The sequence below is a fragment of the Bacillus sp. EB V-12 genome, from assembly GCF_056158125.1.
Window position 1 is genome coordinate 1 of sequence record NZ_JBUXJL010000015.1, and the last position, 57,671, is coordinate 57,671.

Consider the following 57,671-nt stretch of genomic DNA (forward strand, 5'->3'; position numbering starts at 1 on the left):
ACTTTCATGAATTTTATACCCTGTAATCGGGAAATTTTCAACAGCGCGTAAAGTCTGAATTCCGTAATATGCCTCAATAGGTAATTCCTTTCCTCCCAAAAAATCATTCTCCACTCGCACGTTCTTGTTTGTCATTGCCATTTTAATTTCTCCCCCATATTAAATGTAAAACCTAAATAAATCATATGAAGTCATTACCAATCCTTATCAGATTTTATTGTTAAATCGTAGGCTAAAGGCTCTTCAATAATTTTTTTAATCTCTTCTAATTTATTAGTTTTCCCAAGCGCCCACATCAATTTTGCTATGATGGCTTCCGTATTCATATCTCCAGACAATATTACTTGATGTTGCGCCACTTTCCGTCCTACTTCATAGAGAAGTATGTCTTCTCCTTCTTCCAGGCATTGAGTAGTAATCACTACAGCAATCCCCATTTCAGTCAACTCTTGAATTTTCGAAAGCAAGTTCCTTCCTTCAAAAGGTAATCCACCGTTTCCAAAACTTTCAATAATAATCCCTTTATACAAATCTTTTAAACAATCAAATACCTCAGGCTTTGTACCTGGATACAATTTCATAAGAAAAACATCCGTACATAAATTAGTATTTATTGAAAGTTCACTATGTGAGGAAGTTGGCTTCCAATGATATTTCACTTCATCTTCATTTACCTCAGCAACATATGGATAATTCACACTTTCAAATGCATCATAACTTTTTGTTCGCATTTTAACTGCTCTCGTCCCAATAATCACCCTACTATCAAAAACAATAAACACACCGCCAACATCCTCACAGGCAAACCTAAGAGCATCAGCTACATTTTTCTTTGCGTCTGTCTTTTTAAAACTAATAGGTACTTGTGAACCTGTTAAAACAACTGGTTTTCTTAAACCTTGCAGCATATAAGATAACGCAGAAGATGTATAAGCTAACGTATCCGTTCCATGTGTAATCACAAACCCGTCATAGTCATCATAGTGATTAAAAACAGCATTAGCTATTTCTTTCCAGTGCTCAGGTTGCATATTGGTACTATCAATATTCATTAAGATTTTGCAATCTATTTCTAAGTTTCGAGAAGACTTCGAAAAATAATTCAATAATTCCTCAGCGGACAATCCTGGAACAAGCCCCTCATTCCCCTCCACAGATGCAATTGTCCCACCAGTTGCAAGTAATAAAATTTTCTTCATACACAACCCCTCCATAAAATAAACAACGATATATCGTTCGCGTAATGCGTATTTATATTTATCATTATAGAACTTAATTTGAATTAATCAAGATTTTGTATTCAATACGCGTACTTTTTTTCTATTCTTGATTCTTTTTCTATGTTATAATTAATTTAATAAAATTAGATGGGGTATGAGACGAATGCTGGAACGTTTATCTAAATTAAGAAAAAATCAAAAATGGTCCTTACAAGAGACAGCAGATCGACTTGGGATTGCGAAAAGCACCTATGCCGGGTATGAAAATGGTTATAGATTACCTTCATTACAATCTTTATCAAAAATAGCCGATTTATTTGATACATCTGTAGATTATATATTAGGTCGAATTGAACATTCACATCAAAACAAAGATGTAATTGATATTACAAGACTCCTAAACGATCCAGATCCAACACTTTTAATAGATGGAGAAGCACTGTCAACAGAAGAGATAATAGATTTTATTGCTTTTGTGAGAAGTAAACGAGAACTAAGTTCCAAGAGAATAGAAAATATTGAACCAACATGTAAAAGTTGATTCAATAAAAAACGAAGACACTGTACTCTTTAAACTTAGAAATACTTAGACAATTAATTTGCAAACGGTTTATATAATGAATTCTTAGCAGCTGGCCTCACTCGGGGACTTATACTTGGAAACAATCCCATTGGTTATATGATTCAATTATTTTTCATCATTTGTGTAGTGGTAGCAGCTATTTCCGGAGGTTTCACATCCAATAAATCAATTATCATGAAACAAGGATTTCTCGCTATTTTAGCGTTGCTTGCCCTTTTATCTGTCATATAGAACTAAAACTTTTCAATAAAGGAACTCACTTTTGAAGAATACGCCATTCTTTCTGTAAATTTATAAGAAAGAATGGCGTTTTTGTATGTCTATTTCTGTATCAAAAGAATTTGAAAGTATAACAGAATTTAAACCAGAATTAGCAAAGTATATAAAATACTATAATCATGAAAGAATCAAGGAAAAATAAAAGGAAATGAATCCAGTATTGTACTAGGCTCATTCCCTAGAGGCTACTTAATAAACCGACCTTTCTAACTTTCGGGGGCACAGTCTAGTTGAAGTGCTACAAGCAACGAATTTACTATTTTAAAGTTAAGTGTTTAACCTTGAAGTACTTAAATTCTTTTTTCCAGACAAAGCATACATTATATCTTGATGCTTTATTGTCCTCTTATAATTATATGGTATCGGGAATTTGTTTCGGTGTTCTTTTATTATAATTATGATTACTATAAGTGATAAAGCTACAGGTATAAAAACGATTAACAAAACATCTTAATGTTTATGAAATTCTTTGTTAATCGTTTCTCTTCTCCCTAATCTCCTGCGAGACTATATTTTTGTTAAAATTACCCATATTTTATTTGATTTATTCTGTGACACCAGATTGGGTTACTTTTACATCAGCTGTTACACGAAAACGTAAATCTTTATAGGATTCTTCCCACTCTTGACTGTTCCATTTTCTTACGTGAGTTCTACCAAGCTTTCTAAGTCCTATAGGATCTGTGTCTTTTTTAATAAATCTCTTTATCAATGTAGTTGCTTTTTTTTCTATTTCTTTTTCCATAATTTTTTCTAATTTTTTTATTTCTTTAGGATTATCTAGATTTTTTGTTTTTGTAAATTCTTGAATTTCAGCTTTAACTTGAATATGAGCATTTACGAATGGACGCTTACTATTCCCCTCCATCTTATATTTTGTTCTAGCTTTTATATTCTCTATCGTGGCATAAGTATTTGAAGAACCAGGTAGTTTGAATTGGTATGTACCTTGTTTAAAATTATCTGTCAACAATTTAAATACAAATAAATCTTTAGGGTTCACTTTATCAACCATTTTACATCTTTTAAAAAGTGCTATTCCATTTAACTCCAACACATTCCCTTTTTTAGATATCATCGGTAAATAGGAATCTCTCGCATCATCATCAAGTTGATTTAAAAACATAAAAAAGTTTGTTTTTGGTTGCGTTCCATTGTTCATATTTTGCTCCAGTAAAGAGGATAGATAGGAAGCAATTTCTTTTTCTTTAGAATAGTTCCCCTTTAATAGTGATTCCCCTTTTACATTTGTAATTGCTAAATAAATTGCATTTCCTACACTAGGATTTCGGTTCAAAGTCTCTAAAATTTCCTGCATTCCCTTTTCAATTATTTTTTCATTAAATATAATAACACGCAATTGCCCCAACTCTAGAGGTCCAGAAGATTTTTCGGATGCTCTTGCAAGAACTTCTCTACCAGTCTGGCCTGATGCTGAATAGATTTTTGTTTCACCTTCCCCGCCTCCTTTATAAGCTGAAATCGCAAAGGTTCCTTTTAGCTTACCTTCTGCTTCGGTATCATATGCCGCAACTTGAACTAAGTCAATGTCATCCACAATTTTCGTTTTAGCACAACCTATTAAGAAGACACTTACTATAAGGAAAAGTATCCATCGCTTCATGTTTATCTCCTTAACTTTATTTTGGCCGTTTGAATTAGCCATAGTACAGGTAGGTATACATATATATATACAAAGCCCATTTGACCTGTCCAAGTATTTAATAAGTTGATTTTATTACGATTATTCAAGAAAAATGATAAAACAAAGATGAATAGGATGATAACTGGCAAAACATATTTTTGCTTTATTCCCAGTGCCTCTTTTATACCACGACTTACTCCCCATAATGTAAAGGAAACATTGGGTAATATAAAAAAAGCCCAAACAGAAACAATAATGTATTCAAACCGCTCTATAAAGGGAAATTGTATAATTTTAATCATGCTTAAATATGCCCATATCGCACTCGCTAGTTGTTTTTCACTAAAAAATGCAAGAGTTAAAATCATAAGGTATGTGTAGACAATAGTCGTTACTAAATTTGCATAGTGCGCATATTTTTGAGACGTTTTTGCCTTTTTAATAAATGGGTAGTACAACAATAACATTTCAAATCCAAAAAAACTAAACATATTTCCTTTCATTCCTTTCATAATTTCTAGGAATGAATGCTGTGCAATTGGAAATAAATTTTGGAAATCTGCATACTGCAAAGGATAAAAAAATGTGAAGATTAGAATGCTTGGGATAACGACTCCAAAGAAGCCGATTCCGGCAACTACACGAAATCCTCCAGTCACAATGTAATAACATAAGCCTAAAAAAGCCCCTGCTATAACCCAAGATGAAATAGAAGGAAACATCCAAACATGTACTACTTCGATATAAGTATGTAGTGTTGTTGCACCTAACAATACAATATAAGATAAAAAAATGAAGTTGAACAATCCACCAATCCATTTTCCAAGTACGTCTTGATTGATTGCAATGATATCTCCATTACCCTGATTTAAAATCTGATATATGATCCAAATCATAAGATTAACAGATATTCCAAAAAGCAGCGTGCTAATCCACGCATCATTTCCAACTAATTTTGCACTAATCCTTTCAAAACCAAGCATACCAACCCCCATCTGTATAGTAATAATTAAAAAAAACACCATATATGGAGAGACTTGATACTCAATTGGGATCTGTTTCATAATGCTCCTCCCTGTTAATTTCAATCATCAAAATCATTTCGTGATTTGATTTTATTTTTCTCTACCTCTTCTGGATTAAAACGAAAACGCTGTTTAGATCTTGAAAAAATAGGACGTCGAAACATCGCTGAGATCGGCAAACGGATAATGCTGTCTTTCCAATCTGTAGGGCGTGTAGGATAAAAAGGAAACAAATAAGGACGTCTTAATGATTCTGTACGTAATAAACGTGCTAAAAGCAAAGAGCTTGTTAAAACAATTCCTAATAAACCCAATAGGTGTGCAGATATTATAAAAGGAAAACGAATTACTCGAATTGTATTACCAATTCGATATATTGGTGCTGTAAATGAGCTAAGCGCTGAAAGTGCAACAATAATAATAAGTACATTACTTGTAAGACTTGCCTCTACAGATGCCTGTCCAATTACAATACCACCTACTATACCGACAGTTAGACCCACTTTAGTTGGTAAACGTGCCCCCGCTTCTCTCAGTAATTCAATCGTTATTTCTAAAAAAAGCGCTTCAATTAATGGAGGAAAAGGTACTTTACTTCTCGATATGATTAACGTTTCAAGAAGTTCTTTTGGAATAAGCTCGTAATGATATGTTAAGATTGCAACATATAATGGAGTCGTTAAGACAGAAAACATAAAAGCAAAAAGCCTTAATAGACGAAAAAAAGAGGCAATAATCCAAGGCATGGTGTAATCTTCTGTCGTAGAAAAAAAGTCAATTAATGTTGTTGGAAGAGTGATTGCATAAGGTGAGCCATCTACAAAAAGTGCAATTTTCCCTTCTGCCAATACAGCTGCTACACGGTCTGGTCGTTCTGTATTCAAAAATTGAGGAAATATAGAATTCGGGTTGTCTGCAATTAACTGAATCAAATACGTGCTATCCAAAACGTGGTCTGTTTTTATTAGACTCACCCGTTTTATAATTTCTTGTAGATTTTGATCATTTACAATTCCCTCAATATATACAATCGCAACGGTTGTGTTAGATAGAGAACCTACTTTCAATTCCTTCATTTGTAAATAAGGTGTTGGAAGCTTTCTACGTACTAAATTTAAGTTTACATCTAAATCTTCAACAAACGCGATTTGTGGACCCACGATATTGTATTCAATTTCAGCTTTTGTAATATCTCTTTTTTCTTTCTTTGCCACATTGATTAACAAGCCATTTAATTTATCTGTATCGAACTGAATAAGTATATAGCCGTTTAAAATACTATCCTGAATATCTTCCATTTGATTTGTTATTTTTGAATTTTCAAAGGGTAAGACAGACCGAATATCTTGTAATGAATCGAAGCTCTTCTCTTTTATATAAGTTAAAACCTCTTCATGAAATATATTTACATCGATTAAGGTTCTAAAATATGAAATGACTATAGAGGATTTGTTTGAAGCGATCTCCAACGTTATAAAATCTTTAGATTTTTTTAGTAATTGCATTAATTCCTGCAAAGATTTTATAGAGTGAACAGGTACTTTTTCATGTGGTTTCAATTGATAATACCCTTCCTTTCAAAAAGAACCTATATATAGTTTTTAGAAATTTCTATTTTAAAAATGAGGGATATTTATATGTCAATATGCTCATTAAAAATAATACCTTTTTAACTAACTTAACCAAAATTAGTTAAAAAATGTATTACAAGTAAAAATTTGAAATGTCCCCAAGAAAAATTACAACATTAAAAACATCCTTTCTTTTGGTTCTAAAGAAAGGATGTTTTTATAACAGGCTTTTTCAAGTGTCTATTCTATAGGGTACATTTACCAGTGTTCTTCTCTTTATTATTTCATTAAGTAACATTGGCATTACATTCTGTATGGTTTCTTAAAAAATTTCAGTAAGAGAATATCTTAATTTTGAAGTGTACAAATAGGGAGAGTGACTTCAACTGTAGTCCCCTTATTCACTTCACTCTCAATAAATACCTTTCCCTGATGTGTTTCAATGATTTTATAACAGATCATTAACCCTAAGCCAATCCCCTCTTCTTTAATACTATAAAAAGGTTCTCCGAGGTATGGTATACGTTCTTTTGGAATCCCACACCCTTGATCGATAAAACGAATACTTACTTGATTATTATCAAGTATATTTAATTGAATGAGAATTTCTCCTCCCATCGGCATAGATTCAATTGCATTTTTTAATATATTAACAAATACTTGCTTTAATTGATTTCCTTCACATGAAATCAATGGAATACCAGGGTTAAGATCGATTCTAAATTTTATATTATGCATCATTGCTTGAGGTTGTAGTAGCATTAAAACTTGATCCATTAGCACACTAATGTTATTAGGTTGCATTTTTACTACCTGTGGTTTGGCTACCGCCATAAATTCAGTTGTTATGCTCTCTATACGCTCAATCTCTGATGATACTATATTAATATAACCCTGATTATTCTCATTTTCCGTTGATTTTAGTAATTGCATGAACCCTTTCATTGCAGTTAATGGATTATTAATCTCATGAGCCATTACAGTCGCTAATTGTCCTACAACAGCAAGTTTTTCAGATTTTCGTAATAATTCTTCTGTTTTTAGCCGTTCAGTGATATCACGAGAAATACTTAGAAAAACTTTTTTACCATTTAAGTTAAAAACACGAACACTAAACTCAGTTGTTATTACTTTTCCTGTTGGGAAAACATATTCATCTTGCAAAGTGAAGGAAGTTTGTCCTTTTTTAATTTTTTCTAATAACCTTACGATTATTTGAGAATCTTGTGGTACTATATTTGAAAATGATAATGAGAGCAACTCTTCTCTACTATATCCAAATCTTCTACACCCAACAGGGTTTACCTCAATAAATCGACTTGGAGCATTATCTTCATTCAGCTCTACTACATATACCGCATCAGTTGCTTGTTCGATTAGTGCACGGTACTTCATTTCACTATCTCTTAATTGCTGGTGTAATCGATGCCGTTCTCTTTCTGCTTGTTTTCTTTCAGAGATGTCTCTACATATTGCTGATAAAGCTATCACATTTCCTCTTACATCTAGTATAGGAGAAACTGTCAGACTGATATCAAGAAGACTCCCATCACTCCGTTGTCTAACAGTTTCTAATCTAGTAACCACCGATTCTCCTGTTAGAATTTTCTGAATATTTTCAAGCGATTCTTCCATTAAAAAATCCGGTACACAAGGTAATCTCTTACCTATGATTTCTTGTGATGACCACCCAAATATCTTTTCATAAGCTTTATTGGCTTGTAAAATATGCCCTTCTCGATCAGAAATGGTAATAGCATCTAGATTATGCTTTATAAATGATTCTAATAATTCTTTGGTAGCGCTTAATTCTGATTCTACCTTTTTCCTTTCGGTTATATCAACTGTAGAACCAACAACTTCAATAACTTGTCCATTTCGTTTAATTGGCCTAAGCGCAATAAGAATAATAGTTTTATCATTTGGCCAAGGTAATTCAAATATAATTTCTTTTCCTTCCCATGCCTGGAGATAGTACTTCATCAATTGTGGAACTAAATGTGGAGGAATAATAGAAGCATCAATAGTACGTAAGCTTTTTCCTACCACCTGTTCAGAATAAAATCCGTTTTGATAATAAAACTGTCCATCACATAAAGTGTGTATAAAGTGCTTATCCACTTTTTTAAATTTAAAAATTCCTCCTTGAAGCTCATGTACGGTATCTGTAAGTTCTTGCTTCGATTTTTTTAATTCTCGATTCATTTTAGATAAGTCCTGTGTTAAATAATACAATCTCTGGTAGGCTTCCATAAGAAATAGCCCAATTAAAAGTCCTAACGCTATATATAATAAGCCTCCTGTGTAAAGTAATGTAGTGTTAAATAATACCCCAACTAACCACTTTATTCCAATAAAAACAGAAAAATATAAAGATGCACTTTTAAAAGGATGTAGTTTTTTTACATAAATTTTAAAAGTAGAAAATAGAATCCCCATACATAAATAAGCAATCACAGGAGGTTCCCAATACTCTCCAATGTAAAAAATACGCATTAATATTATGCTAATTAGCGTAATCCAACCAGCAATACGACCAAAGTAAATAAAAGATAGAATAAGAGGAACAACTCGAAGATCGTAGGAAAATCCCATGTATGGAAAAGAAAAGAACATTAACGTAACTGCAATAATCCCTCCATAGAGCTTTTCGAAATATCGACTAGAATTAATTGTAAACACTTGAATAAATATTGCTGCGCTAACTAATAAAGAAAAAATAGAAAGGTTGATGAAATAATCTTTAATAATCATGTAATGTCCCTCCTTGCATTAAGTGTATTCGACAAAAAAGCTAAAAATCCTACAAATTGTATAAACAGTTCAAATGCATAAATTTTAAACTAGGATAAAATCTGGAAAAGTAAATAAGGAACACAGCAGATGGGATATTTTAATGAAAAATAGTTCAAAAAAGATAATAGTAACCGTTGACTACTATTATCTTTTTTCTTTAAGTTATCGTAATACGTATGAAACTCTAAGGGACGTGGTATGTCATTTCATCAAACAATGATTATATGCTGAGTCATGAATATAGAAATTTCAGCAGTAATTTTTGAAAAATAACATAAAAAACAAAACTATCTTTGAAAATGGAAAAAATCTATATGAATGTCAACTAATCTATGTACAAAAACGTTCACTTAATTTTGCATAAAATCACTCCACTTAGGAAGCTAAGTAGTTCTTCAAGGTCGATAAGAACACCTGTAGATGCTTCAGGATAACTACATAATTGTATGGGTAATGTACTTGAAACCTTTCGGTAAAACCATACACATAATACAACTAACTCCTTGGTTCAATATTTACTTTTTCGCTGAACAAATTCTTTTTCTTGAGCAAAATATTCTAGGATATAAGGAGATTTTTCGATTAACTTGGTGTCTAGTTTATTCTCCAGCTCCAATTACTTCGTTACTTTCAGATTCAGTTCATTATATTTTGTACTTTGTCTTTATACACAACATATTCTTTACCATCCACTACTGCTACTACCACAAATTCATCATTTGGATTGAATGAAAGCCAATCAGCCCACATGTTAGTATTAGCCCCTCCACTCCACATATTATGAACAGTGTTTTTCGTTAAATTCATAACTTTATAAGACGCATTTGGCGCATTTGTTCCAGTCTTTATTTCAAAAGTGTATGCGTTATGAATTTTTTTATAAAAGTAGAAAACGTTTGATGGACGAAGCTGATTCAAAAAATCCTGTTCTTTTTTCTCTGCAATTTTTATCCCTTCTTGCAAAGTGACAACATCTGTTTTTAATGTTTTCCAACTGTTTTTCGCTGCATTCAAGCTAGGGGTTAAGAATTTATATTTATTTTGATCAGCTTTTTGATCAGCTTTATCAATATGTCCCAGTACACCCGAATATTGAGAATCTAAATCCTCCCATTGCGTAGACATATAAGTAAGAGCAGTGATAGCACTATCAAGCATACTATGCATATCACTAATATTATGAAATGCAACTCCAACTACACGATTCAATGTTATTTTATAATCTACAGTCTGACGCAATTTTGCTAATTCAGGTTCTAGCCAACCTAACTTACCTCTTGCATCACCTATCATTATGCCACCAGCAATCAAGGTTGGAATAAAGGGGATTTTCACCATGTCTAACCCCTTAGATTCTATGTCTTTCTGATATTTTACTTGTCCTAAAAGGTCCTCTAGACGCTTTTGGTCCGCCTCCACATCAGCACCTTGGTTTTTTAAAATCGATTGCAATGTCTCTTTATGACTTCCAAATGTTCTAACATCTTCTCCAATAGCATTTTTTAATTGAATTAATTCTTCTATTAATGCTTTTGCAGACTTTTGATTTTGTTGAATTCCTCCCTGTAGATCTTTAATCCCTTTTTTTAAAGTATCTCCATTTCCAGTATTGATCGCCTCTACTAATGTTTCATAATAATTTTCAAATTTTGTATTGTATTCTATAATGCCTGTCAATGTATCAAAAAGCTGTTTTTTTACTTGTGTATTCCATGTAACAGCATGTGCTCTTGCATTCTTTTGATCTTGTACAATTTTACTAGGTAAATCTGCATTTCCATTAATAGTTATTCCTTCAAAACTCACATCTGGATTATTAATTAGCAAATAAGAATATTCATTCATAGCTTTTGCAAATAAACCAGCATCTTGCAAAGCTTTTTTCATCTGTTCTTCATTTGCTGAAAGAGACATATTTTCAGTGTTCGTTTGTTCAATTTCAATTGCAAAAGTTTCTATTGGTATGACTGCATAAGTAGTTGTTATAGTTATAAACGCTGATACAGCGAGTAGTTTATTAGGGATTTTTTTCATCATTTCGTATTCCTCCTATATAAGGTATGGTTTCAAGTTCTAATCTTATTAAAAAGCGATGTCTTTCAAAATGAGTTCTACATCTTTTATCAGTATCGTTTGAACTTTCTTTAGCAGCCTTCAAATCATTAAGTATTAAAGAAAATGTATATAATCTACTTCAAATTAACCGATTCTGTTGCAAATTTTAAAAAAGCAATTAAACTACAAGGTTATTTTTTATTCGAATCATACTTATATATAATTGAAAGGCGAAGTCTTTAATGAGACTCCGCCTTTCTGTTATATAAGGATTTATCAATTATTACTTTTCTGTTTAACAGTGTAATCATAGACTTTCTATGTTTTAGTTCACTTTACAACAGAATTAATATTTCCCTATTTTTGTGGAGTAACAGTTTCCACTTTTAATTCCTTTATTCCTTCTTTTAATGTAACAGCATCTGTTCGTAATGTTTTCCAACTGTCTTTCGCTGCATTTAAATTAGGCTTTAAGAATTTAAATTTATTTTGATCGGCTTTTTGAGCTGCATTCTCAATATGCCCTAGAACGCCCGAATATTGAGAATCTAAATCATGCCACTGCGTGGACATATAAGTAAGAGCGTTAATAGCATCATCAAGCGCCTTGTGCATTTCATTAATATTACTGTAAGCAACTCCAACTACACGATTTAAGGTTACTTTATAATCCACGGTCTGACGTAATTCTGCTAATAAAGGCTCTAACTTACCTAAATTATCCCTTGCTACTCCGACTATAATACCGCCAATTATTGGTAGACCCAAAATAGCACCCTTCATTACATTAAACCCATCAGATTCTAATTGTTTATAATAGTTTACTGATCCTAATACTTCTTCTAGACGCTTTTGATCGGCATCAACATCTGCACCTTGATTTTTTAAAATTGACTGCAAGAGCTCTTTATTACTTCCAAAAGCTCTAACATCATGTCCAATAGAGTCTCTTAATTTAGTTAATTCTTCTATTAGTTGTTGTGCATACTTTTGATTTTGTTGAATTTCACCTCGCAAATCTGTAATCCCTTCTTTTAAAGTTTCTCCATCCCCTGTATTAATCGCTTCTACCATTGTTTCATAATAATTGTCAAATGTTGTATCGTATTCAACAATACCATTCAATGTATCTAAAAGCTGTTTTTTTACTTTCGTATCCCAAGTAACAGCATGTGACCTTGCATTCTTTTGATCTTGTACGATTCTACCAGGTAAATCTACATATCCATTAATGGTAATTCCCTCAAAATTCACATCAGGATTCTTAATTAACATATAAGAATAGGCATTCATAGATTTTGCAAATAATCCAGCCTTTTGCAAGGTCTCTTTCATTCTCGCTTCATTTGCAGAAAGTGCTGTATCTTCATTGTTCGTTTGTTCAATTTCACTTGCAAAAGTTGTTACTGGTGAAACTACATTAGCAGTTGTAATAGTTAATAACGTCGATACAGCGAGTAATTTGTAAGGGATTTTTTTTATCATTTCATTTTCCTCCAATTTAGGTTTTAAATTTCAGTTCTACTCCTGTTTAAAAGCAATATCTTTTGAAATGAATTCTGCATCTTTATGAATATCATTCCAACTTTCTTTAGCGGCTTTTAAATCATCTGGTATTAAAGAGAATTTGTGGTCTTGCATAGAATCGATATTATCCAATAAATCTGTATAATTTGCACCCATTGTATTCCATTGCTTTTGAATATTTGTTAGAGACAATATCGCTTGATCTACAGTCTGATATAGATATGCCAATGTTTCTTTCGCGTTAGTAAGCGAAAGAACTGCTTGATTAGCACGATCTGCTTTCATACTTAATTCTCCGATTTTGTTAGAAATTTCATTATAGGAGTCCATATGCTTAGATGCTGTGACACCAGCCGCTGTTCCTAGACCGATACCAGCTGCACCAAGAGCCGAGAGTCCACCAACAACAGCCGGTGTTGCTGTACCGCCAGTTACAACAATAACTACCGCTCCTCCAATAGCTGCAATAACTAAAATAGCTGCTCCCAATCCACCACCAATTGACCATGCTAATACATCATCAAAATGTTTTTTCTGAGTAGAACGAAGTTGCTCAATTTCAGCTTGAAGTTGTGGAATCGTTGCCTGTTGACCTGCTAATATTGCAGTTAATCCACCTTTCCCATCTGGACCACCAACATTATTTTTAAAATCTGTAGAATTTTGATATAGTTTCCCTTTGAAGTCTTGTAGCATCTTAATCACATCTGTAACTTCTTTTGAATTTGTATTGATTGTAGTAATTAAATCATTTATACCCTCTTTTAGACCTGCCTTATCTTTCTTTTGTACAGTTTCTACTAATGTGTCGTAATAATTTTGAAATTGTTCATCGTAATTTACAATATTACGAGCAGTTTTTTGAATCTGTGGCTTCGCTGTATCTAACCAGTAATTCGCATTGATTCGTGACAGCTCTTGATTAAGGTGAATATTTTTGAGCAACTCTCCCCCCTCTGACCCTAAATCGATATTAGATAAATTTACATTTGGTTGCTTAATCATTGTTTTTGCGTATAAATCCATTACTAGAATATGAGACCCTGTTTCAGCCAATGCTTTCTTCAGTCCTTCGGGGCCTAATGCATAATTGCCTACTTTTTGTTCTTGAGCGGTCGTTTCTTGTGCAAATGCATGAATAGTGTTACCGGTAGTAGCAGTTATAACAGTTGCTAATGTAGCTAAAGTTAGTACTTTGAATGGAAATTTTTTCATGACTATTCTCCTTCTTTCGCTAAATGCTTATAATCTTTATAGATTTTCAAAAACGTAATATCAAAATTTATATACTTGTTCTTCAAGGTAACTTATTACATTTTTTAATTGTCTTAATGTATCTTTTTGAGACTGCTCGTTAGTTGTATCAACATTAGTAGATAATTTTGTAATGCTATTTTTTATTAGATTTAAATCTTCTTTATAGCGCTTTAGTAGATCAAGTTCTACATCTACTTGATTTGCAAACGTATGCAAATCATTTTGTGTAAGAAGAAGCATTGATTTTTGTAAATCAGCTATTGATAATTTCGTTGTTAAATCATATATTTTTTGATTTTGTTTCTCTAAATCATCTAAATATGCTCGCTGTTCTGCTGTTAATTTATTTACTTCAGCAAAAACGCCAAATGTTTTCTTAATCTTTTCGGTATCAATGACCTTCATCAGGTCATACTCTTGTGTTTTTGCTGCGGCTGCGGCTGCTATTTCACCTTGTTTGCTTTTCTCAATTGCTTCACGAGCTGCTTTTTTTGCTGCTTCAATCTCTAGAGCAGTTTTACCTTGTTCTGTCGCTTCTTGCGCCGCTTTTTTCTCCGCTTCTAAAATAGAGTTGTTAATTTCTTTTCCTTTGTTATACGCTGCCACCCCTGCTTGAGCAGCCGGTTCAATAATTTCTTTTGAAAGACTATAAACTTCTTTGAATATAGCAAATCCCTGTTCATTTAAAGCCCCTGGTATTAATGCAATTTGCTGTAAATCATTTTGAATTGCTTTTTTGGTATTTAATATTTCATTTTTTAACTGATCTATTTTTCCTGTTCCATCTGTACTTAGTATGCCTTGCGCAGTTGCCACATTAGTATCAAAATCTTTTAATTTTTTATCAAGCTGTAATTTAAGATCTGTTAATTCATTGATTTGTCGTTGCGCATTTTCTTGATTCGTCATAGCCATTTCTTGAAGTACTTCAAGTCTATCCGAAAACCCTTCTCTATCTTCTTTATTGTCTACAAACGATTTTAATGTCGGGTAATAACTATTAAATTTTGTTACAAATCCTTTACTTTTTGAATTTAATAGAATTAACTGTGGATAGAGTTCCGATGACCATTCCTTCATATCTTGTTTGATTAGGAATTGATTGGTATTTAAAGCTGTGACTTCCTCTAGCTGTACATTAGGACTCATTAAAGATTGATCAATATACGTTTGGACTAATTTAGAATGCGCACCTAATTTTCGTAATGATGAAGAAATATCCATGTTTTCTTGTTGAGTTTCTGCTTGAACGATTGGTGTTGCGAGAGTATTGATAGGAATAGTTGCTCCAGTTACAATGGATGTTATTAAAAATCCTGTCATTATTTTAGTTTTCATTCCGTACACTCCTTTACCATTGTTTTTATAACTTAATTCATATAACTTGTACGACCGCTCTCTTTGTAAACTGGATAAGAAGGAGAAATCTTTCAGATACGTTAATATCGTTGTTTTTTACTTCTAATAGGATATAAGGATTTTATTTATCTCTCATTTCGATACTCTATTTTTTAAAATATAAATAACAAAAATTTATTAACTATATTTGAATCAGGCACCTTATGAGTAGTAAATTATTAATTCTTTCCTAAAGTTGCGGTTTAACTTACAGAATCGTGAGGATCAATAAACCAATGCTTACAGTTAATCTTGTCATAACATTGTTTAATTTCAATTTGATAATATCCCTCTTAGTTTTGTCAGCAAACTCCTTACTAGACAACAAAAAATGAAATTATACTGTACATCGCTTATACTTTTATTGCGGAATAACTTCACTTTTGTTATGCAGAAACTTAGAACACGTTTATTACCAATTTGATTCTTGACCTCTTGTAAATAAATTGACTATTCAGAAAATTATTAAAGACATAATGTTACTTATAACTTCACTATAATTCCTACTAGCGTAACCTTCTCCTTTCTGTCTGGTCATACCAGTTATGTTGTTCATTAAAACATTAAATTTTTAATGCGTAAATAGAAAAATTTTGTCGATTAAGTTCGATAATTCACTGTTAAATAAAAATATGCCCCAAAAAAAATTATATAAATATAGTTATTCGTAAATTTCATTTCTGTAATTGGAATGATTACAAATTAATGTGTATACGGTTAAAAATAACTATTTTAGCTCAACCAAGAAATTTTATTTTAGAAAAAATACTTATAGAATAATATAATAGGTCTTTTTATACTTTTTTACCTTTATTTAGTTATGTATAATTGCATAAAATGTAGATATATTTAGTAATATATGTTATATTATTGATTTTTCACAAAAAATCCTAATATCATTATTAATAAATATCCAGTACGAAGATATTAGTCTATAAACTTATCTTCGTTATAAACATAGGTTTTAAATTACAAAAAAGCTGCAAAGCTTCCTTGGAACACTTTGCAGCCTTCTGTCTTTTTGTTTTCTTTAGCAAAATAATGGTTAGTGTATTTTCATTTTTTGGGATACTTATACCCATGTTTAAGTCTTTACATTGAAGACAGCAGATAACAAGCTTATATTACTGTATATTTTTCACGGTACTGCCTAGGAGTCATACTAGTGATTTTTTTGAAAACTCTTATAAAATAACTTTGGTCATTAAAGTTAAGCCAAGCACAGATATCTGATAACGAATAAGTAGTGAGTGTTAATAATTTTTTTGCTTCTTCCACTCTTTCCCTTTGAATATATTCGCTTAAAGTAATTCCCATTTCTTTTTTAAATAGTTTAGACAGATAAGTAGGCGTAATTTCTAAATGATTAGCAAGTTCATTCAGAGATATTCCATCGTAAACATTTTTATTAATATGTTTTATACATGTAGTAACCGCGTAAGAATACTTTTTTGCATTGTATTCTTTCACACGATCTGCAAAAGTACGTAAAGCATCCCCTGACAATCGCTTTACAGATTCTACATTATCTAATTGTTCCAGGGTTTGTATATATAAAATACTATGAGCAAAAGCAATATCTGGTGGCAGGTTTCCTTCTATTGCATATCGAGTGGCTAAGGTAATCGCAATAATTCCAAGGTTTTTTTGATTCCTGAGCGGATCCTCTATTAGCATAAGTTCAACATCTTCTTGCGAAACCGCATACATATACTGTATTAACTTTTTTTTATTTCCTTCTTTAATAGTCGAAAAGAAATCATTTACTAATGCCATATTGTGCGTTTTAGGTTTGTTTTGTCGGCGTTTTAAAATATATAAATCCGGTTTCACAATTTTATTAGGAACTTCCTCTAGTACTTTATTTTTTTCCAAGACAATATCTACATCTAACTTTTCATTGAAAATCATGTAATGTAATAAAATTCCCATATCAATTAATGTAGTTTTTTTAATCTCAGATAAACACTGATAATAGGCAAGTCTTTCTTGAATGTTATCATTTGATTTAAATTCTTTCTGAAATTTTATGATCATATCATCTGAATCTTTTGAATGTATAGTAGGACCGATTATAATAGTCCCTTTAATATCATCATGATTTTCTATATGAATTAGAACAAAATTTTCAAGATAGTTGTTGCTTCGGAAAAGCGGCAAGTTACAGGGATCGTTTTCTTGATAAATATCACTAAGATGTTCTTCTTTTGAAGAATAAAAAGGACTACAAACATTATCAGATGTAGAATGATATAAAATTTTTCTGCCTGCAGATAAAATATGTACAGGGGCATTAAATGCTTTATGTGCAAGATCACACAAGTGTTGTATATCGATAGAAGTATTCATTACATTCTCCTTTATAGATCCATAAAATATATTTTGTTATATATAATTCACGACAAATAATACTATAAAATATCAAATTAGTACAATTCACAACAAAATATTACTATATCTTTTTTATAAAAATCATATATTATTTAATTGTAGTTAGCATCTAAATATCAGAGTAGATAAGTAAAGGAAATACACTAAGTTCTTTTCTTAATTCTACAAAATATAATTATTGAACTTGAGAAAACAGTGAAGTACTACAAAATACAGTGGTAGTCAATGCGAGGACAAAGCTGGAAAAAGATTTAAAATAAAGCGAAAGTAACAGGAGATACTGTACCACCGCAAGAAACAACAGTCAAAGTTCCAATTCAATCATTTATACAAATTGAATTCAAAAAATAAATACTGCTAATTTACATGTGAAACTGAAAAACTATTTTGCTCCAAATTTTAGAAAAAGATAATAAAGAAGTTGTGAAATTGGAAACAGATGAAAGCGATACGGCTATTTTTGAAGCACTATGCTTTGAAAAGTACAAGGTGGAGGAAATTCAAGTACTCAATTAAATATTTAATTGAGAGAAAGGTCTTTTCATCAACTAAAAATAAAAAACGAATGGAATATTCAAAAACATGACACTATATTACTGGTCGTAACAATAGTTTTACTTTCCACAAAAGAGGAAAAAATATATAGACTTTACAAATACTAAGAATAGCAAACTAGATAGTTTTATTACCGCATCACATAAAGTGAAACTTTAATCAGTGGGGGTTTTGTTCATCCCCCACTGATTATTAGCCCTCACCAATCGGGCTTTTACGGGCAGCCCGCCCCCCACCTAACTTCTTTGCTTCCGCTGAATTTTGAGGTGGAGGTCTTACTGCCCGGCAAATAGCGGGATAAACTTATTATTAATTTCCAAATACAATAGTTTTTAATCAACAAAAAAACTTCAATAATTAAGGTGCACAGTAAATTGTCCTCAAAACAGTAATTACTACAATATCAGTTTTTACTTATTCTATAAAAAAGAAATATCATTTAATAATTATTACTTTATATCAATTTAGACATAAAACATTTTATTATATCGGCTTAAGTATTATGAAATTAAAATTGCAAATAACACCAAAACTCTTTTAAAGGCTCATACATCGTTCATATCGGGTTGATTATCTTTTGATACCTATGTCATTAACACAAATAAAAAAGTTTATTACAAAGGAATCTGAGAGGTTTTTTCAATTTCGAAATTTATTTTTTTGTAAATTAAAGGAAAAATAATCCATATATATATACGGATTATTTTCTTAGTGTAGTCTGTATTGACCTGTTAACTGTTTTTCAGCCATTCAAACTAAGCGTTTTGTAATCTCTCCACCGATCCGAACCATTTGCAGATGATGTGATGTATCAGGTCCCAGTGTGACCCCTAGTTCAAAAGCACTTTCATACTTCATTTGCTCAATAGTACTTGTAGTAGCAGAAATAAGAATTTCATTTGTATTACTTTCGTATCTTTGAATATTTATAAATAACATGTACCTAATTATGCTATTTACGCATGAATAACCTAATTTATTCCAGTATTTTTATAGGAACCCTTTCCCTCCCCTTATTTCACCAATTAAATTTGAAACACAAATGTACATTGCATTTCAATATAACAATAAAAGCTACAAAAGCAACGAATTTACTATTTTAAAGTTAAGTGTTTAACCTTTAAGTACTTAAATTCTTTTTTCCAGATAAAGCATACATTATATCTTGATGTTTTATTGTCCTCTTATAATTATGTGGTATCGGGAATTTATTTCGGTGTTCTTTTATTATAATTAAAGTTTGAAGTTCTATGCTCAATACTTTTGCGAGGACATGATAGTTATATCCATTATTTAACAGAGAAATTATGTCATAAAACATAGTTTTTCCACCCACTAATTTTACTAATTTATTCTTTAACTCATCCCTTTTTTCTTTAGCTTCATCAATTTCTAACAACATAGATTTTTTATTTGTCTGCTTAATGTATTGAGTATACAACTCTGGGAATTCTTTTTGTACTTCTTTGTTTAATACTGGTTTATATTTAATCATATAAGTAACTTGTAACAAAGAGCGTTTTAACAAACTATCTTCAATGAGATACGCTACTTTATTAAATAAATGTACATATTCCTCAATATTGGAATAACTATTAAAATGAGCTAATACTCTACTTTTTATACTAAAAGCCTTGCCTACATAAATAATATTGTCATTATAATCTTTAATGAAATAAATACCACTGTCAGATTTTTTTAATTTATTATCCAATTCTTCTATACTCATAAAATGCAATTCACTCATACTTCTCTCTCCTTAGCAGTGTTAAATCGTAAAAAACAAGCAAGGTTTCTAAAAAAGTACTTAGCTGCCCTAGCATCTCTTATTTTATCTCTTGCTAAATGTCAAAAAACTGTTTCTATGTTACTCAACTATCAATATGATTATTAATAAAATTTTCGATCGTTATTATCTCGCAATTTTATCATGTAATTTCGAGATCGTTTCCTCATTTAAATTACTGTGTTTTATCGAATAAAGGAAATATACTACTACCCCAATAGTAATCCAAATACTAAAGTACACCCATGTCCTTAACGGTAAATTTAGCATTAAAAACACACAGCATACAATTGCAACGCATGGTAATACAGGTACAAAAGGTACCATAAATCCACGTTTTAAATTTGGGTGTGATTTACGAAGGATAATAACTGATAGACAAACTAACGCAAATGTCACCAAACTACCGATATTAACTAAATTAACTAATTCTTTCAAATCAATAAACCCAGCTATTATAGAGCTCCCTATTCCTGCTAATCCAGTTATAAAAGTGGGTGCTCCAGTTTTCTTATTAACTTTCGCAAATGATTTCGGTAACAATCCATCACGACTCATTGCAAAGAATACTCGTGTTGCCGCATACATATTGGAAAAAATAACAGCCATAAGGCCAATTACAGCACCTGCAGCAATTGCACCAGCGACTTTTCCTTGTCCTACAACTTCCATTACATACGCCATTGCCTCAGGAACATTTAATTCTTTATAGGAAACCATTCCTGTCATAACAAGGCATACCATAACATAAATAATTGTACATATGATTAATGATGCAATAATACCGATTGGAAGATTACGTTTCGGATCTTTTACTTCTTCTGCTGAAGTTGCTAATATATCAAAACCCGTAAAAGCGAATAAAATAGCTGCTCCACCCGTAAAAACTCCACTTAAACCGTATGGTGCAATTGGTATCCAGTTCATTGGTTTTACATAGAATATACCAACCGTAATAAACAACAAAATCATTCCAATTTTAATCAATACCATTGTATTATTGATTCGTTTGCTTTCCCTCGTACCACGGGATAACATCCATGCTAATATCAATGTAATAATTACTGCTGGTAGATTCACAATACCACCATGCGAAGGAATCGTTACTAGAGCTTTAGGTATCTCTAATCCAAATCCCTTTATTAAATTGTGGAAATAGCCTGTCCATCCAGCAGCGACAGCTGCTGTTGCCACGATATATATTAACAGCAATGACCAACCTACTAGATGAGCAACAAACTCACCAATTGTTGCATATGAGTACGTATATACACTACCAGACGCCGGGAGTGTAGAAGCAATTTCCGCGTAACATAATGCTATAAATCCACATATAATTGCTGCAAGTATAAATGAAAAAATAACTGCTGGACCAGCATCTCTTGCTGCTACTAATCCAGTTAACACAAGAACCCCCGTTCCAACTATCGAGCCTATCCCTAACATAATTAAATCAAATGCTCCTAATGTTTTCGTTAAAGTCTTGCTTTGATTATGCTCTAACAATTGTGTAACGGATTTCTTTTTTAGTAAATTACTCATATTTTCTGTATCCCCTTTAAAATAAGGTTGGTTCTTCTCGTTAGTGTTGTATATAAATTTACTTAGTTATTAACTAGCCTCATAATATTTCTTTTACATTAAATAGATTTGAAATATTATATAAATTCGCTTCTCACTTACTAGTTAAACTAGACATTTCCATAGATTTTTGCGTACAACGTTTCATAGCTGAAATGATAGCTGTTCTTAAACCTTTTTCTTCTAGCGTTACTACAGCTTCTATCGTCGTTCCACCTGGAGAACAAACCATATCCTTCAATTCACCTGGATGTATTCCTGTTTCCAATACCATTTTTGCAGAACCTAATACAGCCTGAGCCGCAAATTTATAAGCTTGTTTTCTCGGCATACCACCAAGTACAGCAGCATCTGCCATGGCTTCTATAAACATATACACATATGCTGGAGAAGAACCACTAATAGATGTAACAACATCCATTAGCTTTTCATTTATGACCTCCGTCTGGCCGAAAATATTAAATATGTTCAGTACCTCTTTTATATCTTTTTCTGTAACCATTTCATTAAAACATAACGCAGACATTCCTTCTCCAACAAGTGCCGGTGTATTAGGCATTACTCTAACAACTTTTAACTTTCTACCAAATTCATTCTCAGTGCTCTTAATACTTTTTCCTGCAGCAATAGTTACAACGATTACATCATTTTTTATTTGATCTTTTATTTGGTTAATTACCGATGAGTATAAATCTGGTTTGATTGATAAAATTAAAATGTCAGCACTGTTAGCGACTTCATTATTGTTAGTAGTTATAGTTATGCCATATTCATTACTAGCATTTTTTAAATTAATGACGTTTAAATCTGAACAAATTATTTGATCTGGAGAAACTATATTTTTTTTTATCATCCCACCTATCATAGCGATACCCATGTTTCCACATCCGATGAATCCTATTTGTTTATTCATAATAATTTGCTCTTGCTCCTTCTACTCTAAATTTTATTGATTTTGAAATTATTATTCTAAATAAGGGCTATTACAATTACTGGGTTTATCAATAGAATTTCAAAATTCTCCTTCCTATAATGAGTTATGTTTTCGTATTTCGTTTACAAGCATGCATAAAAAAAATGAAGAGACTTTCTATTCATAGAACTATTAAAAACGAGAGTAAAATGGTGATAATTTTTATGAATTAATAATCTTTAACTATTCAACATTTTAAATAGAGCTTACACATCCCTCTAATAATTACTTATTTTAACAATTTATAGTTAAGCTTAAGAAAATGTATTTAAATTCCAAATAATTATCCCCATAGATAGTATGAAACAAAGTAATGCAGGAATTGCCATTAAAATAGATTGTTTTGCTCGAAACATATGAGCATGAATAGCTCCGACCATGAGAACTGCTATTAATGTATTTGCTCCTAGCGCTAAGTATTGATTCCAAATACCACCGATTATACCTATTGCTCCAACAATTTCAACCAAACCAATTATAGACATAAACCATAATGAATATTGATATTGTTGCCAATGTTCTACCTGAAAAGATATATGGAAAATTTTTATGAATCCCCCTACTACAATAAAAATTGCTAAAACTACCTGAAGAACAATCATCTTTTAAACTCGCTCCTTTTAAGACTTTGTTAATTTTCATACTTCACAAGGAATAAATATATGCGTTTTACCAATATCAGAAAGGGAGGTATACATAATTTAATTTTTTATACGCTAAGAACTAAGTAGATAACCTTTACTACATAATATTTTCTTAAGAAAAATATTTATTTTAATATATTTGTCTCTTTTGTTAACCTGAATAGATTGTTTTTAATTTCAGACATGCTGATATTTTTTCTTGAAACACCGGTTTCTACTGCAGCACGTGCGACAGCATATGCTACATGTGGCACCACCCTAGGATCAAACGGATTTGGAATGACATAGTTGACATGAAGCTCTTCTTCTGAAATTAAATCAGCTATTGCATAAACAGCTGCTAGCTTCATTTCTTCATTAATTTCTTTTGCTTGTACATCTAAGGCTCCACGAAAAACTCCAGGGAAAGCTAATACATTATTTACTTGATTAGGAAAGTCAGAACGTCCTGTACCAACTACTAGTGCTCCTGCTATTTTTGCTTTATTAGGCATAATTTCAGGTGTAGGGTTAGCCAAGGCAAAAATAATAGGATTATGATTCATAGAACGAACCATATCCTCATCAACTACACCTGCAGCTGATACGCCAATAAATACATCAGCATCAATCAGGGCCTCTGCTAATCTTCCCCGCTTCTGTTCTATATTTGTAATACGAGCTATTTCTTCTTTAAGCGCATTCATTCCAATAGGTCGCTGTTCATATACTATCCCTTTTGTGTCACACAAAATAACATTTTTCACATGCATATGGAGTAACAACTTAACAATGGCTATCCCAGCAGCACCAGCGCCATTTACAACGATTTGAACATCTTCAATTTTTTTATTTGTTAACTTAAGTGCATTAATTAGGCCAGCAATCGTTACAATAGCTGTACCGTGTTGATCATCATGGAAAACAGGAATATCACAAGATTTTCTTAGGCGCTCCTCAATTTCAAAGCATTGAGGTGCTGCAATATCTTCTAAGTTTATCCCACCAAAATTTAGTTCTAATAATTTAACAACCTCAACAATCTTATCCGGATTATTAGTGTTTAAACAAATAGGAAAAGCATCGATCTCAGCAAATGATTTGAAAAGTAAAGCTTTTCCCTCCATCACTGGCATAGCTGCTTTAGGTCCAATATTCCCAAGACCTAATACTGCAGTTCCATCAGATATAACTCCAACTAGGTTCCCTTTCATTGTATAATCATATACTTTGCTTTCATCTTTATAAATCTCTAAGCATGGCTCAGCAACACCTGGTGAGTAAGCGAGACTTAAATCTGTTGAATTTTGTACTTTAACTTTAGAATAAACACCAATCTTCCCCTGTTTTTCTTTATGCATTTTTAATGCTTCATCTCGTAAAGGTGACATATAATTTCGCTCCTATAATTAAGTTAAGAGTTCATTAACTCTATCTTAAACTTGATATTGTATGATATAAGTAAGACTTCTAATATAATCATTATTTATTTTTATAACCTTTTAACATATCTTTTGCATAACGATTAGGGTATAAAGTATTTAACATATTGTATGGACTTCCCTTCCAATATCTTCTTAATGGTGTCCATAACTTATGTTTAATTAACCATCTTTGTGTGTAAATAGATAGTAATTGCCCCTCTGTTAGTTTTTCCTTTTCTTCAATAGTCCACTTCAGCGCCTCTAATGCTTTTTTTTCAGTCCAAAATCCGGTAGGTGTGAATTTATATTCCCATTCTTTATTTTGACCAGGATATAAGTCATTGATCATGGCGTACGGACTGTTATTCCAGAATATTTGACAAGGAGAAATTAAATTATGAATAGTAAGCCATTTTACACTGTAAACTTGTAATAATTGAAAAGAAGTTAATTTTTCTTTTTCTTCAATAGTCCACCTTAATGCTACCAATGCTTTTTCTTTAGTCCAAAAATTGTTAGGAGTCATACTAAATTCCCACTCTTTAAATTTATTAGGATATAAAGAATTTATCATTGCATAAGGACTACCATTCCAATACATAACTAATGGTGCACTGAGTTTATTTTTCTCTAACCATTTTTTACTATAGAATTTGAATAGTTCTACTTTACTTAGCTTTTCTTTTTCTTCAACAGTCCATTTTAATGCTTCAAGAGCTTTTTCTTTAGTCCAAAAATTTAATGGTGCCATACCAAACTCCCACTCTTTAAATCTATTGGGATATAAGTCTTCAATCATCTTATAGGGACTATTATCATAACTATGTTTGAGCGCGCCGAGTAATCGATATTTTATAATTAAAGGCGTATTCCATTTTTGTTTAATATCCTCTTCATTCCATTTTAAAATTGTTTGAATTAAATATTTTGTGACCCTTTTAGATAGCTCTCTATTGCTATCTTCTTTCCATGTATTCGGTGGAAACCTACTTCTTTTACCGTCTAATATTTCTTGATAGATTTCTTCTATTTGCACTGCTTTCGCTTGCACTTCAAACTCCCTCCTATTCAAGACATATAGCGATTCCTCTTTCCTAACGTTAAATAACACACCAATAGTAACTATTGTGATTTACTTTTATAACGCAAAAGAAATGTATAGGGTAAAATCATTTCTTTAATCTATAATAAGAAGGACATAAAAAAACAAAAAGTTACAAAAATTTTTAAATTAAAATTTTTGTAACTTTTTGTTTTGATGCAAATATAATTTCAATTAAGGTATCTCACCGTTTTAAACTTGACGCTCCATAATCTTGTATAGTTACATTTATATGATATTTAATCGGTACCTTACTAAATGTTCGATCCCAATCTTTTTTGACTTTCTCCCATGTTCTCGGGTGCTTAATTCTTAATTGGTTGCCAAAACCCGCAATATCGACTTGGTATTCTTTTTGTATTTTTTTTGTAACATGATGTACTAAGTGCTTTACTTCTTTTTCAATAGCTTTTTCTTCCCTTTTCAAAAATTCATTTTCAAAATCTTTTCCTGATTGCATCCAATTTTCAGACAAACGCCCTTCTGATTCAATGTTTACATCAAAGGAAATATTATTTCCGTTAACATGTGGTATGATTTTGCTTTTTATTGACTTTATTTCGTATATAATGAGTTTCTTTGATTCTTTATCAAAAGTTTTTACCACACCACCATTCCTTTTTCCGTTTATCCATACTACTCCTTCCAATTCCTGCTCATTTAAAAAGCCCATCAACTTTTTTGTCTTCCCTTTAATTACAGCAGCTCCTGCAAATTTTGTTTCCCCATTTATCGAGATTACATTTTGCAAAAGAAAACTGGCCCCTGACCGCATCTTTCCTTCCAATTTAGCGAGCGATACAGGAGGTAAAATCCTTGTTGTTCTATTTCTATTATCTGCAATTCCAGACAAACGAAATGCTGGGATTTCTCCTTTTTTGTTTGATTCCAGTACCTCCTTCGCTAGACCCTTGCTAATTAAGAACATACAGCTAAGCCGAACTTCATTGTCACGGAGATACTGTTCAAGTAATTGTTCTAAACTGTATGTACGTACAAGACTATCGCTAATAACAATATTTTTTAAATGTGGGCTGAACATTGTGCTCTCTCTTTTCAATGAAAACTCACGAACAATTTGATGAATGGAATCACCGGTCTCAGAAACATTTATATAACGTTTTTGTTGTCCATTTCCTTTACTTTGTGCTTGCGAACTAACAATTTGATAAGTAGCTGTTATAAGGTTTCTTTTAGGATAACCTCCTTCCTCATCTTCTTTCTCAATTGTTGAATCCTTCCCTTTATCTAGTGCTATACCTGCAGTTAAACTCAATTCTTCTACTTCTTTACTGCTCCAACACCCTGTTAAAAATAGAAGCAAAAGCGTCCATAACAAAGCCAAATAGAACCGCATATAATTAAATTTATGTTTCACACTACTCCTCCTTTTAATCGCGTAATAATAAGAAGAAGCAGTGGCAGTAAACCAAATAAAAATAAAGCAGCATTACCGAGCATATCCCCCAATTTAAGCAAGTCATTTATATTTTTCGAAGTCATAGCAATGATGTAAATGATTGGAATCAAAGCAAAAATAAATGGATGAATACTCTTTTTAAAGAGTTGTGCTAATCCTAATGCAGCTGCATAATAACTAATCGTATAGGTAGCAAATATTTGCATAATCCATATTACAAGCAGTAAAGATTCAAAACGTTCAAATATCAAACCAGAAATTTCAAAACTGCGCATAAGGTCAATTGTCGGCCATGTTCTTGTTACAACCCCATCAATTGATAATGCACCAATGACCATTACAACAGTTATTACATAAAAGATTAACGGAATAGAAATTCCAACTAAAATAGCTTTTACTGCTTTCTTTCGTTGTTCCATAAATACCAAAAGAATTAACATAATTTCAGGACCTGTATATGCGAGAGACGTTGTTTTTATCCCATCTAACACTGGTTTAATTCCCAAACCTAATACGGGACGGAGATTATCTATCTCGAATATTCCGATACTCATAAAGGAAATGATTAAAAAAATAAAAACAGTAATAGGAAATATTATTTCAAACATCCGTGCAATTGAATTAATACCACCCATAATCAAATAGAGACCTATCCACATAAAAGGCATAACAATAGCCCATGTGGGGGTTCCTTCTAGTAAAAAAAAGCTTATTACTTCTGCCATTGAACGAATTTGAAATGCTGAAGTTGTAAGAAAATACCCTATAATAAGAAAACTAAGCAATCTCCCTATCCATTTCCCTACAATATCTTGACTGTATTGGTAAAATGTTTTTTCTGGAAACTGCTGACTTAATTTGACCATAATTACTCCTGAAACCATTGCCAGTATCCCACCTAATATCACACTTAACCATACATCTGGTGTTTTCACTTTTTCCACAGATGCTCTGGGCAAAGTAAGAATTCCTGTCCCAAGTATGTAATTTACAATAATAACAACTGCTTGTGAAGTTGTTATTCGGTCTTTAGGTATAGTAATCACTGAAGGCCACTTCCTTTCGTCATCAGCTACCTTTTGCGGATAGTTTTTTTGGTATGCATTATTTTCGGTCGACGTCTCATTATTTTTAATGGCATGCGAACCATAAAATCTTTCCAATCACTGAATCGATATGGAACAGCAGGGCTGGTATAAGGAACGCCAAAACTTTTCAGTTTCACTAAATGACTGCAAAGTAAAAGAAAGAAGAGAATAACTCCATACAATCCAAATATCGCAGCACAAAACATAGCTACAAAACGAAGAATGCGTAACGTAATTCCCACACTATATTGCGGAATAGTAAAAGAAGAAATAGCTGTTACCGCAACAACGATAACCATTATTGGACTAACAATTCCTGCTTCTACGGCAGCCTGACCAATTATTAAACCGCCCACAATTCCCATTGCCGGTCCAATCGGTTTAGGCAGACGTAAACCTGCTTCTCGTAAAACTTCGATAGCTACTTCCATAATTAACGCTTCTATTAAAGCGGGAAAAGGAACTCCTTCTCGCGATCCGATAATAGAAATAGCGAGCTTAGTGGGAATTAATCCTGGATGAAATGAAATAAAAGAAATATACAGTGCTGGAGCAAATAATGAAACAAAAGCTGTCATGAAGCGTAATAAGCGGAGAAGCGTACCAGGAAGCCACCTTTCATAATAATCTTCTGGTGATTGCAGCAGCATACTAAATGTAACTGGAGCAATTAAAACAAATGGTGTTCCATCTAACAAAATAGCTACTCGACCTTCCATCAAAGCACTAATAACACGATCAGGTCGTTCTGTATTTTGAATCTGCGGAAAAGGACTGAGATAATTATCTTCAATAAGTTGCTCTATATAACCAGATTCGAGTACACTGTCTATGTCAATTTTCTGAATTCTGTTTTTTATTTCATCCACCAATTCTGTACTAGCAAGATCTTTAATAAATGCGACGACTAACTCTTTCTTTGCACGTTCTCCTACTGGTAGCTTTACTAATGATAAGCTCTCATCCGCACAGTGTCGTCGCAAAAGTGAGGTATTATCACTTAATACTTCAGTAAAACCGACCCGTGGCCCTCTGACTAATGCCTCCGATACTGGTTCTTCAATGTTTCGTTTATTTGCTTTTGTTGTACCAAGAATAAACACATCTGCTAAACCATCAATTAAAAGAGCTGTTGAACCTATCAATACTTTGGGTATTAAATCTTTTATGTAATGGACTTCTGCTACTTCACTAATTGTAAGAACTTTATTTTTAATATATTCTTTTGAAACAGTCCCCTCCACATAAGAAGATTCATTTTTATATTCATCAGAAAAATCATCCATTAGTAATTTCATAATATGTTTGTCAATTATCTCTTTATCTGATAGACCATCAACAAAAACGATCCCAGCCTGAATATCTGTGCGTCCAATATTAAACTTCCGAAATCGAACATCAGAATTATGTCCGATTTGTTGCTTTATAAGTTCTAAGTTAGAGGCAAAATCATTTGTGAAATGAACGTTTGTATTTTGAGATGGTTTATGCTCTTGTTTCGTTTTACTTTGAATATTATTTTTTTTCACTTGTTTGTCTCTTGACTTCCACCAACTCATTCTTCCCACTCTTTCTCTGACATACGAACCCAATGAAAAAATCTTGAGATAGTATACGGAATTAAAAACAAGATAAAAGCTTGTACAAAGACTTTCCAATCTGGAAGATAAGAAGTAATTATGTTCCACATTTTTATCACCCAATTTATATACTCTGCTAGGATTGAGATTTCTAAAAAACGATATGTACTTAATAAAAAATAACGATAAGATTAAAGAGCAGAAAAGCGAGACATTATGCTTATTTAGTACCAATAACCTAATTAGTATAAAAACATTTCTGACCTAAAATACCATTTCCAATTATAATTTGTTAAATATTATCTCCTTTTCCCTTATTTATATGCCCGCATTTGAATTTCAAATAATATAAGGATCAATGATATTTCCTCTTAAAGAAAAAAAGATGCCAGAAGATAGCATCTTTTTTTCAATTCAACTTACTATGTATTTATATTTTATTGTTAAAATACTCGTTTTTTTTAATGAATATTAATGTGTAAAAAATACATATTCTTTTGTTTTAAGTTCATACACTTCTACCGAATCGATACGGAATTTTCTGATTTTAAAGCCAATATGAAATAAAGGAAAATCCTCTCTTAGAAAAACTATATAAAACCAATAACATGAAAATAATTATCAATCTATCAATTGAAAATAATACTTAGCAAGAGTTTATCATCTTAACTCCAAGTGTATTCGTTTTGCTTCAAAATAAAGAACTTGAATAAATTTTTTCGTATCAATACGAGCAGGTAATGTTGGTTCATTATTCAATTCTGTCATCTTTCTCCTTACGGTAGTAAAATCAAAAAATCTAGAAGCATAATTTTCGAACTTCGGGTTTAAAAAATCAGTAAGTCCAAGGGATGCTAAATGGTTTAATGATTGATAAATTGCTCTCCGAATCCGTTGTTTGGAAGCTTCTATGAACCTTTTTAATTCGGCATCTTCAGCTGAATCCCCAAGTTTTTTTTGAGCTAAATTCATAAAAATCTCTTTTAGTGAGGGAAAGCCTTGTTCCAACGTGTTATCTTGTTCATATTTATATAAATAATCTAGCATATCCATTAAATCTTTACTTCCACTTTCACTGGCTATTCCTAATTCAGACAAAAGAAAATGAATGGAATTTTGAAAATGATTGAAAGTATTTAAATGTTTTTCACTACGGTATTTTTCTTGCGTACTTAAATTACTATCCAATTTTAGTACCATATTAAGCGATTCTTGAATGTTTTTTATCGATTTTTCCAAACGAATTCGTTCAATGACTTTCCGAACAACTGTTAATACTTCAATCCGGTTAATTGGCTTAATAATATAGTATTCAACACCAAGCGAATAAGCTTCAGCAATTAATTCTTTTGATTCTACTTGAGAGACCATGATGATTTTCCCTTTAAACGAAGGTTTTATTTGACGAATTGTTTTTATTCCATCTTGATTCGGCATTAACAAATCGATAAATAAAATGTCTATATTTTTAAGGATTACCATTTGTTGCTCTAAAGATAAACCATCCTCAGCTTCTCCTATAACCTCCCCAAGATCTTCATCCTCGATAATTTGAGCCAACATTGAGCGAACCGCTTTTTCATCATCTACTATATAAAAATACATAGAATCACCCTTTCGAAATTATATGATCAATCCCTAATCTAATTATAAAAATTGATCCTTTTCCTTCGGTTCTGTCCTCAAGCGTAACATCACCTTCAAGTTGTTCGACCATTTCTTTAACATACGATAATCCGATACCTGTCGATGGGTTGCCTAAATCATCATATTTAGAAGTAAACCCAGGCTCAAAAATTGAATCTTTATATTTTGAAGAAATACCAGGACCATTATCGCCTATTTGAAATTCAACAAAATGGTGGTCTTTATTAATGTCAATTGTGATGGTTCCCATACCTTGGATAGCTTCTACAGCGTTTGTAACGATATTATTTATAATAGATAAGATTGTGTAAATATGATAATGAGGATGCACACCATCAATTTTATACACAAATTGGATGTCTTTCTCTAGCAACCGTGCATATTTCGTATTTGCCCGTATAATGATATTTACTAGTTCATGCACAGACATATAATCTGTAAAACTTTCATCAGAAATTAATTTTGAAAGTCCCGCAAAAATACGTTGGTTATCCTTTTTAACATCATGGACCTCACCAGCAATTTGTAATGCCTGTTGCCTTAAATCCTCAAACTGAAAATCCATCTGTTTGTGCTCAAAAGAGTCTAAGGTTTTATATAAATCATAGGATTTTTTTGTTATATTCTCAGCATCTTGTAATGTTTTCTTTAAATGAACAGCATCTTCATATAAATTAGAGATAAGCATGAGCATATGTTCATTTTGTTTCTTTATATGTCTCTCCCTTGATTGCGCTTCATACAATTTCATCATATTGAAAAAGCTTAGAACTATAAAACTATGGGAACATGCGATAACAATGATCTCATTTATTGCCTCGGATGTGATCGATGTTTTTAATACGAAATATTGAATCATTAATTCCACACAGTCTGACAGTATTTCAATCATGCAACCAATAAAACCAATCATTAGTGGTTGATGATAAAAACGTTTGATTTTTGCTAAATGAAAGAGATACGAATAAGTAAAATAAAAGAAAAAACTAGGATAGTGAGTATGAAAAGCGGCTAGCCAATCCATATTTCCCTTTATAATGACATCCATTGAGATACGAAATACTACCACGACTATCGCTGTTAAAAAACCCGGTAAAAATGCTGGAATTCGTCGAAACAATAACAAAAAAAAGAAAAATGTTGGTGCGCCAAAGCTCATTCTAAATGTTTCATTTAAAGGAAATGACTTTATTTCACCTACTAAGGGTACTGTAAGTATCATTAAAACGAGAATATAGATGTCTTTTTTTACTAAATTACTAAGATTCAAAATAATCACTTCTCACTTTCGCCTAACAGTCAGTATACAAACCTATTTGCATTAATACAATACTTACTCTATTTTTTTCAAAAACTGATAAATAAGATATAAACGAAAGCATTCTAGATTGTGAGTATTCATTACACCCTTCTACTTTAGAAAGATACTTTATAACTCAAAAATGTTCAGACACAATATAAGGTCTGAACACTTTTGGACTCGCTCTAACACCAAAATATCTGTGCTCCTTTTTAAAATATACTTAAATCCCATTCTTTTGCAATATGTTCTAACAACATAATTCCTGGTAAACTATTCCCATATTCATCAATGGCTGGTCCGTAAATACCAATACCACATCCATCTTGGAACGATAAATCCTTCCTAGATTTTGAGGGAACAAGTGTCATAATTCCGCCCGATACCCCACTCTTAGCTGGTAATCCAATGAAAGCAGCAAATTTTCCAGAAGCATTGTACATTCCACAAGTTAGCATTAAAGCTTTTGTTAACCTAGCTACTTCTTTAGGGAGCACTTGTTCTTTGCGAATAGGATGATATCCATCATGTGCTAGTATAAGCCCTATTAAGGCAATATCTTCTGTATTTATTTCAATCGAACATTGTTTTAGGTAAACCTCTAGTGTCTCCTCCACATCTGATTCTAGAAAACCATTCTCCTTTAAATAGTATGCTAATGCTCTATTACGATGAGCCGTTTCCCATTCTGATTGAAATACTATTTCATTAATAGCGGGACGCTTCTCTATCATTTTTTCAATTAATACGTATAGAGATTCTAATTTTTCTTGCACCGATGTCCCTGGCAAAAGTGAAGCTATCGTAATTGCTCCAGCATTAATCATAGGATTAAAAGGTTTTCCTGGTTTATGTATCTCTAAACGAATAATTGAATTAAAGGCATCTCCAGTTGGCTCTACGTCAACTCGTTCTAATACATAAGAAATACCGCGACTTAAACAAGCGGCTATAAAACCGATTACTTTTGATATACTTTGTAATGTGAAAGGTATCTCCCAATCTCCTGATTTTATCATTGTTCCATCTGGCTTTACTATACAAATACCTAACTGCGATACATTTATTTCCCCCAGAGCAGGAATATAACTGGCGCTTCGTCCCTTAGCTGCATACGTTCGATAATGAGCCACCCATTGATCTAAGCAAACTTTTTCTTGACCCTCAACTTGAACGCTAGAATCCTTTATCATTTAATCATATTCCCCCGTACTATTAACTTTATATAGAATGATTTTTTCTTTACTATAATCAATAATATTTGCACTAGAACCAAGAAAAATATTCAGACATATTGCAGTCTGAATATCCTTCTTATTACACACTTTTCTTTTTTGAAGTTTTCTCATAACTATCCCAACATTCAATATTTTCAAGCCCTTTAATGTTTTCTTTATAAAAAATAGGATCTTTACCAGCTTTTTTCTGGTTTATATAATCTTGTAACGCCGCAAATGCTACTTTTGAAAGTAAGGTAATAGCAATTAAATTAATAATAACCATAAAGCCCATAAATAAGTCCGCTAAATCCCATACAATTTGAATCTTTGCAACAGAACCAAATACAATCATAGCCAACACACTTATTCTGTATATCATTAACCACACTTTACTTGTATGTAAGAAGCGAATATTTGTTTCACCATAATAATAGTTGCCAATTAACGCACCAAATCCAAATAAAAAAACAAAGATAGCAAGACAACCCGATGCCCAAGGACCTATGTGTTCACTTAATGCTGCTTGTGTAAGTGCAATACCATTTAACCCCGGTTGTTTATATGCATCAGACAGCAAAATAATAAAGGCAGTGCTAGTACATATGATCAGTGTATCCGTTAATACACCAAATGCTTGAATCAGTCCTTGTTTCACCGGATGACTTGTTGTTGCTGTTGCGGCAACGTTTGGTGCACTTCCCATACCAGCTTCATTTGAAAATAAACCACGTTTAACTCCATTCATAAGTGCTGCACCAATTGAACCGCCTGCTATTTGTTTAAAACCAAATGCGTTTTGAACAATAAGAGAAAGAACTTCCGGCATTTTTGATATGTTGGTAACTACAACAAATAATGCAACTCCAATGTATAATACCGCTAAAAATACCACCTTGTATTCAGCCATTTTTGCAATACGTTGTACACCACCAAAAATAATCGCAGCGAAAGCAATGGCCATGATTATCCCAACTGTTAGACGATCTGTACCAAATGAGTTTTGAAAAGCAATTGTAACTGTATTTGATTGTACTGAATTGAATACAAGACCAAAAGTAATTGTGATTAAAATAGAGAATAATACTCCCATCCAACGTTTATTCAACCCTTTTTCCATATAATAGGATGGACCACCGCGGAAACCAGTTTTATCTTTTACTTTATATATCTGTGCTAATGTGCTTTCGACAAAACTGGAGGCCGAGCTAATAATAGAAATAATCCACATCCAAAATACAGCTCCAGGACCACCTAATGCAATTGCAATCGCAATTCCTGTGATATTCCCTGTTCCAACGCGGGCTGCCATACCAATACAAAACGCTTGAAAAGGAGAGATTTGATCTTTAGAACCACTTTTCCCCTCCATTAATACACGGACCATCTCTTTTAACATTCGAAACTGTACAAAATTCAATTTAAATGTAAAATAAATTCCGCAAATAACAAGCATAATAATTAACAATTTAGACCATAAAAAATCATTTGTTGATCCGACTAACTCTACAAAAAATCTTTCCATATTATCACTCCATACCAAAAATTTATCTATCATAATCTATATAAAATCACCTATATTCCTTGGCATAAATACCTCATTCATATTCAAATACAACAAGGATAAAAATTTTCTATATGAATAGAATTGGCCTGTTTAAACAAACATCGTAACATGCAACTTCAAAACTGAATTTTCTAAAAACTTTCCGTTTATACACACGATGCTCTATCCCCTTCTGCAAAACTAATATTCTTATCCACTAATGTTGTTGTACTATTATGTTTGTTTCGTTTACCGGTGATTTATATTTAAATCATAATAATCAATAGTGATTAACTGGTTTTTTGTTAATTTTCTTAAGAACATGGAAATATCTCCTTTCTTACTACTAATCTCAAAAATAGGCTAGGTAAAAATTTCACGAAAAACCTATAAAGCGCTTTCAATCTTTAACTAAGAGAAGCTTGTCTTTAATTTATAATTAAAAGTACAGAATGTTACGAAAAAGTACAGATTTTTATAAAAACAAAAAAATATTTTAAGATTTTTCATCTAAAAAAACAGTGAGATTTTGTGAATTTTATACAGTATCCAAACGTCGCAGATTTTGTTCTACCTATCCTTTGACAAGCCTCTATTTTCTTCATAAAAACATGCATACTTTTTCTCTTTTAGAAGTTCATATAAAGTATTTGAAATCAAGAATCAATAGAATATTATAAGAATATTAAAAAAATAAAGCATTTAATTTATTTATGGTATCATACAAAAAACATTTGTTTTCTCAATTAATCCCCCTAGTTGGATTCGTCTATATTGCACATATTTACAACATGAAAGACACTAAGAAAAAAGGATTTTGTTGAAAGGATGAAACATTACAAAACTCTTATTTAGGACCTTATGACATCGTCTTTTCTAGCAATATCGAGTTATCCCAAAAAACGTATATTTACTAACATAGATTACAGGTGGTGTATTGTGAAAGAAATAGTATTCGTTCAAAATAAAAAAAGACTCCTTATGAAATTCGAATTTTTAAAAAAGGATTTAGTGCTTACCATTTCACTGATACTAGCAATTGTAAGCTGCTTAATACATTCGCCAAAGATCGAATATATTAACTTTGAAGTGTTAATTAGCTTATTTAATCTAATGGTGGCCATTAAGGCCTTGGAACAGCTAAAGATATTAGACAAACTTGCTGTTGCGATTTTAAATAAATGCAATAACAGCAGGTCAATATCTATTATTCTAATTTTGTTATGCTTTATTTGCTCCATGTTTGTAACAAATGATGTCGCTCTCCTCACTTTTGTACCAATAACACTTGTCATTAGTAAAAAAACACAAATGAACATGATGGATACAATCATCCTGCAAACAATTGCGGCAAACATCGGTAGTAGCTTGATGCCTATGGGAAACCCACAAAATTTATACCTATATTCTTACTATGGAATTAAGCTCATCCCATTTTTAGGTTCAATCCTGCTTTTAGCTGTACTTGGAATTAGTTTGTTATTTATATGTACTCAAAAACTTCAAAAAACAGATTTGAAAATAGAACTACCTGTTATTACCGTGAAAAATCGAAAAAAAGCTACCGTCTGGATTTTAATACTTATCACTATCATTGCATCTATTTTTGGTGTCATTAATTATTACATTGCGCTAATAGTTACATTGGTGGCAGCATTTACGTTAGATAGAAACTTACTATTTAAGATCGATTACTTTCTTCTAATAACCTTTGTCTGTTTTTTTATTTTCATCGGAAACATTTCACATTCGGATGCACTGGAGACATTTGCTCGCGCTAATTTAAAAGGAGATACTTCAGTCTTCTTTAGTTCCATATTTTTGAGTCAATTGATTAGCAATTTTCCTACTTCAATTCTTCTATCAAACTTTACTTCTGATTGGAAAGCTTTATTACTAGGAGTAAATATTGGAGGGCTTGGAACAATTATCGCATCTTTAGCCAGTGTAATCTCCTATAAACTATTCATTCAGGCCAATGTTAAAGAGAGTAAGGCGTATTTAATTAAATTTAGCATTTACAACTTTTCATTTTTAATCATACTTACATGTATACAATACTTTATGTTTAAATTTCTAAAAATTTTTTAAAAAATTGATTCCTTTAGAAAAACCCAAATTTCTCAATTTAATGCTGAGATATTTGGGTTTTAATATAGGTATGTTTAAAGAGCTACAACAAAGTTACCATCAATTTAATATTTTGAGATGTTCTCACAGCGAAAATCTTTTAGCTTTTACGTTGTTTATTAGATTTCAGTTCATTTTTGAAGTCTTCTTCACAAAATCCTTAATGTCCCTCAATTTTTTCCTGCTAATATTATCTTTAATGGTTGAATCTATTTCAATTTCTAATTTTGCAAATGCTGCTCCTACACAATTATAGATACTTAATCCCTCTATACTCTTTCAAGCGGTAATCCATTCCGATGGAAATTACAAATGACAAAATTTATCCGTTTTTCCTACTTGCTAAATTCAGCAAGTAAAATGTTTTTAAAAACTTCCGGGTTATTAATGTTTAAACTGTTCGAATTGATAGCGAGTGTATGTTTACCTCCAAGTGTTCCACCAGCAAAAGTGGAAAACCCTGGAACGCCCCCCCTGTGTCCCCATACCGAGACACCGTTCGGAAGCTTAATTTCAAGGATTCCAAGACCATATCCGGTTCCCTCTCTATTTGTAGGAACTGTAGTAAGCATTTGTTTTAACTGCTGTTCCTTCAGTAATTTGCCACCTAGTAAGTAAGAGAAGAATTTGTTTAAGTCGTCAGCAGTAGAAATCATATCTCCATCCGAGCTACCTGGGTTAATATAAGTAACGTCTTTTAGCTCACTCGCTCCGTCTAGTTGCAAATAGCCACGGGCATGCTTGGTGCCTGGAATCACGCTTGAATTACCAGGTAGAAATGTATTTGACAAATCAAGCGGTTCAATAATCCGATTTTCAACCTCTTCCGCATAACTGTTGCCAGTTACTTTTTCAATAAGGATCCCCAGTAATACGTATCCTGTGTTTGAATAAGACCAACCCTTTCCTGGGGCAAAGTCTGGGGGAAGTGAAATCCCCATCTTTACAAATTCTTCAGCCGTATATGATTTTTTTATATCCGTAATATCAAAGTCTTTTGAATTTATATAGTCAGCAATACCACTTGTATGATTCAATATTTGCCGGATCGTAATCTGGTTACCATCATATCCGTTTCCTTGAATAACACCAGGTAACCATTTTTCAATGGAGTCGTCTAGATTCAAACGGTTCTCTCCAGATAATTGAAGTAGAACTGTTGCAATGAACGTTTTCGTCACACTGCCAATGCGAAAGCGAAAATCTGCTTTCATTGGTTTCTTAGTTTTCAAATCCGCTATCCCAGCACTATAACTCCAAGTTTTACCCCCCTTAGAAATTTGAGCGAGTATTCCCGGGTATCCAAGTTGCAGTTCATCTCGCATTGCTTTCTTAACGGAAATACGATCGCTTTTCGTACTTGTTTGTAACGAACTAGATACATTTTGCGTAGATTCTGCTTTTACAATTGATGTTGGTGTTATGTATAACAGGGAACTTCCACCTATTAAAAGTGCTAGACTTGCACATGTAATTTTACTGCTTGTTTTCATAAAGAATTCCTCTCTTCTATTTAAATTGTATTGATTGTTGATAGCTATGTCATATACTAACCACACAGCTATCAACTCTCCCAATGATAAAAGTCAACACTGAATTTGCAATTATCGTACTAATCATTATTTTCACAAACACCATTGTGTCCTAACAATCTCTAAATCACTCTTTTTCCATATGCATATTAACCATAGAAATTACTTCTTTTCCTTAAAACACTCTTGTTACTGATTATTTGTTTTATATGTAGGCCGTACTTGCCCCCCCTTCATGCCTCCTTATATTTTTATCCTACACAATGAAAATCTCTTTTTTCTTACCTATTCCTTACAAATTCCTTACATACAAAATCACTTCTACAATAGGATTGAAGTAGCATCTGTGCCCGAAAGCGCAAAAAACACCGATGCTTTTCGCTTCAGTGTTTTTGCGCTTTACATATTGAAGATTCGTTTTACTCTTAACAGGTTAAACTGCTAATTTTTTCTAATGCGATTATTCTTCTTGCTATATAGAACAAATTTCATTGTGTTATATGAAACACTATGAAATTTGTCATTAAGGCACATGATTCTAAATTTATTGATGTACTTGAGATGGACTCACTTTTTGAATTTGAACAAGTATATCAAATGCTTTACCTAATGATATATCAACAGTTTTTGGTATATCAGGCCCTTCGGTAGTTATTCCAGCGAAAATTGGATGTTGTTCGTTTAACCAAGTTTTTGTCACGCCATTCGCCTTACGTAAATCAATAAAAAATTGATCTTTTTTGACCTGTCCAAAAATGTAGTTATAACTGTTTGGATCATCCGATTTTAATGTTCCATAGGGGCCAAATTCACCATCGCTATTCTTGACATTATATTGTCCTTCATAAACTGACGTTCCAATAGATACGTACCGTTTTCCGTAATATTCTGCTAAATGCTGCCCTGCTACTTTAGGGTATATAAAAGAAAGCATATTTGTTTTCGAAACGTGTCCATTATGTCCCCATACAATGGTTTTTCCTAAATGTTCTTCAGTCCACTTCGCATTTTCATACATTGCAATATCATGTTTCAAATAAAAATCCGCTGGTTTATCAGGAGGTGTCGCTAACATTGTAGTAAACTGTTCAATAATACGAGCATTTTGCTTTATCCATGCAAACTCTTTAGATTTCCCATTTAAATAGCTTTTATTTTCCTCTAATAAAGCACTAATTTGTTTAGCATCTAAAACATACTTTTCTTTTTCTTCTTTCGTAAGGCTTTCAAAAGTATTCATATCCTTTGTTACAGGAATAAGCCCTTTTATCTTCTCTTCTACTCTAGGCAACAGTTTTGAGTTGTTTGCTTTAATATATTCTATTATATTATTATAAACATTTTCGTTTACTGATTGAATGTCCATCCCGATGACACGTACTTTCGATTTATGTTTTGGATTAGCATTATATTGCCGAATCCAATCAAGTAAATCTAGCATTTCTTTCGTCTTAAATACAGGTGTTAGATGTTGGCTTGGGTTTCCCTTACCAGTAAGAACATATCGATCAAGTTCCAAGGCCCTGTCCCATCCCTCTTCTAAAACTAGATTGGTAAAGCCCTTTTCAGATACTAAATACTTAACAATGCGGTGTTTCATTGTAAAAACTTCATGAGCCCCATGCGTAGCTTCACCTAAACCTACAATTGAAGCTGAACCTACCATATTCTTAAGTGGTTTCAAATCATTAAGAGATGCAGTTGGATTAGTTGTTTTTAAAGGCTTTGCATGTGCTTCTAACCATTTCGCTATTTGATTTGTATTGTAGGGAGCTGTAACAGAAACCTCTGTTTTCGAATCTGCATAAGTATTTCCTACAAAATGAGTCATTGTTATAGCAGAAGCAACAATTGCAATAATTATTTTCTTTTTCATAAAAAACCTCCTGAAATATTTACTTATAGCTTTTTTACATACTCTGCCAATTTCCGTTTAAAACATTCATTTTCTTATTACTGTTAAGATACATTTATTCTAGTTCCTAAAACTCACTTATTTCTTAATAGGTTCTTAAGAAATTCTTAATTCACTTATACGAATATAAAACTAAATAAGCTTCAATTCATTGTATTGTAAATTCCTCATTGCATAACATTATAATGTGCAGATATTCGTTATAGATGATGTTATCTAAAGTATTCAATTTCAGTATGTATTATTAACGTAGTTAATATATGGTTAATATGAAGTTCCAAATTTTGATTGTTTGTAGTCTCTTTATCATAGAGTTAATTTAGGGGTTATTTTTTGTTCACTTCATTTTTTCGGCACTCTGCATCTAGACGGTATACCCATTGGCCACAGTTAGACTATTTCAAATCAAAAAAATAGATTACCTGCACACTAAAGAGTATAGCGCACAGGTAATCTAGTTGTTTTTGAGATTAATAAAAAACTAATTTATCTTTTGAATTCTTCCATCAATAATAGACTGAATTGGTTCTTTTGATTTTTTTATATAATCTACTAATGCTTCAAAATCAGTTGGTCCTGTTTCAGCATCTTTACCGTTTTTAAAGGATACAAATCCATCTCCACCTGAAGCTAGAAATGCGTTCGCAACGACGCTGTAAGTTTTAGAAGGAATAATTTCTTCTCCATTTGTTAAGCGAATACTTGTTACTTTTTCTCCATTAGGCTTGTTCGCATCCCAAGTGTATTGGATCCCTGAAATTTGAAGCATTCTTGTTATGTCTTTTTGCCATTGTTGATTTAAAATATCACGAATGTCTTGACCTGTTAAATTTACTTTTATTAATTGATTTCCGAATGGTTGAATACCATATATCTCTCCCCATGTAATATCACCAGCATCTAAGTCATTACGAATACCACCAGGATTCATAAGTGCAATTTGGGATTGCATTGTTGCACGCTGAGCATCAGCAACTAAATTTCCGAGAGTAGATTCACCAGCCGTATTGAGTTTACGATCTAGTGGAGCAATAGACTTACCTACAATTTCATTAACAAGAGGTGCGATTTTTGCTTGATATTTCTCCATCTTCTTCTTGATTTTTTTATCAGGCTCCATGCCTTCATGGTAAGTTGTAACAATTTCTGCTTTTTTCTCAACAATATCTTGTGTTTTACGATCAATCTTTACATCAACATCAGCAAAAGCCATACCATATGAATTTGCTTGTACGACAAGTTTATTATTAACAGTTCCATTTACATAGGTGTGGCTATGGCCACCAAAAATAACATCGACTTCTGGATCAGTCTCATTTGCTAATCGGACGATATCACCATTTGTTACGCCGTTCCCATCTGTTATACCTCCGTTATGTGCAAGAACAACGATAGATTTAACGCCTAGTTTTTTTAATTGCTTTACGGATTTGTTAATAGCTTCAACTTCATCTGTAATTTCTACATTCTTTAGCATAGTAGGCATAACAAGGTTAGGAACATCCGTTGTTACGACTCCGATAAAGCCAACAGGAACTCCTTGTACCTTTTTTATAGTGAATGGTGGTAAAAATAAACGACCAGTGGATTTATTATAGAAATTTGCAGCAACATATGGGAATTTTGCTCCTTTAAAATTTCCTGTTTTCTCATGGTATCCACCATAAATAAGGCGGTTCATTTCTTCAACACCTTCATCAAATTCATGATTTCCTATCGTTCCAACATCGAATTTCAAATCATTTAGAAATTCAATCGTAGGTTCGTCTTGTAATAATGCTGAAACAGGAGTACTTGCTCCAACAACATCGCCAGCATGTACCTTTAATGTATTCGGATTTTGTTTTTCACGATCACGTAAATAAGCCCCTAAGTACTCAATTCCCCCTGCATCTTTATTGTTAATTTTTTTTACAGTGTCTAGTTGCCCATGAAAATCGTTAATACCGAGCATTTGTACATCTATGTAGCGGTTTTGTTCTGTACTTGCTTGGATTGAAGGCGCAGCAAATACACTAGTAAAAGTAACTGTACTTAATGCTAAAGCAACTGGAATGATTTTTTTCAACATAAAATTTCTCTCCCCTAATTAAAATCTGACATAATACGATGTTATTTTAATATATCAAGAGAATTATTTCCACAAAAATTCTACCAATTATAAAAATTAATAAGATTTTATTGTTTTCTGATAAGATATTTCTTCCTCAGAAAAATGTATATTTCTTTGTTTTGAGGATTATTCAAAATATTATCTTGATAGTAATATAACAATACTTCTAAGAAATCTAAAAAACTCTAATCAATATATTTTAGCTGTTAAGAAGAGTATTCAATCCAAAATTAATGGAGATTTATCAACCTAACATCTCAATATCACCATTTAAAAAGATGCTCCTGGATTTATCCAAGAGCATCTTTTATAAAGCTTTATTTTTTACTTGTTTATAATTTATCAATTAACAATTATATAGTTGTAATCAGTCATTTAAAAATAATAGGAGTGCTTCATTAAATTCTTTAGCATGCGTTGCATGTAGCCCATGTGGACCACCCTTTATTAAGGCCACTTTAGAATTAGGAATTGCTTCATGTGTTAATTTCCCACTATATTCATATGGTACAGTTGCATCAGAATCACCGTGAATAATAAGAGTAGGTATATTAAACTTCTCCAAGTCTTTTCTAAAATCTGTCTTACTAAAGGCGGTAATACAATCAAGTGTTCCTTTAGGTGATGCACTGGCTGCAATATCCCAATTATATAAACGGAATGGCTCACTAACTAAATCTGTTCGATTACCAGCCGCGAAAAATCCCTTAGTAAATTCATCAAGAAATGCAAGGCGGTCATTTATCACACCACTTTTGAATGCTTCAATTGTTGCATCATCTAATGCCCCTTCAGGATGATTCTCTGATTTGTATAAATATGGAGGTACTGCTCCAGCAAAAACAGCCTTTTCAATACGATCTGTTCCATACGTACTAATATACCGGGCTACTTCGCCTCCACCCATAGAAAAACCAACAAGTGTGACATTTTGAAGCTCTAAATGTTCTAATAGTTGATGTAAATCAGAAGTAAAGGTATCATATTCATACCCTTCCCACGGCTGAGATGATTGTCCAAATCCTCGACGATCATATGTTATAACTCTGTATCCAGCCTCAACAAGAGCGGGAACTTGGTATTCCCAAGATCGACCACTTAACGGCCAACCATGAATGAGTACAACTGGTTTTCCTGTGCCATGATCCTCATAATATATCTCAATTGGTGCTTGATTTTCGGTTCCTACAGTAATTTTAGCCATGCTTCTACCTCCAAAAAATATTCTAATATGTATCCTTTTCTTCAATAATCTGGATGAATGTCATAACCTATTCATGCACGTTTATGTTGTGAACTCTAAGTATGAAACTCTATTGTTCCAATGCATTCATTTTCTCCTTTTGGAACAATCCCCCCTCTAATACCTTTTTCATCATAAAATAATTACTGAACATTACTCCTATTCAATTGTAATAACAAAAATAGGTGACTATCAATATTGTTCTATCTATAGGATGTATAGGTAAAACCAATCTATTTTATAGTGAAAACAACTATAGTTACGACCTATACGAATTATAGATAATTTAGAATTGATTAACGAATCAGTTTTCAAATACTATAAATTTGTATAGCACTTCATGTTCTATGAATGCTGCTATAACCAATATTATTGGTCAGCTTAGTTATAAACGAAGAAACTTATGATAGTATTCGACTATTTAAACTTTCTTCGATTACTTAATTTTTAGGAGGAATACATAATGACTGATCTCTATTCTCGTATTAACAAAGACGATGCTGTCGTGCTTTTAGTAGATCATCAAACTGGTCTTATGTCCGGACTAGTACGTGACTATGGTGTTGATGAATTCAAGAACAATGTTTTAGCTCTTGCTCATACTGCTAAGTTTTTTGATTTACCAGTTATTTTAACAACAAGTTTTGAAAACGGGCCTAACGGACCTTTAATGCAAGAATTGGTTGATCTCTTTCCTCATGCACCAAAAATAGCTCGACCTGGACAAATTAACGCATGGGATAATGATGATTTTGTAAAAGCAATCGAAGAAACTGGAAAAAAGCAACTTATCATCGCGGGCGTAGTTACGGACGTTTGTGTTGCTTTCCCTGCACTTTCCGCTATAAAAGCTGGATATGAAGTATTTGCTGTTACTGATGCTTCAGGAACTTTCAGTAAACAAGTTGCAGATGCTGCCAATACACGTATGGCACATAGTGGCGTGCAACTTATGAACTGGTTTAGCGTAGCTTGCGAATTACAACGCGATTGGCGCAACGATGTCGAAGGTTTTGGCAATTTGCTTGCTAGCAATCTTCCAGGCTATCAAAATATAATTGGAAGCTATAGAGGAGCTCAGCGAGATCTTAGTAAACAAAATGCATAAATGTATCTCAAGTAAATAGCTTTAAATCACCTTTTTTAAAGTAGATAGTATAAATTTAGTGCTGATTAAATCAGCACTAAATTTAAATTAAAAAGTATAGTAGAGCTTCAATTGACAGAAGATACATTACTTTCAATAAACAATTGAAAAAGGAGCGTTTTATTATGAGTAATTTAGAATTGTTAAATCCGGAGAACAGTGCCTTAATTTTAATTGATTTTCAACCTCAAATGACTTTTGGAGTTGCAAGTATTGATAGACAAACATTGATTAATAACGTTATGCTACTTGCTAAATCAGCAAAAACTTTTAACGTACCTACTATTCTTACTACAGTTGAAACACGCAGCTTTTCTGGTTATTTTTGGCCACAAATTCTTGATATATTCCCAAACCATGAAATTATAGAACGTAGTTCAATGAACTCTTGGGAAGATCCGAAATTTGTTGAGGCAGTTAAAGCAACCGGTAGAAAGAAATTAATATTTGCAGCACTTTGGACTGAAGTTTGCCTTGCATTCCCTGTGCTTGAAGCAATTAAAGCTGGCTATGAGGTATATGCAGTTGATGATGCTTCAGGTGGTACTAGTTTGACAGCACATAACGCTGCTATGCGTCGTGTAGAACAAGCTGGTGCAATTCCAGTGACAGCAATTCAAGTTTTACTTGAATACCAACGTGACTGGGCACACAAAGACACTTATGATGCTGTAATGGAGATTGTAAAGGAACACACTGGTGCTTATGGTCAAGGTGTAGAATACGCATATACTATGGTGCATGGCGCGCTTCCAAGCAGGAAAATATGAAACAAGAAGGAGTAGCTGTCGAAGAGACTTATACAGGGAACACGATGGATGCCGGCAATCCAGTAACAACGATTGTTACATGGGAAATTCAAGAAGGTAGAGAAAAACAGTTTGAAACATGGAGACATGAAATTGAGGCTGCGGCTACTAAATTCCCAGGACATTTAGGTGTAAATCTAATAGTCCCAAGTAACGAATCCAGAGAGTATACTGTTATTTTTCGCTTTGATACGTATGAGCATCTACGTACTTGGCAAGAATCAGATGTTCGCCGGGATTTGTTAAAAACGGCGGAGCAATTTCAAGCCGCTAATCCAACTTACAAAACTGAAAGCAGTTTGGCTTATTGGTTTGTTACTCCGAAAACGCCAGTTCCACCGCCAAAATGGAAAATGTCTATCGTTACCCTTCTGGGTGTATGGCCTCTTAGCATGTTAGTTCCTAAAGTGATAGGACCTATTATAAAACATATGAATCCTATTATGTCAGCTTTTTTTGTTTCTGTATGTATCGTGTCCTTGCTATCATGGGTAGTCATGCCGATTTTCGGTAAATTATTTCATCCATGGTTACAAAATAATAGGAAGTAGACGAGGTGTGAATATGAATGTACCGGATATGGTCTTATACAACGGAAAAATTACTACCCTTGACCCTTCTCAGCCTGAGGTATCTGCTATCGCCATAACTGATGGTTTAGTCACTGCAGTAGGTGGAGATGAGCTTCTTAATAGTGCCACGGAAAAAACAAAAAAAATAGACCTTAAAAGAAAGAGAGCTATTCCAGGCCTGAATGACTCTCATATACACGTTATTCGTGGTGGTCTGCATTATAATATGGAATTACGTTGGGAAGGCGTACCATCACTTTTTATTGCTCTAGAAATGCTCAAAGAACAGGCAAGACGTACACCTGCTCCTCAGTGGGTAAGAGTAGTTGGAGGTTGGTCTGAATTTCAATTTAAAGAGAGACGGATGCCAACATTAGAAGAGATTAATGCTGTTTCTGAAGACACGCCTGTCTTTGTGCTACATCTTTACGATAGAGCACTTGTAAATCGTGCAGGGCTACGTGCACTGGGATACACGAAAGATACCCCAGATCCTCCAGGCTGTTTAATTCAGCGGGATAAAAGAGGTAATCCAACGGGCCTTTTAATTGCTAACCCTAACGCTTCTATTCTTTATTCAAGTTTGGGTAAAGCTCCAGTACTTAATCTTGACGACCAGATTAACTCAACTCGCCATTTTATGCGTGAATTAAATAGATTAGGTATTACAAGTGCCATTGATGCAGGTGGCGGTTTCCAAAATTATCCTGACGACTACAAAGTTGTTGAACATTTAGCCGAGAAGGAACAATTAACTTTACGTATTGCTTATAATTTATTTACGCAAAATCCTAATCATGAATATGAAGACTTTGCTTCATGGACAAAAATTGTTTCTCCAGGTCAAGGAAATGATAAGTATAAAATGAATGGTGCCGGAGAAATGTTAGTATTCTCTGCAGCTGATTTTGAAAAATTTCAAATGCCACGGCCCGAACTAGCTACGATGATGGAAGCCGACTTAAAGAAAGTAATTTCTCTATTGGTGGAAAACCGTTGGCCATTCCGTTTACATGCAACTTATGACGAGTCAATCACACGTTTCTTAAATGTATTTGAGGAAGTTAACAGAGAAATTCCTTTTAATGGGCTACGATGGTGGTTTGATCATGCAGAAACAATCTCAGATCGTAGTATGGAACGTGTTAAGGCTTTAAATGGCGGTATTGCCATCCAAGACCGCATGGCTTTTCAAGGTGAATACTTTGTTGACTTATACGGAAAGGAAGCTGCAAAGCATACTCCTCCGATTTATCGTATGTTAGACCTTGGTATACCTGTTGGCGCCGGTAGTGATGCAACCAGGGTTTCCAGCTATAACCCTTGGGTTGCTCTTTACTGGATGGTTGCTGGAAAAACCATTGGTGGGCTTTCCATATACGATGAAAAAAATAAACTTGATAGAAAAGTAGCCCTGGAATTATATTCAAAAGGAAGTGCGTGGTTCTCTGGTGATGAAGGTAAAAAAGGAACCCTGGCAGTCGGTCAGTTTGCTGATATTGCTGTATTGTCTGCTGACTACTTTACTGTGCCGGAAGAAGAAATCAAAGACCTTGAATCATTGCTCACCATTATGGGTGGGCAGGTTGTTTATGGAAATAATGAATTTAAAAACTTATCACCTGAATTGCCGCCAGCATCACCTGATTGGTCACCGACGGGCGTTTATGGGTATGGTGGTGCTAACCTAGCCAACACTATACTTTCTCACGATTCCCATGATAACAAGTTACATAGTTGTAGTAACCCTCTCCATCAACACACTCATACCGTAATAGGAAAAGATGGAACTAAATGGGGTATTGGTTGTACTTGCTTTGCTTTCTAAATCAAAACCACCGGTATAATGCCGGTGGTTTTCTTTCTACAATAAGGATATATAAATTCAAAATAGCAGTGTATATCCCTTATGGAATCTGTTACTATACGATAAGACCAAAGAATTGATTGATTAACTTAACTTGTTTTTGATAACCTTCTCTCCTTGCAAAGTCTTTCCTTTTTTCCTTAATTAAAAGTCAATGGTATCCCCTTTTGATCGACTACACCACACATATAAATCCACTGCCCTTTGACTTTAATATAGATCTTAATTTTTCAATTGTTACACTAAAATCATTATTATTTCTATTACACTGATACTTTTTGAGAATCATTTAACTTCTGCATAAAGATACGTGCTGCAAAACTTAAAAATTTATCATCAAAGTGAATAAGATTAATATCTTGACTTGGTGTTGGATCAGTAATACGAACTATGCTCAAAGTATCATTATTAACAAAGTTAACCAGTGAAAGAGGTATTATAGCAACCCCATGTCCATTGTATACAAGGCTCAATAGAGAAATAGAAGATTTTGTTTCTATATTTGCTTCAGATAAAGATAACCCTAAACTCTCACAATATATCTTAATAGATTCACGACAACTACATGAAACCATTACTCTACTGAGCCCTACTAATTCTCGAAAAGAAACAAATGATTTTTCATTCAAAGGATGATTTTTTGGAATGACAAGGACGAGCTCTTCACTATACAAAAGGGTGTTTGTTAATGTATCTGGAATTTGAGCACTACGTGTAATCCCGAAATCAATATTTTTGTCAACGATTTGATTTACAGCAACTTCGGATTCTATAATCTTTACTACAATGTTGGGATAATGTTGTTGAAACTTCATAATATAAGGTGTTAAATAAGTGAGATCCTCTAATAAACCTCCTATAGTAATCACACCTCTTTTTACACCCTTTAATTCAAAAATTTCATTATAAACGTCATCAAATTGTTGCATGATAAATTTTCCTTTATCAAATAGCAGCTTACCCGCTTCTGTCATTTTGATACCTCTTCCAACTCGATGAAACAAGGGTGTATCAAGTTCACCTTCTAAAACTCGTATTTGTTGACTTAAAGTCGGCTGTGAAATACCTAGAACTTCCGCAGCTTTAGTGAAACTATTATTATTACAAACTTGAATAAAATACTCTAAATGACGTAATTCCATTCTTGATACCCACTCTCCGCTTTATGAAAGATTTATAATTTAAAGGACGATATGTATACGTTAACATAACAACTTTATTTCACACTATACCAATTGAAATTACACGTTTTATTCATTTTGTATTATAATAAATTTACTACCATTTATTAATTTTTCCTCCTATTTATTTAATTTATATTTAATTAGGACATTACTAATTCGAGATATATTTCTAAAAATTTATAGTTCGAGTGCATAATACCCTAATTTTTTCAACTTTTCGATTATCATTTTTTTCTCAATATAGTCCAAACCACCAAATATTTGCCGAATCGCCTCTTTATGCTGAGGAAAAATAATATCCATCAATTCAATACCTTCTGAAGTAATTGACGCATACGTGACACGGCGGTCTTTAGGACATGGTTTTCGTATTAAGAACCGCTTCTTTTCCAACTTATCCACTACATACGTGATACTACTACTTGCAAGTAATATTTTGTCTCCAATTTTTTGTATAGGCTGATCGCCTTTACTATACAGTAGCTCAAGCACTGCAAATTCAGTTGGATTAAGTCCATAACTTTTTATATCCTCTTCAATACGCTTAGTAATTGACTGTACTGCCCTTGATAATATAACAAATAACTTTAAAGATAAGCTCTCATCGTTAATCACGCTCATAATTACCAATCCTTCACAAGTTATCTTGAATTCGAGATTCATTATATTATCGTCAAAATATTATGTCAATCATTCATTTTAGCTTTATCAATCCAATCATAATTTATTTCTCAACATATGACATATGGAATTAGAAGAAAACAATTGTTACTATATAAGTATCTCAATTACGTTATTTCTTTTAAAGAGAGCTTGTTTTTAATGGCAAGTTCTCTTTTGCCATATTCTAAATTGAATCCGGACAAATTTCAGAGTATATGATATAGTTTTTAAACAAAGATTAGAGCTCTCCTACAAGAAGGAGAGCTCTAATCTTTCATATAAATATTCACCATTTTTATCATTGTGAGGACATCAAAACTTTAACTTGATGGGGATATGGTGCTATCTCGATTAATAAATATTACAAATCATATATCTATCATATTTTTTATAAACAGGATTAATTAGATTTAAAAAAAGATTTCTTTTTCTTTACTCGTAATAAGTCACCTGTCCATCCTTTGAATCGCATATACATATACATCCCCCCTGTTGTGAAAATAATAAATAAGAGAGCGATTAAATAGCTATATTTCCATTCTAGTTCAGGCATGTATTTAAAATTCATACCCCATAATGCTCCTAAGGCTGTCAAAGGCGTACTCACAGCAGTTAATACAGTAAGAGCTTTCATAATTTCATTCCCACGATGAGAAGAAACAACTTCTTGCAAATGAATCATCGTGTCTAATTCTTCTTGGTACTCTTTAACGAGTTGTAATCCACGCTCTAATTTTACGCTTGTTTGTTTATAACAAAGGGTGTTTGTTAGTTTTTCTAACCAAGCTTCTTTTAGGCCTTGTAACACTTCTTGTATTAAGCGAAACACGTGTGTGTTCATAAATAATTCATGACGAATATGATAAATCCTTTCTAAAACTGCTATGTTATTATGATGATAAAAATCCCATAATACATTTCTGAAATTGTTTTCAAAGTAGTCAACCTTTCGCAAATAATGAGATATAAACATTGATAAGATAGCACATAATCCTTCAGCGGAACTATTACAATTTTTTGTACCCATAGGGAAATTATGTATTAATTTTTTGAAATCCTCTTCCTCTTTTTCCTGAACTGTTATCAGTATTCCATGAGCTACGAAATAATGAAGAAATTTTTGAATTTTGGCGTCCTTTTTATCTTGATCATATAAAAACGAACCATATACACAAGTTTGACTTGGTGATAACGTATAAACATATAATCCATTTTCACAAGGAGAACTTATTTTCTTTACAAATTGAGAGAAATAAGATGTTACATCACGAGGGATTATAGAAGAAAGTTTTTCAAGCTCACTAGTTTTCACATGATACCAACTCCATTTCGTCATTTTTATGCATTCCATATTATTCTTCCTTTCTAAATTGTTTTATGTTTAATCGAATCATAACCGTAATATGACATTTGTATGTAGGTATTCATGTCTTGGAGGAAAAGTTTTTAGATCATCTAAATTACAAAATAAATGACATAGGAGGCCTTATTCTTTTAAAAGGAAGACCCCCTATATTAGTTATTTTCATTCTCAATTTTAAACATTTCCTCTATACAAGCACTTTTTATCTTTTCTTATAAAGAATTTATTATATGTGGAAAAGAAGCTACATAATTTGGCACGTCTATTCAACGAACTCCATTTCAGTCGTTATTATAATTTGGATTCATATGCAGATTGATTGGTGATGTCGTCAAATACTTGACTCCCAATAATGTAGTATCCATGAAGTGCAGCCTCTTTCGAAGCGTCTACCATACGGAAAGAAGAAATTTCACTTTGCATTTTTTTAATTCGTTTTTTGTGGAGATCTACTATTCCTCCTGTCCAAATAATAGTATCATACTGTTCTGACGTAAATTGTTCTTGTAATACACGCACAACGTCTTGGAAGTGTGCATCCAACTCTTTTTGAATCAAAGTATGAACCTGACTTGTCTCAGGATTTTCTTCTCGACATTCATATCCTTTTTCTAATATGTTTGGCATGTCGTTAATATGCAATTGATTACTTTCACCCTCATGATTCTGCACGATATTCTTAATGTTTTTCAAAGGCTTGCTACATCCTAGTTCCGTCTCATAATGATTTAAAATGAGATTCTGTTTCATATCTGTCATTTCTAATGTGCGAAATCCACCATCAATAATTAAGATGCGATCTCGTTCCTGAATGATTCCCTCTTTTAAGAAATAGGCATGTAAAGCGACCGGTTGCTGAAGAATCAAAGCATTTTCCACCGTAATATGAATAAATTTCCCATCAATTTGCACGGAAGTTTCTTTTTTTAGTGCACGTTGTAATTGCTCATGCTGACTACCAAAACAACTGATGGGAAGCCCGGTAACAACTAAAGGTAACACGACATTTTCTTTATAATCCTTTGCAATGCAACCAAATATTTGTTGTTTAAATCGTTCGCTTTCATAATAATTTTCTATTTCTTCGTCAAATGGAGGAAGAAATGAAGCGTCAGATTGATGTGCTTCATTTCCCATGTAGTATGCAAAGTCTAAGTCTATAAAACTTACCTTTGTTAAATCTTCACTTTCAGCATGATTAGGTACAGGGGCTAGTGTGGAAGCTTCACTCTTAACCGTCATCTCAGAATCTACATCCTGGCGATATGCCCTTTTAGTAAAGCCAATTCCTACATCAATTGCATACAGAGATTTCATACTTTTTTCCTCACTTTCTATTTTTAGAGTTACATCTAGGCACTCTCTTCTTTCCCTTCTTTCACATATTTCTTTTCATTTTTCGTTTTTTCCCCGTCTAAGTTCTTACTATTTTCATTTATTTCGTAATCCTTTTCATCTGTTTTCTTTTTGTTATTTTCGTTTTCTGTTAAGTCTTTAATGGTAGAAATGACAACTGGTGTGGCTGTAAGCAGTTGTGGTAATGTTTGTTTTGCAACATTAGCTGCAGTTACAGAAAATTGTTTACTTGTCTCAGTTACCTTCTCCAATGTTTCCTTTATGTTTCCTTCTTGTAGTTTTTCTTTTACGCTTTTTCCTTTTGTTTGTATAGCTTTCCGATTTTCTTTTTTTAATAGGGAGACTATGACTCCGGTCGTAATTCCAATTACAGCATATTTAAATATTGTATGTTTCATTTTTCTCATCCTTTTCTATTTTTATTTTCCTCCATGCTACAACCTAAAATAATTACCTTACCTATTTATCAGATGTTGCAATCTATTACAGAGAATGATAGTTTTGCGGCTGCCTAGCATTCGCCATTGGTACTTCAGCTGTTACTAGGAGTAAAATCTTCCCTTGATCTAGTTTTTCTTCATATAAGTTAGCTTCCTCCTTCGACAACCCCATTTCTTCCATTTGATTTCGAAGTTCGTCCCCTTTTTTGGAGAAAAAGTTGATAATACTTGTTCCCAATCCTTGTTCTTTTACTCCAATCGTATTTGTGTTTGTATCATCCGCAATCCTTTTTGTTATATGTTTTTCATGTGCTAAAACATAAATGTCATCGTGGCGAACCCCTTGCAATTCTAGCTCTTTTACTTTCATAACTACTTCCTGTTCATTTTGATATTCATAAACTACCGTTTTTCTTTCATTCGTATGCATGGTATCTTTCCTCCTTTAGATTTTTTATTTTTTATTTAGTTGTTATGTAATATGTAATACACCTATTTTAAAGATGTTAAACCTAAATTTTCAAAAAATTTCATACAATAGGTTATTCATGTTTTTAATATCAAAGAAATGTCACAAGAACTTTGCTTTGATAAAAGCGCTCCAAATAACGATTTGTTTGGAAGGTAAGCCCATTGTTTTATAGAAATCATAGAAAAATAAAAAAGCACTCCTTTTTAAAGAGTGCTTTTAAAAAACATATAACCTAATCAAAATATTTCTATTTTGATTACGGAAAGAAAGTTTTTATTAAAACATATGGTTGCTAATTTAATTGCGATCTGCCTTGCACCCAAGCAGCAATATCATTTATAACATACTCAGGGATATTAGCAGGACTATAATATTCATTTGGCTTACTTATTTCCCCTTCACCCTCTGTAAAGAAATGATTTAACTTTGGATATAGTCGATAATCTACGTTATCTCGTTCTTTTAATTGTTCTTTCCAAAGAGGAATTTCAATTTTTGATTGAACTTGATAGTCTCTTTCTCCTTGAATAATAAGAAGCGGTGTCTTTTGTTCTTTTGACATTTCTGCCGCTTTAATTTTCCGTATAGAATCCCAAAATACTGCTGACCCTAAGTAAAAATCTTTTGGGGGATTCTGACCAGAGAAGTTGGGATCATTTAATAATTCAAATTGCGATTTGTAGAATTTATATTGATCCAGGTTCATTGCTCCAATAGAGAAAAGGTACTCAAATTGATCTAAAACAACGTCTTGGATCGTACGAGCTGGCCCTCCCATTACAATTGCTCCAGCAATATTTTTATTTTGGTCTTTTTCAATCATTTTCGGAAGCATCATTCCACCTTGACTATGACCCAAAATATAAATTTGATTTTTATTTATTAGAGGCTCATTTTTAAGAAATTGAGTTACAAGAAGAGCATCATCTGTTGTCTCTTTATCAACTGTATAAAAGGGACTGAATTGTGTTTTCAACCCATGTTCATAAGTTCTTTTATTATAGCGAAGGACAGCAATTCCCTTCGATGCAAGACCTTCAGCTAAATCGCGAAATGGTTTTAAAGCAAACGCTGTTTCATCCTGATCAGTTGCTCCTGATCCTTGAACAAGAATAACCGCTGGAAAAGGACCCTTTCCTTTTGGAACCGACAATGTTCCTGGTAATGGAAATGCACCACTTCCAACTACTACTTCTTTATCAACAAATGACTCAGGCTTACTATATGATGGACGCTCTGCAACAGGACTAAACGACATGCTGAGTTGAAAATCGTCTATTTTTCCAGATGGATCTAGTTTAATTAGTAAAGGTACAGTCATTTTTTCAAAAACTAATTGAATCTCCACATTTGTATGAACAGGATTTGTCTCTTTTTGTGTAACCTCTCCAATTTCTATAAAAGAACCTGCTTGTAATTGCACTGGGAGTCCCTCCCAATAGCTTTTCAGCCATTCTTCGGATATTATTTTCTGTAATGACCTTGAGGTTAAATCAAATGCAGATTTATAATCTTCACTATTCATATGGCGAATAAATGAAAGAGTAGTAGATATAATAGGATTTTCATCATCACTATTGTCTACTTTTTTTATAGTTGTGTTTGCTTCCTTTAATTTCGAACTAAATTGGTAGTTAAACGGATAGTTATATGTATCAGGATATAAGCTTGTTTTCAATACTTCCGTATTCCGTCCCTCATACAAACTTGAAGAACTCGTAAAATTTTCAGGTGAAATTACTTCCTCCGCATATGAGACTGAAGGAATTGCTATTGTAAAAATTGCACTGACAAGTAATAACTTATTACTTATTCTTCTTTTCTTACCCATAATTATTGATTCTCCTTTCAAAATTTAAAATTTCTAATAGAACATGCCAACTATAAGGAAAATAAAAATTATTAAAGAGATTAATAATCTATTTTACGATCCCCCCTAACTAGTTAAAAATCTATCATTAACAAACTTCAATAAAAAATGCCTTCCCCCTCTTTTTTTATCATTAGATTTTTCAGTGACATAGAAGCACAGCGCTGCATTACATGTAACTGACCCATGGGGTTCTCTATTCTAAAAGAAAAAAGCAATCCACTAGATGCTTTCTTTAATTGTTCTCACTCTAATTTTTTTAGATAATTCTCTTATTACTGTAAGATACATTTATTCTAAATCCTAAAACTCACTTATTTCTTGATAGGTTCTTAAGAAATATCAAAAAATAAAGAAAAAAGTTATTTGGTTATTCATTCCGCAAGCTTAATGCTCAAGTTAGTTTTTTTCACATGGTGAAACTTTATTAAGAAAACTTTAAGGAATTTCCCTCTATATTTATAAGAATTTTTTTCTATACTGAAGCATGTAAATGAACAAGAGGAGAAACGATAATGAGAAAATTTGTAATTTGCATATTAGGAATAGGCCTTCCTATATACTTACTACCTTTCATATTACGCGGGGATTTAGACAGATTTAATCCGATTGCTGAAGAAAAAAATGTATATGCCGTTGCGAAAGGATATGGTGTTCCGGATTATCATCAAAAAGGAAAAGCTATGTACTCACTAAAAGCTGTTGATGAATTAAGCAATGAAAAAGAATATAATGTTGGAACGAACACGCCTAATGATTTTATAAGAAAAACTTACTTAAAAATTCATGTGAAAGGAAAGTATGTGTATTCTTACGATATTATTTCTAAAGAGGATATTCCGGAGAAAATAAGGGGACAATTGGAGATAGCAAATAAATAAAAGAGCCAATTCATACGATTTGGCTCTTTATTCTCTCTCCCATCTACCGTTTGGATAATTCTTTCGGTAGATTTATTAAATTCGTTATCATTGTTTCAATAACCATTCTTCAATTACTTTCACTGTTTCATCTCGTTGTGCTTTTGCCGTAATTAAACTCGCATTATCACCTTTTTGCTCACCATACATGCCAAAATGAGCATGATTGCCCCCTTTTATCATGTGCATAGTTGTATTCTTTGACATGAACTTTTTATTGTTCTCTATTTTTTCTACAGTTGCTAAAGCATCTACTTCCCCGTAAATTGATAACATCGGAATCGACTTAGTAGAGAAGTCATCTGCAGGATACGAACCTAAGAAAATAATCCCGTCTACCTTTTCTTCATGTTGAAAGGCATACCTAGAAATCATAGCTCCTCCCATTGAATGCCCTGCAACATACCATTTTTGAACTTCCGGATACTGTTCAATTACACTGTCTACCTCATTTATTCCAAATATCGCTAAATTTAATGGTAACTT

At 32.6% G+C, this 57,671-nt stretch carries 44 protein-coding genes and 5 pseudogenes (1 of these 49 running past the window's edge); 10 read left to right on the forward strand and 39 right to left on the reverse strand.

Annotated elements, in window-relative coordinates:
* Both ACZDYH_RS26995 and ansA read right to left on the reverse strand, forming a co-directional pair.
* Positions 1-141 (reverse strand): annotated as a pseudogene (locus ACZDYH_RS26995) (lyase family protein); the annotation flags it as partial.
* Positions 142-194: 53 nt separating this feature from the next.
* Positions 195-1,199, reverse strand: coding sequence for an asparaginase (gene ansA, locus ACZDYH_RS27000; protein ID WP_000722302.1), 1,005 nt, complete (start codon positions 1,197-1,199; stop codon positions 195-197).
* Between the two features lie 184 nt (positions 1,200-1,383).
* Here ansA and ansR point away from each other — a divergent pair, with 184 nt between their 5' ends.
* The 3 genes and pseudogenes from ansR to ACZDYH_RS27015 all read left to right on the forward strand — a co-directional run.
* On the forward strand, positions 1,384-1,761 hold the full coding sequence (gene ansR, locus ACZDYH_RS27005) for an HTH-type transcriptional regulator AnsR (protein ID WP_000893569.1): 378 nt from the start codon (positions 1,384-1,386) through the stop codon (positions 1,759-1,761).
* 57 nt (positions 1,762-1,818) lie between these two features.
* Positions 1,819-2,034, forward strand: a pseudogene (locus tag ACZDYH_RS27010) (DUF1304 domain-containing protein); the annotation flags it as partial.
* A gap of 103 nt (positions 2,035-2,137) precedes the next feature.
* A pseudogene (locus ACZDYH_RS27015) lies at positions 2,138-2,224 on the forward strand (IS3 family transposase); the annotation flags it as partial.
* Positions 2,225-2,626: 402 nt separating this feature from the next.
* Here the strand turns inward: ACZDYH_RS27015 and ACZDYH_RS27020 are convergent.
* From ACZDYH_RS27020 to ACZDYH_RS27065, 10 genes and pseudogenes are all read right to left on the reverse strand, one after another.
* Positions 2,627-3,706: a Ger(x)C family spore germination protein gene (locus ACZDYH_RS27020; protein WP_432447423.1), complete on the reverse strand. Its 1,080-nt coding sequence runs from the start codon at positions 3,704-3,706 to the stop codon at positions 2,627-2,629.
* 2 nt (positions 3,707-3,708) lie between these two features.
* Positions 3,709-4,791, reverse strand: coding sequence for a GerAB/ArcD/ProY family transporter (locus ACZDYH_RS27025; RefSeq protein ID WP_434712299.1), 1,083 nt, complete (start codon positions 4,789-4,791; stop codon positions 3,709-3,711).
* A gap of 20 nt (positions 4,792-4,811) precedes the next feature.
* Complete coding sequence (locus ACZDYH_RS27030; RefSeq protein WP_016122777.1) at positions 4,812-6,311, reverse strand: spore germination protein; 1,500 nt, start codon at positions 6,309-6,311, stop codon at positions 4,812-4,814.
* A 360-nt stretch (positions 6,312-6,671) separates the two neighbouring features.
* Positions 6,672-9,077, reverse strand: a complete 2,406-nt coding sequence (locus ACZDYH_RS27035) for a PAS domain S-box protein (protein WP_434712302.1) — start codon at positions 9,075-9,077, stop codon at positions 6,672-6,674.
* A 430-nt stretch (positions 9,078-9,507) separates the two neighbouring features.
* A pseudogene (locus ACZDYH_RS27040) lies at positions 9,508-9,735 on the reverse strand (hypothetical protein); the annotation flags it as partial.
* 20 nt (positions 9,736-9,755) lie between these two features.
* Positions 9,756-11,156: a hemolysin BL regulatory component HblB gene (gene hblB, locus ACZDYH_RS27045; RefSeq protein ID WP_434712304.1), complete on the reverse strand. Its 1,401-nt coding sequence runs from the start codon at positions 11,154-11,156 to the stop codon at positions 9,756-9,758.
* Between the two features lie 375 nt (positions 11,157-11,531).
* Entirely contained in the window at positions 11,532-12,659 is a 1,128-nt protein-coding gene (hblA, locus tag ACZDYH_RS27050; protein WP_102956891.1) for a hemolysin BL binding component B, read from the reverse strand.
* A gap of 36 nt (positions 12,660-12,695) precedes the next feature.
* On the reverse strand, positions 12,696-13,916 hold the full coding sequence (gene hblD / locus ACZDYH_RS27055; RefSeq protein ID WP_000714435.1) for a hemolytic enterotoxin HBL lytic component L1: 1,221 nt from the start codon (positions 13,914-13,916) through the stop codon (positions 12,696-12,698).
* A 60-nt stretch (positions 13,917-13,976) separates the two neighbouring features.
* Positions 13,977-15,296 (reverse strand): hemolytic enterotoxin HBL lytic component L2, encoded by a 1,320-nt coding sequence (hblC, locus tag ACZDYH_RS27060; RefSeq protein ID WP_102956890.1) that lies wholly within the window; start codon positions 15,294-15,296, stop codon positions 13,977-13,979.
* Between the two features lie 1,179 nt (positions 15,297-16,475).
* The gene (locus tag ACZDYH_RS27065) at positions 16,476-17,705 is read right to left on the reverse strand and encodes a helix-turn-helix domain-containing protein (RefSeq protein ID WP_102956889.1); all 1,230 of its coding nucleotides are present in this window, start codon (positions 17,703-17,705) and stop codon (positions 16,476-16,478) included.
* Between the two features lie 429 nt (positions 17,706-18,134).
* Here ACZDYH_RS27065 and ACZDYH_RS27070 point away from each other — a divergent pair, with 429 nt between their 5' ends.
* The gene (locus tag ACZDYH_RS27070; RefSeq protein WP_000939299.1) at positions 18,135-18,263 is read left to right on the forward strand and encodes a hypothetical protein; all 129 of its coding nucleotides are present in this window, start codon (positions 18,135-18,137) and stop codon (positions 18,261-18,263) included.
* 789 nt (positions 18,264-19,052) lie between these two features.
* Here ACZDYH_RS27070 and ACZDYH_RS27075 read toward each other — a convergent pair.
* The 14 genes from ACZDYH_RS27075 to ACZDYH_RS27140 all read right to left on the reverse strand — a co-directional run bounded on the left by ACZDYH_RS27075 (position 19,053) and on the right by ACZDYH_RS27140 (position 35,568).
* Positions 19,053-19,241, reverse strand: a complete 189-nt coding sequence (locus ACZDYH_RS27075; RefSeq protein ID WP_000897406.1) for an alpha/beta-type small acid-soluble spore protein — start codon at positions 19,239-19,241, stop codon at positions 19,053-19,055.
* Between the two features lie 181 nt (positions 19,242-19,422).
* On the reverse strand, positions 19,423-20,049 hold the full coding sequence (locus tag ACZDYH_RS27080) for a GIY-YIG nuclease family protein (RefSeq protein WP_001292161.1): 627 nt from the start codon (positions 20,047-20,049) through the stop codon (positions 19,423-19,425).
* A gap of 165 nt (positions 20,050-20,214) precedes the next feature.
* Positions 20,215-21,630, reverse strand: coding sequence for an amino acid permease (locus ACZDYH_RS27085; RefSeq protein ID WP_016122783.1), 1,416 nt, complete (start codon positions 21,628-21,630; stop codon positions 20,215-20,217).
* A gap of 133 nt (positions 21,631-21,763) precedes the next feature.
* On the reverse strand, positions 21,764-22,582 hold the full coding sequence (proC, locus tag ACZDYH_RS27090) for a pyrroline-5-carboxylate reductase (RefSeq protein WP_001041290.1): 819 nt from the start codon (positions 22,580-22,582) through the stop codon (positions 21,764-21,766).
* A 314-nt stretch (positions 22,583-22,896) separates the two neighbouring features.
* Entirely contained in the window at positions 22,897-23,244 is a 348-nt protein-coding gene (locus tag ACZDYH_RS27095; protein ID WP_000636506.1) for a DoxX family protein, read from the reverse strand.
* 167 nt (positions 23,245-23,411) lie between these two features.
* A complete protein-coding gene (locus ACZDYH_RS27100; RefSeq protein WP_000074777.1) occupies positions 23,412-24,656 on the reverse strand; it encodes an NAD(P)-dependent malic enzyme in 1,245 nt (414 codons plus the stop codon).
* 91 nt (positions 24,657-24,747) lie between these two features.
* On the reverse strand, positions 24,748-25,740 hold the full coding sequence (locus ACZDYH_RS27105; protein ID WP_434712309.1) for a DUF4046 domain-containing protein: 993 nt from the start codon (positions 25,738-25,740) through the stop codon (positions 24,748-24,750).
* Positions 25,741-25,975: 235 nt separating this feature from the next.
* Complete coding sequence (locus ACZDYH_RS27110; protein WP_434712311.1) at positions 25,976-27,169, reverse strand: Ger(x)C family spore germination protein; 1,194 nt, start codon at positions 27,167-27,169, stop codon at positions 25,976-25,978.
* Positions 27,166-28,257 (reverse strand): spore germination protein, encoded by a 1,092-nt coding sequence (locus ACZDYH_RS27115; RefSeq protein ID WP_000628606.1) that lies wholly within the window; start codon positions 28,255-28,257, stop codon positions 27,166-27,168. The genes ACZDYH_RS27110 and ACZDYH_RS27115 overlap by 4 nt, the downstream gene beginning before the upstream one ends.
* A 26-nt stretch (positions 28,258-28,283) precedes the next feature.
* Positions 28,284-29,858: a spore germination protein gene (locus ACZDYH_RS27120; protein WP_000119234.1), complete on the reverse strand. Its 1,575-nt coding sequence runs from the start codon at positions 29,856-29,858 to the stop codon at positions 28,284-28,286.
* A gap of 681 nt (positions 29,859-30,539) precedes the next feature.
* On the reverse strand, positions 30,540-31,484 hold the full coding sequence (locus ACZDYH_RS27125) for a response regulator (protein ID WP_000274085.1): 945 nt from the start codon (positions 31,482-31,484) through the stop codon (positions 30,540-30,542).
* 4 nt (positions 31,485-31,488) lie between these two features.
* Positions 31,489-32,805, reverse strand: a complete 1,317-nt coding sequence (locus ACZDYH_RS27130; protein WP_000584790.1) for a sensor histidine kinase — start codon at positions 32,803-32,805, stop codon at positions 31,489-31,491.
* 233 nt (positions 32,806-33,038) lie between these two features.
* Positions 33,039-34,019 (reverse strand): glutaminase GlsA, encoded by a 981-nt coding sequence (gene glsA / locus ACZDYH_RS27135; RefSeq protein ID WP_000588656.1) that lies wholly within the window; start codon positions 34,017-34,019, stop codon positions 33,039-33,041.
* Between the two features lie 124 nt (positions 34,020-34,143).
* Positions 34,144-35,568, reverse strand: a complete 1,425-nt coding sequence (locus ACZDYH_RS27140; RefSeq protein ID WP_000439283.1) for an alanine/glycine:cation symporter family protein — start codon at positions 35,566-35,568, stop codon at positions 34,144-34,146.
* 960 nt (positions 35,569-36,528) lie between these two features.
* Between ACZDYH_RS27140 and ACZDYH_RS27145 the strand changes: the two genes are divergently transcribed.
* Complete coding sequence (locus ACZDYH_RS27145; RefSeq protein ID WP_016122788.1) at positions 36,529-37,680, forward strand: anion transporter; 1,152 nt, start codon at positions 36,529-36,531, stop codon at positions 37,678-37,680.
* Between the two features lie 165 nt (positions 37,681-37,845).
* On the opposite strand, the pseudogene ACZDYH_RS27150 reads toward ACZDYH_RS27145, so the two are convergent.
* The 5 genes and pseudogenes from ACZDYH_RS27150 to ACZDYH_RS27170 all read right to left on the reverse strand — a co-directional run.
* Positions 37,846-37,944, reverse strand: a pseudogene (locus tag ACZDYH_RS27150) (cytochrome P450); the annotation flags it as partial.
* Positions 37,945-38,054: 110 nt separating this feature from the next.
* The gene (locus tag ACZDYH_RS27155; protein WP_434712316.1) at positions 38,055-39,212 is read right to left on the reverse strand and encodes a serine hydrolase domain-containing protein; all 1,158 of its coding nucleotides are present in this window, start codon (positions 39,210-39,212) and stop codon (positions 38,055-38,057) included.
* A gap of 583 nt (positions 39,213-39,795) precedes the next feature.
* A complete protein-coding gene (locus ACZDYH_RS27160) occupies positions 39,796-41,127 on the reverse strand; it encodes an erythromycin esterase family protein (RefSeq protein WP_000726836.1) in 1,332 nt (443 codons plus the stop codon).
* 520 nt (positions 41,128-41,647) lie between these two features.
* Positions 41,648-43,237 carry a bifunctional metallophosphatase/5'-nucleotidase gene (locus ACZDYH_RS27165; protein WP_016122791.1) on the reverse strand — a complete coding sequence of 530 codons (1,590 nt, stop codon included), beginning with the start codon at positions 43,235-43,237 and terminating at the stop codon, positions 41,648-41,650.
* A 409-nt stretch (positions 43,238-43,646) separates the two neighbouring features.
* Entirely contained in the window at positions 43,647-44,483 is an 837-nt protein-coding gene (locus ACZDYH_RS27170) for a bromoperoxidase (RefSeq protein ID WP_139848957.1), read from the reverse strand.
* A gap of 502 nt (positions 44,484-44,985) precedes the next feature.
* Between ACZDYH_RS27170 and ycaC the strand changes: the two genes are divergently transcribed.
* The 4 genes from ycaC to ACZDYH_RS27190 all read left to right on the forward strand — a co-directional run bounded on the left by ycaC (position 44,986) and on the right by ACZDYH_RS27190 (position 48,878).
* Positions 44,986-45,630, forward strand: coding sequence for an isochorismate family cysteine hydrolase YcaC (ycaC, locus tag ACZDYH_RS27175; protein ID WP_000131214.1), 645 nt, complete (start codon positions 44,986-44,988; stop codon positions 45,628-45,630).
* A 164-nt stretch (positions 45,631-45,794) separates the two neighbouring features.
* Positions 45,795-46,439: a hydrolase gene (locus ACZDYH_RS27180; RefSeq protein ID WP_000067162.1), complete on the forward strand. Its 645-nt coding sequence runs from the start codon at positions 45,795-45,797 to the stop codon at positions 46,437-46,439.
* Positions 46,436-47,029 carry an antibiotic biosynthesis monooxygenase gene (locus ACZDYH_RS27185; protein WP_016122792.1) on the forward strand — a complete coding sequence of 198 codons (594 nt, stop codon included), beginning with the start codon at positions 46,436-46,438 and terminating at the stop codon, positions 47,027-47,029. Before ACZDYH_RS27180 ends, ACZDYH_RS27185 begins: the two co-directional genes overlap by 4 nt.
* Positions 47,030-47,042: 13 nt before the next feature.
* The gene (locus ACZDYH_RS27190; RefSeq protein ID WP_049108392.1) at positions 47,043-48,878 is read left to right on the forward strand and encodes an amidohydrolase; all 1,836 of its coding nucleotides are present in this window, start codon (positions 47,043-47,045) and stop codon (positions 48,876-48,878) included.
* Between the two features lie 302 nt (positions 48,879-49,180).
* Here ACZDYH_RS27190 and ACZDYH_RS27195 read toward each other — a convergent pair whose 3' ends face one another.
* The 7 genes from ACZDYH_RS27195 to ACZDYH_RS27225 form a co-directional block, all read right to left on the reverse strand.
* Positions 49,181-50,059, reverse strand: a complete 879-nt coding sequence (locus tag ACZDYH_RS27195) for a LysR family transcriptional regulator (RefSeq protein WP_000423188.1) — start codon at positions 50,057-50,059, stop codon at positions 49,181-49,183.
* Between the two features lie 219 nt (positions 50,060-50,278).
* Positions 50,279-50,722 (reverse strand): MarR family winged helix-turn-helix transcriptional regulator, encoded by a 444-nt coding sequence (locus ACZDYH_RS27200; protein ID WP_000111426.1) that lies wholly within the window; start codon positions 50,720-50,722, stop codon positions 50,279-50,281.
* Between the two features lie 442 nt (positions 50,723-51,164).
* Positions 51,165-52,115, reverse strand: coding sequence for a magnesium transporter CorA family protein (locus ACZDYH_RS27205; RefSeq protein WP_000388933.1), 951 nt, complete (start codon positions 52,113-52,115; stop codon positions 51,165-51,167).
* A gap of 303 nt (positions 52,116-52,418) precedes the next feature.
* A complete protein-coding gene (locus ACZDYH_RS27210; protein ID WP_474887581.1) occupies positions 52,419-53,444 on the reverse strand; it encodes a ParM/StbA family protein in 1,026 nt (341 codons plus the stop codon).
* A 35-nt stretch (positions 53,445-53,479) separates the two neighbouring features.
* A complete protein-coding gene (locus tag ACZDYH_RS27215; protein ID WP_000683215.1) occupies positions 53,480-53,881 on the reverse strand; it encodes a hypothetical protein in 402 nt (133 codons plus the stop codon).
* Between the two features lie 85 nt (positions 53,882-53,966).
* Entirely contained in the window at positions 53,967-54,353 is a 387-nt protein-coding gene (locus ACZDYH_RS27220; protein WP_000557320.1) for a YflT domain-containing protein, read from the reverse strand.
* 334 nt (positions 54,354-54,687) lie between these two features.
* Entirely contained in the window at positions 54,688-56,226 is a 1,539-nt protein-coding gene (locus ACZDYH_RS27225; protein WP_000516859.1) for an alpha/beta hydrolase, read from the reverse strand.
* 554 nt (positions 56,227-56,780) lie between these two features.
* Between ACZDYH_RS27225 and ACZDYH_RS27230 the strand changes: the two genes are divergently transcribed.
* Entirely contained in the window at positions 56,781-57,146 is a 366-nt protein-coding gene (locus ACZDYH_RS27230) for a YxeA family protein (RefSeq protein ID WP_001225224.1), read from the forward strand.
* Between the two features lie 87 nt (positions 57,147-57,233).
* Here ACZDYH_RS27230 and ACZDYH_RS27235 read toward each other — a convergent pair whose 3' ends face one another.
* Positions 57,234-57,671 carry the 3' portion of an alpha/beta hydrolase gene (locus ACZDYH_RS27235; RefSeq protein WP_000758830.1) on the reverse strand. Its footprint extends 273 nt past the window's final position, so 438 of the gene's 711 nt are visible here — the last part of the coding sequence; its start codon lies off the right edge, out of view — the gene reads right to left on this strand; its stop codon occupies positions 57,234-57,236.

Excerpts from the sequence above, each read along its gene's own strand:
- ansA (WP_000722302.1), bottom strand. The coding sequence starts at position 1,199 with ATGAAGAAAATTTTATTACTTGCAACTGGTGGGACAATTGCATCTGTG.
- ansR (WP_000893569.1), top strand. The coding sequence starts at position 1,384 with ATGCTGGAACGTTTATCTAAATTAAGAAAAAATCAAAAATGGTCCTTA.
- ACZDYH_RS27020 (WP_432447423.1), bottom strand. The coding sequence starts at position 3,706 with ATGAAGCGATGGATACTTTTCCTTATAGTAAGTGTCTTCTTAATAGGT.
- ACZDYH_RS27025 (WP_434712299.1), bottom strand. The coding sequence starts at position 4,791 with ATGAAACAGATCCCAATTGAGTATCAAGTCTCTCCATATATGGTGTTT.
- ACZDYH_RS27035 (WP_434712302.1), bottom strand. The coding sequence starts at position 9,077 with ATGATTATTAAAGATTATTTCATCAACCTTTCTATTTTTTCTTTATTA.
- hblB (WP_434712304.1), bottom strand. The coding sequence starts at position 11,156 with ATGATGAAAAAAATCCCTAATAAACTACTCGCTGTATCAGCGTTTATA.
- hblA (WP_102956891.1), bottom strand. The coding sequence starts at position 12,659 with ATGATAAAAAAAATCCCTTACAAATTACTCGCTGTATCGACGTTATTA.
- hblD (WP_000714435.1), bottom strand. The coding sequence starts at position 13,916 with ATGAAAAAATTTCCATTCAAAGTACTAACTTTAGCTACATTAGCAACT.
- hblC (WP_102956890.1), bottom strand. The coding sequence starts at position 15,296 with ATGAAAACTAAAATAATGACAGGATTTTTAATAACATCCATTGTAACT.
- ACZDYH_RS27065 (WP_102956889.1), bottom strand. The coding sequence starts at position 17,705 with ATGAATACTTCTATCGATATACAACACTTGTGTGATCTTGCACATAAA.
- ACZDYH_RS27075 (WP_000897406.1), bottom strand. The coding sequence starts at position 19,241 with ATGTTATTTATAAATATTCAAAGATACGAAAGTAATACAAATGAAATT.
- ACZDYH_RS27080 (WP_001292161.1), bottom strand. The coding sequence starts at position 20,049 with ATGAGTGAATTGCATTTTATGAGTATAGAAGAATTGGATAATAAATTA.
- ACZDYH_RS27085 (WP_016122783.1), bottom strand. The coding sequence starts at position 21,630 with ATGAGTAATTTACTAAAAAAGAAATCCGTTACACAATTGTTAGAGCAT.
- proC (WP_001041290.1), bottom strand. The coding sequence starts at position 22,582 with ATGAATAAACAAATAGGATTCATCGGATGTGGAAACATGGGTATCGCT.
- ACZDYH_RS27095 (WP_000636506.1), bottom strand. The coding sequence starts at position 23,244 with ATGATTGTTCTTCAGGTAGTTTTAGCAATTTTTATTGTAGTAGGGGGA.
- ACZDYH_RS27100 (WP_000074777.1), bottom strand. The coding sequence starts at position 24,656 with ATGTCACCTTTACGAGATGAAGCATTAAAAATGCATAAAGAAAAACAG.
- ACZDYH_RS27120 (WP_000119234.1), bottom strand. The coding sequence starts at position 29,858 with ATGAGTTGGTGGAAGTCAAGAGACAAACAAGTGAAAAAAAATAATATT.
- ACZDYH_RS27125 (WP_000274085.1), bottom strand. The coding sequence starts at position 31,484 with ATGTATTTTTATATAGTAGATGATGAAAAAGCGGTTCGCTCAATGTTG.
- glsA (WP_000588656.1), bottom strand. The coding sequence starts at position 34,019 with ATGATAAAGGATTCTAGCGTTCAAGTTGAGGGTCAAGAAAAAGTTTGC.
- ACZDYH_RS27140 (WP_000439283.1), bottom strand. The coding sequence starts at position 35,568 with ATGGAAAGATTTTTTGTAGAGTTAGTCGGATCAACAAATGATTTTTTA.
- ACZDYH_RS27155 (WP_434712316.1), bottom strand. The coding sequence starts at position 39,212 with ATGAAAACAAGCAGTAAAATTACATGTGCAAGTCTAGCACTTTTAATA.
- ACZDYH_RS27160 (WP_000726836.1), bottom strand. The coding sequence starts at position 41,127 with ATGAAAAAGAAAATAATTATTGCAATTGTTGCTTCTGCTATAACAATG.
- ACZDYH_RS27165 (WP_016122791.1), bottom strand. The coding sequence starts at position 43,237 with ATGTTGAAAAAAATCATTCCAGTTGCTTTAGCATTAAGTACAGTTACT.
- ACZDYH_RS27170 (WP_139848957.1), bottom strand. The coding sequence starts at position 44,483 with ATGGCTAAAATTACTGTAGGAACCGAAAATCAAGCACCAATTGAGATA.
- ycaC (WP_000131214.1), top strand. The coding sequence starts at position 44,986 with ATGACTGATCTCTATTCTCGTATTAACAAAGACGATGCTGTCGTGCTT.
- ACZDYH_RS27180 (WP_000067162.1), top strand. The coding sequence starts at position 45,795 with ATGAGTAATTTAGAATTGTTAAATCCGGAGAACAGTGCCTTAATTTTA.
- ACZDYH_RS27185 (WP_016122792.1), top strand. The coding sequence starts at position 46,436 with ATGAAACAAGAAGGAGTAGCTGTCGAAGAGACTTATACAGGGAACACG.
- ACZDYH_RS27190 (WP_049108392.1), top strand. The coding sequence starts at position 47,043 with ATGAATGTACCGGATATGGTCTTATACAACGGAAAAATTACTACCCTT.
- ACZDYH_RS27195 (WP_000423188.1), bottom strand. The coding sequence starts at position 50,059 with ATGGAATTACGTCATTTAGAGTATTTTATTCAAGTTTGTAATAATAAT.
- ACZDYH_RS27200 (WP_000111426.1), bottom strand. The coding sequence starts at position 50,722 with ATGAGCGTGATTAACGATGAGAGCTTATCTTTAAAGTTATTTGTTATA.
- ACZDYH_RS27205 (WP_000388933.1), bottom strand. The coding sequence starts at position 52,115 with ATGGAATGCATAAAAATGACGAAATGGAGTTGGTATCATGTGAAAACT.
- ACZDYH_RS27210 (WP_474887581.1), bottom strand. The coding sequence starts at position 53,444 with ATGAAATCTCTGTATGCAATTGATGTAGGAATTGGCTTTACTAAAAGG.
- ACZDYH_RS27215 (WP_000683215.1), bottom strand. The coding sequence starts at position 53,881 with ATGAAACATACAATATTTAAATATGCTGTAATTGGAATTACGACCGGA.
- ACZDYH_RS27220 (WP_000557320.1), bottom strand. The coding sequence starts at position 54,353 with ATGCATACGAATGAAAGAAAAACGGTAGTTTATGAATATCAAAATGAA.
- ACZDYH_RS27225 (WP_000516859.1), bottom strand. The coding sequence starts at position 56,226 with ATGGGTAAGAAAAGAAGAATAAGTAATAAGTTATTACTTGTCAGTGCA.
- ACZDYH_RS27230 (WP_001225224.1), top strand. The coding sequence starts at position 56,781 with ATGAGAAAATTTGTAATTTGCATATTAGGAATAGGCCTTCCTATATAC.